The following is a 42,120-nucleotide window of genomic DNA, read 5'->3' as shown; positions in this document are numbered from 1 at the left end:
GCGTTCCCCCGGCCGGGGGCACGCTGGGCGGGGGGGGGCTTGCGGGGCTCCGCGTAATTTTTTGGTCCGGTGTCGAGTTTGCCGGGTTTTGGTTGGCTTGATTTGTCATGGGCGAATTTCTTTGCGTTGTCGATCCAGTTGCGCGCGGATGCACGCCAGTCTTTCATGGGAGAGCGGCCGCCAATCAGCCACCCGTTGGATTGGTAGTGGTTGACGAACTTCTGGGCTTCGGCGGCGGTGGAGTTCTCCTGGATGAAGTAATCTTTGGCTTCTTCGACTGAGGCCGGGACGTCGAAACCGGCGCCGGGCCCCCGCCCCCCGGGTGTCTGCTTTTCCCGATGATCAATACCGGTACCAGTTGCTTGCGGGTCCGTATCCTGGTTCTCCCTAGCGTTACCAAAATCTGAATTTTCATTGCTTGTGCCATAAGCGTTTATTTTGTTTTTAGTGTTTAAGCTGTTTGTATTGTTTATATATATCGTATCACGACCTTTATCAGCACCTATATCAGGACCTCTACCACCAGCTTTATCAGTACCCTTATCAGCACCTTTATCAAATCTGTACAGGTGAACTTTGCTTCCCTGCTGTGGATTGAATGAGGGTTCGTAGAGGATGTAACCCCATTCGGTGAGGTCTTTGAGTGTGCGTATGTAGGTGTTTATGGATCCGATCTTGGACCACTGCATTACCTCCTTGCGGTCGATAATGACAGGGTTTTGAAAGCGGTTGAGATTCCAAAGGTGGAAGAGCACGTTGTATAGGCTCGTGTGTTGCGTTTTAAGCCTGCCATCGAAATAACTCCGATCCATCCAGCCACGGAAGTGGTGAATGAAATTCATGACCGTTTACGGGCTTTGGGGCGCTCTTCTTCGAACACTTCTGACAAGGGCGGTAATGATGTTGCTGTGCCTGGAGGAAGTCTGGTTTTGTTTTCCTCGAGCATTTTGCGAATGTCGTCGTAGTCGTAGTAGATCACGCCGCCGATCTTGGTAAAGGGAAGTAGGCCGTTCTCCCGGAGGGCCTGGAGGGTGTTGGGTGATAGCGTGAGCAGGCGTCTTACTTCGTGGGACTTGAGCCAGCGGCGGGCGGGCGTGGTGGCCCGCTCGGAAAGGACGTTGACGAGCGTTTCGACTAAACTGTGTTTGAAGGCTTCGAGATCTTCGACGGTGACGATGTTTGTTGTTGCCATAAACTTTAGTTGCGTTTAATGGAAACAAAGGAAGTACACAGACCAACGCGAGTAAATACACAACTTGTTGTGTATTGGCTGTGTACTTCTCAAAACCGGTTATAGCCGCTCAATAGAAATGACAGACGGCGAGAAGTGGTATAAATTTTACGCCTGTTTCTACCTGATTGAGTGAAAGATTTTTTGAAATATTTTCAGCTATACCCCGGCACGGCCTAAATCGGCGTCGATCAGGGCTATCATTTTGACTAAAAGAGACCTAACGGCCTGCTTCGCGTCGATGCTGGCTTTGTACATTTTCTGGCGAACGGTGCCTTTTTTTTCCCTTCTCGGTATTGGTTAGAAATACCTTGGACACGATGCTCGAAAGGATTGTCTTGTTATCGTTTTTGATTGTCTCCGCCAGGATGAGAAGACGGAAGAAATAACTGAGCTGTTCGCTGGTAAGATCGACTATGATGCGGAAGCGGGATATAAGGCCTTCTGGTACTGCCGGTGACGTGTCGTCGGCCTGGAGGCTACGTTCGACAAACCAGGTCTCTGCATCAATCCATTCGCAAAGCATGTGGGAAAGCGAGGGTGCTACGGGGTCGAGAGAGAAGCTGGGTTTAACCGGCTGCTGGATGATGAGCTTGCGGTATCTGTCCAGAATGAGCGTGCCCATGTGATCGGACATATCGGGGCTGTTTAGGTGGCGCTCGATGTACTGAACACAGTAGGCCACGTATTCGGGGGAATTGAAATTGATATAGTGCAGGAGCTCACGGAGCTGGCGGTTGATGCTGCCGGCGTGCTGGGCGCCGCCGAGGCGGAGCAGTGACTTCTTGAGGTGCTTGAGATAGATGACGCGACGGTAAGTGATGTGACTGGGCATGGTGTCGTTGACAAACTCCTTGAGTGGCTGTAGGGTGATCTTCAATAAGTGAGCACCTACATTATCGGCAGCAAGCGAGGCCTCGAGGGCTTCGAGGCCGGTGGCGAGCTCGTAACGGGCTATACGCCCATAGCTTGGGGGTATCCAGGCGTCTTGGTCAAAGTACTGCGTGAAGTGGACCTCGATAAAGGCGAGGAGATCTTCGACAGCCTGGTAAAGGATGTGGCTGAGGATGGCTGTGCCGCTGACCTCGGCGGAGTTCGTGAGTTGAACGGGGCAACATAGTTGAGTAGGTGGCCGGCGAGGCCGATGAGGGCTTGCTGGTGGAACTGGATGTACCGCTCTTGGACGCGATCGTCATTGAAGAGAAAGACACTATGCCGGAGGTTTTCTTTGACGATCTGAGCCTCGTCGGTAATGACACTTTGAAAGTCGATGATCAGGGAATCGTCGAGCTCCGGATTGTGTCGAAGGAAATGGGCCATGTCGTGATGGATGATGTTGTCGAAGCGTTGCAACTCGTACTTGAATTTTTGTTTGACTAGGTTTTTCATTGCGGGTAATATTGGGGTTAAAGTAAAGACAGTATTCGCCCAAGACCTGCACGAAGTGCGGCCGGGGAGTGAGCGGATGATATCGGGGTATATCTTCTTAGTGGATGGATACAAGCCAGTTGTAGGCATCCTGGTAGTTAGTGAACGGGGTAACTATGTCACCTGGTGGTAGGGCGCGCTTGGCAGAGATCTCTGCGAAAACGTCGGCCGGGAAGACCCAGGCGAAGTGCCGGAGGCCTGCGTGGACCATGTCGGGAAACCATTGCTCGGCTGTCCATTGGGACGCCTTGCGCCAGGAACCTGTAACCTGTGTGTTGTCGTTCAGGATGTTGGCGAAGTGGTGGGTGCGCTGAATTTCGAGGATAACGGCACCAGATTCTTTAACGGATTGCTCGGTCTGCAGGCCAAGCCAGTTGCAGTACAAAATGTGAGGGTCGATGAGGTGAACAACCTGGAGGTTGCTCGTGCTGTGGATAGTTGACATAGTGATAAAAACGATTAGGTTAATTGGGGGCGCATACTATATGGCTCCCGTGATATAAACCGGATAAGTGAATGGGATTTATTACATAGCGATCCGGTGGAGGGTGGCCGGTGTAGATTAAGATTAACCCGAATAAACGGTTTGCATGCCATCAGTATAAGTTACTATGAAAGGTAACGGCCGGGCGGGCAATTATCTTGCATGACGCCCAGTAAAATGTGACTAACGGTATGTATAGGGCAATAAAAAAGCCAACTCCCGGTGGCTTTACTTTCTATTCCTTTCGCTAAGCTTTATTTTCCTTTCTCCTCCAGGAGCTTTTGGAGTAAAGAGGGACTCTGTAACAAGAGTCCCTCTGACTTTTTGGCCTATAAATCGTTATGAGCCGCTAACAAGTAGGAATAAGGACTGTTTCGCAATTTTTCCTTCTTATCCATATTATAGCTAACGTAAGAGGAAATTAGCGACACACCTGCTCCTGCAAGTAGTGCATATGGAATCGATAGGCCAAGAAGTGCCATCGGAACCGCTGTTGCTGCTGTAGAAAATGTGGATATCTTCATAAAGTTTTCCGCAGTCCATTTAATATGCGATCCCGTCAATGCCTTTTGAAAATTATTATACGCCGGCAAAAAATCATCATGATAGATATCCTCGACTTGTTGTCTCACAGCATCAAAGGACAATTCCCCTGATACATCGTTAGTGAGTTTAGCGATATTTGTTTTAAAAAGACCAAGTTCATCCCGGTGCGTTTTTTTGAAATTAACAACATCGACAAGCGACGTTCCTTTAGAAATCTTAATTCCCTTAATTATTAGATTTGTCAACATCCCTTGCGCAAGTGTGATAAATTTTTCACTTCTACGTTGTTGACGCCCCAATTCGTCATTTGCCTTAACAGCAATTTGATTATCCAGTCGCACTAAGTCTGAGAGATTTGATGTCCAGGTATTGTCTGTAAGCAATGCTATTGATTTCTCTTCACAGATTTTATTCGCTAAGAGAGTCATATAAAATGTAGCAAAATTACTGTCAACATTTACCCAGCCATCGTCGGTTAGGTTTTTACGAAGCTGATGTTGGATCTCGTATGGAAGTTTTTCAGGGTGAATGTGAAAAAGTCTCCTTACGTCTTCCGGGAGTTTGTCGCGGTGAATTGTGTAGGATCTTTCTTGCCCTTGTGTCAAGACTTGAAACCCTTCGTTCGTATTTAAATAATTTAAGGTCTCTGTTGTCAATTCTTCAATGATACGGTGATTCGAACTGACGTGCATAGGTCTAAGTATTCCCTCATCGGATAGATACTCTGTTGAGTTCCTCGTGTACGGATGGGCAATAGATGAAGGAACGATCGTGTGGATTTCATCCCACAGGAGAACCGCATTTTTTAGCCATTCTTCGTCGTGAATGTCAATTGTCGGATAAAATAGTGCCTTTGTAAATCCCATAATGGTGTTGTTTGGTGTTTGGTAATAAAAAAAGCCCATCCGCTGCCATTAACTATGGCAAACAGATGGGCTCTTAACGAATATAGGGAAATACTACTATTGTCCCAAAGGTGTCAGAGTTGATTAATCCTAGAGTACGACCAAGTTTATTTCGACTTATCGTTTAACAACCTCTCCAATAGGGCATTTTTCTCGCGCTCGGCCTTCAGTAGATCTTCGTACAGTCTTTTTGTTTCTGCTACGAGTTCATCATTTTTCTGAACAGCCTCCACAAATTTGTCGAGAGGATTAAACGTTGCGTTATAGTTTAAGCCGTGCGTAGGATTGGTGGTGTGATCGTAGTTGTTTTGAATATTATACACAGCTTTCTCTTCGTCAAAATTCAGAATGGCTTCTGCCGGTAAGTTTAATGCCTTAGCGAGTTCTTCGATCTCACTGGCTTCAATGGTCTCTTTGCCCTCCAGGTAAGAGAGTTTTCTTTGTGACCTTCCTTCGCCCAGTTTGTCGGCGAGTGCTTCTTGTTTTAATCCCAACATCTCGCGGAAACGCTTCAGGTTCTTGCCGTGGTTGGGAGTTCGGGGCTTGCTGGTATCTGTAGTTGCCATATCACAAATATAAGATTTCCGGATTTTCAGAGGGGTTTTTCACTGTCAATTTTCGGGAAGTGATGGAATAAATTATCTAAAGCACCGACAGCATTGTATAACGTAAACAACGATTGTCTGCTATAGCAGACAAAGACCTGGTAACTTCCAATTTTAAAGTAGGGTCATGTGCGCACATTCCCTGGCAAGTTGGTCGCTCAATAGCTGAAGTACCGAAAAACACCCAAAATACGGGTAATCGATAAGCCCCCGGCCTAAACCCGGGTGGCTATGGGATACCTATGCCGTTGGGCGGCGACCAGCTGGGGCAGTAGACCAACATGGAAAGAAAGATTGGAAACGTAACCCCTTAATAGCATGAATTTAAGAGAATCAAAATGCACGATTGGACGGCCGACGGCCAGGCTGGAAATGCCTCTGGAAATTGGGAGAGGAAAGCTAAGGCCATATAGATACAATTATATACCTAGACCGCTGATATATGGCAACAGGTGATAACGTGATGGTGGTGCACCTGCGAGAGTTTAGCGCGGTGCTGGATAAGATTATCGAGGTGGTGACACCGGAAAGGGTGTTTTGCCTCGGGGTAAGGGCGAACAGGTATGAGGAATGGTCGATGTTTAAATTGGTGGCTCCAGGTGTGTCGTATGTGACGGTAGACCTGGTGGTGGTGATCTCTGACGACGACAAACGACGGGTAGACGAGATCGAGGACATTATTCTGAAATTCAATAGCGAGACGCTGCAGCTGAACGCGATCGTACACGGCGACGCGTATGTGCGACGAGCCGTAGAGCGTGGTAGTTGCTTTTTCTCGCAGGTGCACCGGAGTGGTGAAATGATGTATGAGCGGGCGGGAGCGGCGAAGATGTTTATACCGCCGTGGAATCACTTGAACGTCTCAGAAGTATTGTTGAAGACAGAGCGGTATTGGGGTCTGTGGTTTGGCATGGGGGAACGGTCGCTAAGCGAGGCGAAGAACTTCATGGCTAAGGCACACTATGGGCTGGCTGTCTGCTTGCTACAGAAGGCTGCGGAATGCACCTGTGTAGCTGTAGTGCGTGTGGGCATGGGTTATACGCCGCCGATGACGTGCGGACTGCGCAAGCTGTTGGAGCTCGCGGGAAGTATGTCGCTGAGCATGAGCATAATTTTTCCGGGTATGACCAAAGAGGAAGAGGCGCTCCTTGACACATTGCATAACGCGCTGAATCACGCGCGAACTGAAGAAGGTTATACAGTGCCTGAAGAAACGGCACGGATACTTGCGGACCGCGTAGCGGACCTGCAAGGTACGGCGCTGCGCGTGTATGCGGAGCGGATGGATGAAAAGGTGACGGTGTTGGCGACGTCGGAAGAGGGGCCGGACGATATAGTGTATTACGGTAACCTTACAATGATATGAGTGACAGAATAAGACCGACGATGTTTAAAATGCCGGCGGATATTGAAACGACGCTTTGCATTTTTCGGGATGATGTGTTTGTGATGAAACAGTATTGGCATGAGGCGAAGCCAGGGCCGGTGCCCAAAATGACGCCGGTACGGCATCGGGAACTTGTGCTGGCGGGTTTTAAATCCGAGGAGGTGACTGATAAACTTATCGAGAAGTACCTCGACCTGGTGCATCGGTATGCGCTTATGAAAGAGTTTACACACGACTCGTGTACGCGGGCGGCGTTTGGTATCTATGTGCAGCTGCGTATATACTGCGAGTTTGGGCGGCATAGTCGAGGCAGGCAGGTACAACATGAGCGCGTGGAGGAGCCGGGAGGTGATATGCTTTGGCCCGAAACCCTTGGTAAGAATTGGGAGAGGCCGCAAGCCAAGCCAGTACCCTATAAAAAATCGAGACAACCTACAAAAAGGAAAAAAGATGGAAACGAATAGTAACAAAAGCGGCCAGGTGTGGCCGCGCGAAATAACGATATGTGGTAGGTTTTTGAAACGTGAAAGGTTGGAGTCCGAGCGGGTACCGGAATTACGACTGATGGGCAAATGGTTGAGAGAGGTGTTTAGCATTGGTACGCGTGTGGCAATCACCTGTGCTGACGGTAAACTGATTATCGAGCCGGCCAGGGAGCAACCCTGGCTGGGCAAACAGAAACCCATGCGTATAAGGGAGGTGCCAGACGACGTTACGGCTGTCTACAGACCTGGACACGATGGGTCTAAACACCAAAGGCGAGTGGCGGAGCCGCGGGGTAGAGAGATGCGGGTGTAGGGTAAGACACGGCCGTCCTGGACGAAGGAGTGTGAAGTTGGTGGACGGTCAGTGTCGGCACCATCGAGCGGCCTGGGTAGGTCGTTTCGGTGGTGCTTTTTTGTTCCTACTCTTCTGGTATTACAAATCTGTCGGTTTGACTACGGAAAAATAGTTTGAAGTATCCGTTTAATCTCAACAGTTTTCGCGATAGTCCTGTCGTCTGGATCAATTATTAGCGCGTCGTGATCAATAACATAATGGAAGGTGTTCGGTATTTGTGGGAGTAGTGGTAGGATATTCTTGATGATTAATTCAGCATGGTGTTCCCATTTGTATTTGATAAGGAAGATGTGTTTTTCGTAGTCATCAAAGAATGGATCATTTAGTAAATCGATGAAGTTATTCGTTAATTCAATAGATGGACACAATGCAGTAAATAAATCCCAGTCGATCGCGCTATTTCGAGGCCTATTATTTACGTGCCAAATACGTTGCTTTAAGCGGTCGAGCCAAAGCCTTCCCAGGTAATCATCGTTCGAATGGTTTTCAACTACAAAGTGAGCGTTTACACCAGGGATACTCTGCAATTGACCCCACGCATACCATGAACGATTGAAAAGATTGACGTGATTAATAATCGTTGTCTTTCCCCAATTATTAAACCCTGTTATGAAAACGGCTTTCTTCATATATACAACCGTCTTGCATTGGCTTGTCTGTATACCTGCTGTAAATGTCGATAAGTCGATATGTACTCTCTGTCAAGTATAGCCGGATATATAAAGTATCCCACTTGTACATGCCATTCAGTTGAATTTTGGTGGCGGTAGATTATTAGATTTCGATTACTCCAGCAATCTTCAACCAATTTCTCTATTAGATCTGGTCGCCTAATGAATCCCAATGTACGAAGTCCAGTAACGCTAATTCGATTATCTAGTATCATGAGTCTAATGGATAACAACTATTGTGGAGTAATTGTAGCCTCTAAGAACTACTTAGAGGCTACAAGGCGACTATTTGGTCTTTGGCAATTTAATGTTGGCCAAATCTTTATTGGCCTGGGCCAGCTGCTCGGGGAATAGTTTAGTCACATCGATGCCATTCAGACGCTTATCGATCTTCACCTTTAACTTTTGGGTTTTCAAGGCTTGGCTTTTCATGGTCATAAATTTAGCTGTTTTTTCGCTGAAACAAAAAGAAGTCAAATGATGCTCCCTTTACAAAAGGTTGCGGGTCTTCGCCACGCGTTACTGTGTAAATTTCATACTTGGAAGCTAGGGCTTCCAAGTTGAGGGTGACGGCCATTCGGTATAGCCGTGTTCGCTCGCGTGTACTGCCTCGAAAGTATATCCATCGCTCAGGATAGTGACGAGTGTAGAGATCAACAATTTCAGCGACGGTGGCTAACACCTTGTCGCGATCGCCATTATCGGTGACCACCTTGTCGTCGGGCGTGGAGCTGTCGGGACGTACATCTCCAAAGGCGAGGCTGAAAAACCTTGGGTCTTCAGCCGGCATAAAGGCTACAACCTTTTTGATCCTGCCACGCGGGCCAACACTTGTAAACTCATAGAGGCTGTGGTCGTCGCTGGCGCCGGCCACAGGGTAGGATTCGTAGCTCATGCGGCAACTGTCGAGTTCGTTGTTGATTCTTCTGTCTTCGTTGGCGCTTCTACGGCTTTCGGCATCGAGGTTGAAAGCTTGCCGCGCAAGCTTTGCATGTCGATGCTTAATTTCTCCTGGACGATCTTGGCATAAATCTGCGTGGTACGTATACTCTTGTGGCCCAGGATTGCACTGACGGTTTCGAGCGGCACGCCATTGACCAGGGCGACGGTGGTGGCGAAGGTGTGTCTGGCAATGTGGGTAGTAAGTTTGATGTTGAATCCGCAGATAGCTGCTATCTCTTTTAAATAGTCGTTGTACTTCTGGTTGCTCGACACTGGGAATAGCTTGCCTTTTACTACGCATGCGGGGTGATCTTTGTATTTCTCGGTCAGTTGCAGCGCAATGGGTAAAAGCGGAATGTTTGAGCGATTGTGAGTTTTGGTACGGTTGAGGAAGATCCATCGCTCGCCATCAATGCCGGTGCCTACGTGATCGAGTGTGAGTTTATGCACATCGGAATAGGCGTAGCCTGTGAAGCAGCTGAACACGAATACGTCGCGAACTTCTTCAAGACGCTTGGAGGGCAGCGGCTTATTGATGAGCGTTTCCAGTTGCTGCGTGTTGAGTATCTGACGATCTACGTCGAGGGCTATATATTTGAACGCCGCGAAAGGGTTGCGATCGAGCCACGCGTTATTCACACAAAGTGTCGCGATCTTTTTTAAAATCTTCAGGTGTCCGCGGCAGGTATTGTGTTCCAGATTGTCGGTGACCTTTAAAAAGAACTCGTAGTCTGTGATAAACTTATAGTTCAGCTCGTGCAGGAAAACGTCTGGCTTCTTATATGTAGTCTTTATAAACCGCTCAAGTTTGCCATAGGCGACCAGGAGGCGTTTGTACGTTCCGATTGCGATCCGTCCTTTCTCTTTATCAATGAGTTCCTTCTCGGTGGCATTGTACGCTTTGAAAACCTCCAACAAAGATTTCTTCTCTTCTTCAACGCCCAGGTACTTATTCTTGATAGCGACGGCGGTGACCTCTTCGCCAGTGGCTTTGAGCATGAGCCGGATTTGATGCAGCTCGGCCTTTGCAATGTCAAGGAACTCGTTTAGCTGCTCGGCCTCGGCGGTATTGCCATTTACCTTACAGGCGCTTTCATCCCATTGATCGAGGGTGACTTTCCTGCCGAGGGAGATCTCGGCACGCTTTCCATTAACTGTAACACGAGCGTAAAGCGTGGCTTGGCTTTCTTTGTTCTTGCCACGGTATGCCCATACGAGAATTGAGAATGTTTGCTTACGTTTCATATTTTACTCACCGAATTAGTTGCCGTCTGCAACGTTCTTGCGCGATTTTGACGGCTTTTGACTACCTGCAATTCTCTGATTGTCATGGTGTTACAGCTAATTCGGTGAGTAAATGTAAGCGGTGAGTTGTACTCACCGAACTACTCGTATTTCACTTGAGTTTGTAAGTGCTTCTTTGAGTAGGCATAAAAAACAAAAACCCCTCAGAAGTTAATCTGAGGGGTTTTCAACAAAGACGTGCGACCATTTACTGGACCCTATGATCTTGTAGTGATCCCTCTGGGATTCGAACCCAGGACCCATACATTAAAAGTGTATTGCTCTACCAGCTGAGCTAAGGAATCGACATTCTTCAAGAAATCTTCTAATTCTTGTCAATTTCGGGGTATTTTCCGTAATTGAGGCTGCAAAGGTAACAGGACATCATTAATATGCAAAGCCTCACTAAAAAAATTATTTTCAATATTTCCTTTTCCCTGCTCTTTTTCATAGGGACGGCATCCGCCCAAACATCCTCATTTCGCTTACAAACGGCTGATTCTCTTTTCAAAACAAAGCGCTATACGCAATCCATGGAGCACTACCGCGCCATCTTTGCTTCCAATCAATATACTCCCGCCATGCTCCTGAAAATGGCCTATATCGAAGAGGGCCTTGGCCAGGCAGGGCAGGCGCTCTTCTACCTGAACCTCTATTTCGATGCCACCAACGACCAGGCTGTGCTCGATAAAATGGAAGAGCTGGCCGGCAAATACAACCTGGAGGGTTACAAACAAACCGATGCCGTGCAGGCACTGTCATTCTACCACGACTTCCGCTGGCCCATTGGGCTGTCGCTGATGGCGCTGGCCGTACTTTTTTTGAGTGTCGCTTTCTACCTGCGTCGGAAGAAAAGAAATCCGGTGGTGGCACTTGTACTGCTGTTCCTGGTGCTCAGCTCGTTGGTGGGTCACAGCATGCTCAGTACGAAGGGAGAAAATGGCATCGTCGCGCATGACAACACGGTCCTGATGGATGGCCCGTCGCCCGGGGCAGGCGTTGTTTCAGTGGTGGGTGGTGGCCACCGCGTCGAGATCCTGGGACGTAAAGACGTTTGGGTGAAAATTCAGTGGCAGGGCGCCACAGCCTACATACGCGATGCCAATTTGCTGACGCTTACGCTCTAAGGATTATCCTTGAAGGGCCAGCGCTACCAGGGAATATTCTCAGAAAAGTATTCTTCACTGAAAAATTTGCCGGTTGGTCCATCGTCGCCTATCAGGGCGTATTTGACAATGCGTTGTCCAGCTTCTTGCACCGTGCTCGTTCCTTGATAGTTCGTGAAATCGGTTTGCGTGTAGCCCGGACAAACAGCATTTACTTTGACCGGCGTATCCCTGAGCTCGTAGGCGAGGTTAATAGTATACATGTTCAGCGCCGCCTTAGAGGACTGGTATAGTGCAAATCTTGTTGGATAATAACGGTCCGTTAGGTCGGCGGCCAATGTCAACGAAGCCATACTCGTACTAACATTCACAATCCGTGGCGCTGTTGATTTTTTTAACAGACCAATAAATGCCTGGGTAACCCGAACGACGCCGAAGATATTGGTCTCATAAACTTCTTTAAACTGATCGGGCGTAGATTCGAGTGCAGATTGCTGAAAGGACCCCGAAATACCGGCATTGTTCACCAGTACATCCAGCACGGGTGACTTTTCATGTATTACGGCATACGCGGCGCTGACCGATTCTGAATTGGTAACCTCCAGTTGTACGGCGGCGACGTTGCTAAGGCCTTCCTCCTGGAGATGTTGCACGGCCGATAAACCTCTTCCCACATCACGGCACCCCAAATACACGAAGTATCCGTTTTGCGCCAGTCGTTTTGCTACTTCAAAGCCAATGCCTTTGTTGGCTCCCGTCACTAATGCTGTCTTCATTTTTTTAATTATTTGAAGCAAAACTAGCGAGCGAAAAGCCGGTGGACATGGACAAATCTTCCTATCTATGGGACAAATCCCGTACGTCGGCTAAAAACGCACTGACGGTCTTGCCGGTATTTTTTTTGAAAAGCCTTGAGAAATAGCCGGGGTCATTAAAGCCCAGATCGTATGCCAATTCTTTAGCCGAAATTGCAGAGTACTGCAACTTGCGTTGGGCTTCCTGTATCAGCCGGTTTGTGATCCATTCTTTTGGCGATACACCCGAAAACTCTTTTACGATATCATAAAGCCTGCTGGTGGTTGTTGACAAATTCTCAGCAATGACACGAACGTCCTGCTGCTCTGTCAAATGCGTTTCCACCGCGAGCTTAAACTCTATAAATTTCGACAGCCGGGAATTGGAGATGATTTCCTGATCGCCATGCTGGAAGTATGCCTTGTTAAATTCGATTAGCAGAATATTTAAATAGGCTAAAATGACTTCTGTGTTTTTCTGTTTGTCGGGAGAATGAACCAGCTGAAATAGTATGCTGAAAATAACTTTTACCCGTTGCTTGGACGCCGGGTCAAAAGAAACAAGGTTTGAATTTAGTGGGTTGTGCAGAAAAGGATAAGACTGCGGAAGGAATGATAACATCGCTGCATCGAACCCGAAGTTGTTATACCGGTTGTTTTTGTCTTTCGGTGAATTATAGAACACCTGGTTCGGAAAACCACATACCATTTGACTGTCTGCGAGGGTGATCTCTTGCCGGTCAGCGTGATACGTAGCGGTCCCCTCGTCCATAAAAACAAAATAATAAAAGCCCAGCTTATGTGGCTGAAGAAAGAGTTGCAGAAGATCTTCCGGCACATCAATCTTACAGTTTTCGTTTACCGTGAGCGGCAACTTCGTATGGTGCTTGAACTTATTCAGTAACCCTTTAGTGTCTTGCATCGGAAGCCAAATTAAACTGCGAATAGCTAAGAAGTTTCCAGTGGAAAGGCGTTGCGTTGGAGATGTCGTTAATCCATTTCAATGTAAATACCACAAACCGAGTATCCTGATCCTTTACAACGAATCGCGCCGTCCCGGTTAATTGCAGCATTCTGTTATTTGTAAAATCCATAAAAAGCAACCCACAATTTGGATTTGTGTGCAGGTTGCCAATCGTGTTATACAGGTTATTCCCCGGATAGTCGAGCCATTGAATTGTTTGATGATCCACTACTTCAACAAATCCCGGACTGCCACCGCGATGCGAGCAATCTGCACCTTGCCCGGCAACATACGTTGAAATAAAAAATGTATCTGCCGCCTGGATGATTTTGATGTGAGAATCATTCAGGCTTGTTTCACCAGGTTCTATACCGACATGATCCTGAGGCGCAAGCTCAAACTTTCTTGCTTGAATATATTTAGGGCAGTTAAAATAGCTTTGCCTGACAGTAAGCACCAAACGATCATTCTCGATTACAACAGTACCATTGATGCGCAAGCGCACACGTGCTTCAAAGTTTATAAACAACAGCCCCACTTCATTATTGTCCTGTACATTGCTTAGAAACTTCTTGTCTGAAATCGTCGATAGCGAAATAACTTTATCGGAAACAACAGAAAGAAACCCATCAGAGCCCGTCAAGAAAGAGGTCCATACATTTCCCGAGTTGTCAATGGAAGTTGCCAGAACAAAACCAAACGCAGGGAGCATACGCATGGCTGCAGGTGCCACCCTATCCTTAATCATTCCCTCCAGCTGATGCGCTTCCTCGGAAACACCCAGCAAAGTGTGAATGGCTTGTTCACCCGGATGAAATATCTTTTCCATGAGTCGGAGCTTGGGAAATAAACATTGCTTTAACAAGAATAAGTTCAAACGACTGCAACATTACAATACACCCACAGGAGATGCTGCTTACGAATTTTGCTTGAAAACTGATTCCTCAACCGGGGAAAAAATGACATTCAAGGGGGTAAGATGCGTCACACGTGCGCTTTAACTTTAAACGTTCCATTAACTGCCCCCCGACAACAATAACCTATAGCGAAAGAAATTATGAAGCTACTTCTCACTTCCGCCGGCATCAGCAATACAAGTATTCACAACGCGCTCATTGACCTACTGGGGAAACCGATTGCCGAGGCGAGCGCCCTTTTTATTCCCACCGCGATATACGGCATACCCAACGGTGGTGACCTTGTACGACGAGTGATTTGCGGATCACTCGGCGACCCTTTCTGCGATCTGGGCTGGAAGTCGTTGGGGTTGCTGGAACTCACCGCACTGCCCAGCATACAACAAGATCTTTGGATCCCCATGCTCATGGAGACCGATGCCTTGTTGGTAGGAGGAGGCGACTGTCAGTACCTATGCCATTGGATGCAGCAATCCGGACTAACAGACCTTTTGCCATCGCTATTGCGCAAGACGGTGTACGTGGGCTTAAGCGCCGGCAGTATGGTGATGACCCGCTATGGAACGACTTACCGCCATCATATGCTGCCAGCCCAAAGCGATAAATCGCTGGGACTGGTTGATTTCGCGATTCATCCACACCTGGATCATGCGTGGTTCCCTGACAATTCCCTGGCCAACCTGGAGAAATTGGCGGCCACGATACCTGTCCCATCGTATGCGATTGACGATCAGACCGCCATTAAAGTGACCGACGGCACGGTCGAAATAATCTCCGAAGGGCAATGGAAACTGTTCAATCCCCCAATATCGCGTGCCTAAGTCTTAAAATATTTCTCCAGCTTGATCGATAATGCCTCAGGCATCCGGTATCACAGGCTCTACCAGCTTTGCCAGCTTTTCGAGCGATTCCTGCCATCCCAGATAGCACATCTCTGCTGGTATGACCGCGGGAATTCCTTCTTGTAAAATTTTGATCTCTGTACCGGCAATTGTTTGCTTAAGCGAAACAGAAGTCGTCATCTCTCCTGGCAGGTTCGGATCGTCAAACTTGTCCGTGTACTTCAAAGACTCTCCCGGTTTAAATTCCACATACGTACCACCGAAGGAATGGCTGTTGCCTGTGGAAAAGTTCTCGAATGACATTCGGAATGTACCGCCTTTCTCTGCTTTCAAATGATCGACCGTGCAAATAAATCCGTAAGGTGGCAACCAGGATGCGATGGCCGATGCTTGTGTAAAGGCCCGGAATACTTTTTCCGGCGTTGCTTTCAGAATTCGATGTAATGAAACACTGTTAGACATAATCTAATTTTTTAAATTTTAAACTGTTTTACTTTTCTTCAAAATCACATGTGTGGCACCCTCGCCATATACGGTCTGCGTATCGGTGAACCCGAGCTTGGGCAAGTCAAGTCCGGCAAACAGGTTCTCCCCGGATCCCAGCAGTACAGGCGAGACGGCCAGGTGCATTTCATCTATATGCCCTGCCTGCAGGTACTGACGCACCGTGGATGTTCCCCCACCAATGCGTATATCTTTGCCGTGAGCAGCCTTCCTGGCTTTCTCCAGCGCCGACTCGATGCCGTCGGTAACAAAATGAAATACCGTGCCACCTTCCATGATAATGGGTTCTCTTGCATGGTGTGTTAGGACAAAGATCGGGACATGGTACGGCGGGTTTTCTCCCCACCAACCTTTCCACGCATTGTCCGGCCACTCCCCGCGAACCGGCCCAAACATATTGCGCCCCATGATCCACGCCCCGAGATTCTCAAATGACTTTTCAGCAAAGTCGTTGTCTATGCCTTCCGTTCCATCTCCTTTGCCATAGATGCTCTGAAACATCCTGGTGGGGAAGAACCATGTGTGGAGTTCCTCACCTCTCTTACCTAACGGCTCCTCTCTACTTTGATCGGGGCCAGCGCCATAGCCGTCCAGCGAAATGGAGAATGCTGCTACTTTAACTTTACTCATATCGATTACACTTTATGTTTTGTGAGTGCCTGTGTTGCAGAACAAATATCGGCAGACGGCACCTGATACGGAGGCCGTGATCGTGACATAAACAGAGGCGATTTGCGTCAAAATATTCTTTTAAATCTTTTTCCCGCCCATTGCAACATTCGGGGATAGGTAGGCGTCTCAATGTAAATTTTACGCACCTCCATGTTCAGGAATTATCTCAAGACCGCTATACGCAGCCTGGTAAGGCATCGCTTTTTTTCTTTCATCAATATGTTCGGCCTATCCATTGCCATGGCATTGTCCATGGTGATCATTATGCTGGTGGCAGATCAGTTGACGTACGATCGTCATATTACTACGCGTGAGCGCATCTATCGTATAAACTCAAATCCCATCGGGGAGCAAGGACAGCAATACGGCGAGGCTGCCACCTCCGCGTTGCCGCTACGGCAGGAGTTGCTGGAAAACCACGCCGGAGTGGAAAAGGCTGTGCGCCTGGTGCGCGGCTTTGGCAATATCTGGGTGGAGCTGGCGCAAAATGTAAATATTCCCGTGGCAGGTTATTATGCAGATCCGGAAGTGCTCGATTTTTTTGAATATGAGCTGGAATACGGTGATGCAAAAACTGCCTTGACGACACCCTACACGGTCGTGCTGACAAAGAAAGCAGCACGTAAGTTATTCAAGCAGGAGAATCCAGTCGGTGAAACGTTCAACGTAGGAGATGATGGTCCGTATACCGTGACCGGCGTGATCCGGGAGACAAAAAACAAATCGCACATCGCGTTTGAAGCTTTTGCCAGTATATCAACGGTAACGGCTTTAGAGGCCACCGGTAAACGCACCAAGAATCTGGACAACTGGTATAACTACACGCAGGGCTGGGTCTATGTGCTCTTAGCGCCAGGCAAAACACCGGCGTCTCTTCAGGCCGCGTTGGACCGCATTCAGAAAAAGTATTTTACCACGTTACCAAAACCGGAAACACAAGACAAAGTGCACTATACCTTGCAAGCGTTGACAAACATCACCCCCGGACCGTTAGTAGAAAATCCGATTGGTCCGTTCCTTCCCTGGCTGTTCATTTATTTCTTTGGCGGGTTGGCCGCTGTCGTCATGCTTACGTCGTGTTTTAACTTCACGAATCTGTCCATTGCCCGGTCGCTTACCCGCGCCCGTGAGATCGGTATTCGCAAAGTTACGGGTGCCATGCGCTGGCAGGTGTTTATGCAGTTCATTTCCGAGTCGGTAATCACCTCGATGTGCGCCTTGCTGGGCGCTTTCCTGATCTTATTTTTATTGAAGCCCTTACTGATGCAGCTGAGCTTCGCCCGTATGATGATGTGGAACCTGGAAATTAATTATTCAGTGGTCGGCATTTTTATCGTCTTTGCTTTCGTGGTAGGCGTGCTCGCCGGTTTCTTTCCCGCGGTAGTATTAAGTGGATTCCAACCAGTGAAAGTATTGAAAGGCCTGGGCACCATGAAGCTGTTCTCGCATGTTGGATTACGTAAAACATTATTGGTCACGCAATTTTCTTTCTCGCTTATTTTCATTCTTTCAGTGATCGTCGTGTATGATCAATTGCAATTATTCCTGAAAGCGGATCATGGCTTTAGTATGGAGAAGAAGATTGTCGTGGGCCTTAGCAATACCTCCTATGTTGCGCTGAAAACTGAATTACTGAAATACAACAACATTGAAAATGTTTCGGCGGTGTCGCATGTACCCGCCGCTGGAATTAGCCGCAGTACAAAGTACAAGGTATCCCTGGACGAAAAAGAATGGACCGACCTTTACTACTTCTCTACCGACGAAGATTATCTTAAAAATATGGATTTGCACCTGGTTGCCGGCGAGTATTTCGCTGCAGCGCAACTTTCCAATAACAACTTTATTGTGCTGAATGAAAGGGCGGTGAGCGCATTTCATTTCAGCTCCGCCGCCGCTGCCATTGGTCAGCAACTTATCTTACAAGACGATTCTACGCGCAAGCAGATCATCGGCGTGGTCAAAGATTACAACCACCATATGCTGTTTGATAAGCTGGAGCCAATGGCTTTGACTACCGACGAGAAAGAATATACGGCGCTGCAAGTGCAATATACCGGCACCTATGAAGATGCAGGCAAAAGTATAGAAAAAGCATGGGCAACCATCAATCCTACTTTAAAAATCGACTACAAGGATTTTAATGATGAAGTCCACAAGATGTACAAGGTGTTCTTTGGCGACCTCGTCAGTATACTGAGTGTCATTGCTTTTCTGGCGATCACTATCTCGTGTTTAGGCCTATTGGGCATGGCCACCTATGCAACAGAAACGCGCATCAAAGAAATCTCTATTCGCAAAGTACTCGGCAGCAGTGACGGGGCGTTGCTGTACCTGCTCTCAAAAGGTTTTGGCTCGATGTTGCTCATCGCGATTGTGATAGCGGTACCCACGGCTTGGTTTATCAATAACTTGTGGCTCGAGCAGCTGGCGTATCACGTCTCCGTAAGCATGCTTACTATTGCGATCAGCATCTTCACGCTCACAGTTTTCGGCATCGTCACGATTGGCTCACAGGCGTGGCGTGCGCTGTATGTCAAACCCGTGGATAATCTGCGAGGAGAATGACCCGGACTGTCTCCGTTTCTACAATGTCCATGTCCAGTTTCGAATGGCGGGCTCATCTTCTCCGTGAACGCTGATATAGGCTTTGTGATCAAGAAGTTTTCCGTGTAGAAATTGTTTAAAATAGGCAGCGCGTGATCCGAGTCCCGGCAGACGATCCACTACATCGCCGGCAAGGTGATAGCGGTCCAGGTCATTCAAGACTACCATATCAAAGGGCGTTGTCGTCGTTCCCTCTCCCTTATAACCACGCACGTGCAGGTTATTGTGGTTTGTCCTGCGGTAGGTGAGCCGGTGAATCAGTAAAGGATATCCGTGAAAGGCGAAGATGATCGGCTTATCTTTTGTGAAGAGCATATCAAAGTCAACATCACTCCAGCCATGAGGATGTACACTCCGCGGTTGAAGTGTCATCAGATCGACCACATTAATCACCCGTAATTTTAATTCAGGAAAATGCTCCCGTAGAAGTTGTACCGCCGCCAGGGTTTCCAGGGTCGGCACATCTCCGGCGCAAGCCATGACAACATCGGGTTCGCTGCCTTCGTCGTTGCTGGCCCATTCCCAAATGCCCATGCCCGCGGTGCAATGCTTAATGGCATCTTCCATGCCCATCCATTGAAGCTCGGGTTGCTTACCCGCGACAATAACATTGATGTAATCGCGACTGCGCAGACAATGGTCGGTAACAGACAATAGTGTATTGGCATCCGGCGGCAGGTAGATTCGGACTATATCTGCAGACTTGTTAGCCACCAGGTCGAGGAAGCCCGGATCCTGGTGGCTGTTTCCATTGTGATCTTGTCGCCATACATGGGATGTGAGCAAATAATTCAACGAAGCAATGGAATGTCTCCAGGAAAGATCACGCGAGACTTTCAGCCACTTCGCATGCTGATTGACCATGGAATCGATAATATGGATGAAGGCCTCATAGCAGGAGAATAGCCCATGCCTGCCCGTTAGGAGGTAGCCCTCCAGCCACCCCTGACACAAATGCTCGCTCAGTACCTCCATCACACGCCCGTCAGGCGAAAGGTCGTTATCCCCTGGCACGATCTGAGCAGTAGAGGTCCGTTGGGTTATTTCAAAGAGACGCGAAAGGCGATTGGACGAAGTTTCATCGGGTCCGAATATTCTGAAGTTTCTTTTATCCCAGTTCAGCTTCATCACATCGCGCAAAAAGCCTCCCATGATGGAAGTACTCTCTGCTTGTATAGTCCCCGGCTTGTCTACCGGGATGGCGTGAGTTTTAAAATCTGGCATCAGAAGATCGCGCAGAAGCGCCCCGCCGTTGGCATGTGGATTGGCACCCATTCGCCGGTCGTTCAACGGAGCAAGCTCCGCGAGCTCAGCGATAAGTTTTCCGTCCCGATCAAAGAGCTCTTCAGGCCTATAGCTTTTCATCCATTGCTCCAGTAACAGAACATGCTCGGGCTTACTGGCAAGCTCCGCCAGCGGAACCTGGTGGGCGCGCCACGTTCCTTCAACCTGGGTGCCATCAACATTGTCTGGTCCCGTCCACCCTTTGGGTGTTCGTAAAATAACCAGGGGCCACTGCGGACGTTTTGTGAAACCATTTGTTCTGGCCTCTTGCTGGATAAGCTTAATCTGCTCAAAAACTTCATCCAACGTAACGGCCATCGCCAGATGCATATCCGCCGGCTCGCTGCCTTCCACGAAGTACGGCTTGTAACCGTAGCCGATGAATAGTTGCTCCAGTTCTTCTTTCGGAATTCTGGCAAGGATCGTTGGATTGGCAATCTTATACCCGTTCAGGTGAAGAATGGGAAGCACTGCACCATCGTGGACCGGGTTTAAGAATTTATTCCCATGCCAGCTCGCGGCAAGGGCACCCGTCTCCGCTTCGCCGTCGCCGACAACACACGCAACAATAAGATCAGGGTTATCAAAGGCCGCGCCGTACGCATGCGCCAATGAATAACCTAATTCACCGCCTTCATGAATGGAGCCTGGTGTTTCCGGTGCGACGTGGCTGGGGACGCCACCGGGAAAAGAAAACTGCTTGAATAACTTCTTTATACCTTCCTCATCCTGCGTGATGTCCGTATAGACTTCACTGTACGTGCCCTCCAGATAGGTATTGGCTACAAGGCCCGGACCTCCATGTCCGGGGCCCGCTATATAAATCATACTTACGTCCAGTGCCTGAATGATTCGGTTCAGGTGGACATAGATAAAATTGAGACCCGGCGTTGTTCCCCAATGCCCCAGCAGCCGGGGCTTTATATGTTCAGGGGTTAACTTTTCCTTGAGAAGGGGATTATCATACAGGTAGATTTGTCCCACCGACAAATAATTTGCCGCTCTCCAGTAAGCATTCATTCTTTCAAGCAGCGCTGCCGAGAGCGTCGTTTTGGGAGTTGTCCTTGTTTCAATCATCTTTCATCGGTTTAAATGCTACTCTTCACCGTATGCCGGAGGACGACAAAATCGTGCCATTATGAAAGATTTGCATCCGTAGCAGATGGCCACAACACCGCCTTGGGTAGTGGATGGAGGAAAACGGGCGTATCACTCGTATCTCAGTGTATCGATAGGGTTTGCTCCGGCGGCTTTCCAGGTTTGAGACGCGATGGTGGCAACTCCAAACAACGAGAAGACGGCAAGGCCGATGAGGATGTCCCACCCGTTTAAGCTGACACGATAGTATTGAATTTCAGAAAGAAGATTATCAAACAAAAGAAAACTCACCGGAATGGCGAAGCCGATCGCCCAGGCCATGAGCGTTAAAAAATCCTTCGATAACAAATAGAGGATACCGGTTTCGCTGGCACCAAAAACTTTGCGAATGCCTACTTCCTTTGTCCTGGTTTCAGTCGTGTAGATTACCATCCCCAACAAACCGAGAAGCGAAATCGAAATGGCAATCAATCCTAAAAACCCGATCATTTTCAGAAGTGCCCAATAAAATTTATTCATTTCTTCCATTTCATCATCAAAGAAATGAGCCTCGAACTTTCTGGTGTTGTTCAGCATACTCCATGTTTTTTCCATAGACGTCAGCGTGGCATGAATGTCGGGGGAGGCTACTTTTATATTAGCATACGTGAACTGCGATGGGTCTGTTCTCAGAAAAAAGCTTTTAATAGGAATTTGAAGGGGCGCAAAATGAAAGTTCTTTAGTACGCCGATTACCTCGAGTTCTTTTCCCTCTACCAGAAATGTTTTTCCAAGCGCATCGATTGGGTTTGTGATTTGCCAAACGCGGAGAAATTCTTCGTTCACCACGATATATCGTTCTGTTTGCACAGGAACGTTTGGAAAATTCCGTCCTGCCAACAACTGTAAACCCATGTTGTCAATATACTTGTGATCCACAAAGAGCTCATAAACTTTTATAGAATCTCCCCCGGCAAGCGCGCGAACCTGCGTGCTTGAATACGATGATCCCAAAATGCCGGATGACATGGATATATCCTGAACGGAAGGAAGTCGGGAAAATTCTGATTGGAATGAAGTGGGATTAGTACCCTGGAGCTCGACATCCAGTATATTTTCGGTATTGAATCCAAAATCAAAGTTCAGATTGTATCGATACTGTCGGCCCAATACAATCATCAAAACAATAAAGCAAAACGAAAGTGCAAATTGAAAAATGACCAACACTTTCCGCACGCGCATACGGGAGAAGCCTCCTGCATTCGGCTGACTTTTTAATGCCTGAATCGGATTAAGACCAGCAAAGAGCAGCGCGGGAAACACGCCTGCCAAAAAACCGGCGGCAACAGCAAAGAGAACAAACATCCCGATCATTTCCCACGTGAGGTTCAGGTCCAACCAGGTACCGGGCATCATGTTTTCGAATTCAGGCCGAATCAGTATAAACAGAATGACAGCGCCTACCAGCGAGATCATTGTTATGGCAATCGCCTCGATAATAAACTGAAGAAAGATCTGCGTTTTCCCACCACCCATTGTTTTCCGTAAGCCTATTTCTTTTGCACGTTTAAGCGACCGGGCAATGGACATATTCCCATAGTTAAAGCATGCAGGAAGGAGAATAAGAAGGCAGATCGTTCCGAACACCACGATCAGCGTATAATCGGTATCCGGACCGATTGAATTCTCCAAATCTGGTCCCGGCGTTATATCCCCGAGCGCCTGAAGCTTAAAGGTAACATGTGCGTCTTTCGATTGGCTGTATACATCGCTGGCAATACGATTTAACGATTGTTGAATTTTATCTTTATCCGATGAATTCTCCGCGAGGAGATAGATATACTGATCGTTGTACGACGTCCATTGCTCCTGATTACTCACCTCTCCGCGGACTTCAGCCGGAAGCGTGCTGAACGAAACGAGCGCCTCGAACCATAAGTGTGTTCGCTTGGGGTCTTTTATAACGCCTGTAACTTCAAAGGTACCAAGCCCGTCGATCTCAATCGCTTTGCCCAGCAGGTCGCCCGATGCTTCAATCTTCTTTGCCACCGATTCGATTAGCACAATACTGTTGGGCTTCGACAAGGCCACCTGCGGATTGCCCTGGATCATCTCAAAATCAAACACCGCGAAAAAACTCGAATCAACGTAGTACCCCTGTCGGATCGGAATATTAACCTTGTCTGAAACAACGTCGCCCCGGAACGATGCGTTGATGCGGACGATTTCTTCGATCCCCGCCGTTTCATGCTGCATGCTGGTAGCAAGGGAGGAAGGGGCGGAGGCAAGATCCTCCTTGTCTCCTCCTTTTTCCATCGTAGAAATGATCCTGTAAATACTTTCCTTCCGCGTGTGATAGTCATCGAATGAGCTTACATACGAATAAAAGGAAATCAATAGCAGGCTAACAGACATGCCCAAAGCAAGACCGAAAGCATTTATCAGCGAGAAGTATTTATACCGGGCGATATTCCGGGCGGCAACTTTGAGATAGCTTTTGAACATAACTGGCAATTTATAGCACGACTGAAATCAGCCCCGTATGTTACACCGTTTCAAGAATTTATTTTATAGTGTAAGCGCCAACGAAACCCGAATCGTTACCATCGTTTTACCGCAGCCAGTTAGGGGAGAATGTTAAGAATGGTGAAGGCTTACGACCGGCGCTCCCTGTCAAACGTGACAAGCGTTTTAGAAAGCCTGGGAAAGATCAATCCGTGAAAGGGTAAGACGCTGTACCAGTACAGCCTTCCCCATAGCCCAAGCGGCCGAAAGGTCGCTGTTTGGACGAGCGCTTTTTCACTGCCTTGCTGCTTGACGGTAAACTCCAGCCAGGCTTCTCCGGGAATCCGCATCTCCGCATATAGTATCAACCTGCCGGCCGACTTGTCGGCAAGCAGCACACGCCAGAAGTCAAGCGCGTCGCCGGTCTTTAGGTCGTCCTCACTACGACGGCCGCGACGCAGGCCCACACCACCCACCAGCGTGTCGGCGAGCCCCCGGATGCGCCACAGCAGGTTGCCGGCATACCAGCCTTGCTTGCCACCCAGCGACCAGATGTTTCGGATCACCTCCTCGGTCGGTCGTGTAAAGGGCACTTCCCGTCGGTCGGTCAATACCCCATGGGTGGGCACCTCCAGGTTATCGCCCGACTCCCGGTCGTGCCGGGGCAGGTAGTTGGCGTCGCGCCAACTGGAGACAACATTTCGGTGGCTGATTTTTTCGAAGGCCAGCTGCAAGGCTTCGGTATAACTAAACAGCCTGGTGTCTACAATCGACTTGATTCGCGCATCGCGACAAACCACCTCATTCATCATGCTGCTGACCAACGTCCGTGCCAGGGCAAAAGACGTTGAGGTAACTAACACCAGCCAAAGAGAAGAGAGCTTCGGTGTTAATACCGGCACAGTGATGATAGTGCGTTTCAACTGCCGCACGTAGGCGTAGGTCAGGAGCATCTCTTTATAGGTGAGTATCTCCGTGCCGCCGATGTCGAACGTCTGACCAAAGGCCTCCGGCTTTAACATGACACCCACCAGGTATTCCAGCACATTGCGGATGGCGATCGGCTGGCACCGCGTCCGCAACCAGCGCGGAGCAATCATGACGGGAAGCTTCTCGACCAGGTCGCGGATGATTTCAAATGAAGCGCTGCCGGAGCCAATGATGATTGCCGCTCGCAGCACGGTCAGCGGCACCGTGGATTTTGCCAGGATGTCTTCAACACCCTTCCGGGACGTGAGGTGCCGCGACAAGCTACTGTCGTTCACAATACCGCCCAGGTATATAATCTGCCGTGCCGCTGTGTCATTCACCATGCGAACAAAATTGGTCGCAGAAGTAGCCTCCGATTGCTGGAAATCACCATCCCCCGCACCCATCGAGTGGACCAGGTAAAACGCCACATCGATGTCTTTCGGAATCGCATCCGTTGATCGCCCTTCCAGTAAATCGCCCTCGATCACCTCGATCTGCTGTCGTTGCACAGGCGTAAAAGCATCGATGCAAGCTTCCGGCGCTGCCGTACGAAGCAAACAACAGTGTGTCCGGCATCCAGCAAAACCGGCAGCAGGCGACGGCCAATGTACCCGGTCGAGCCGGTCAGTAATATCTTCATCTCCAGGTTCGTTCAGGAATCTAACATGATATCCGACGGATTGTTCTACGAATCCAAATTTGATGATCACGTGTTAACCACCTGTTGCATCACTTTTAACAGGTTGTTGTGAAACAATTTTCGTTAGTTTGAAAAAATGGAATCAGGAGGTCCCACGGAGGGATGAGGAGTTGCGGGACGATTCGGAGCCGGGACGAAAAAAAGGCATTCTTCGCCGGGGATCCTTCGAGTCTGCCACAGGGTTCCCCCATAGATGTTCCACACATGAACCACGGATGATCTACGCTTTATAGGAGTAGGACATGCCTGGGTCAGGGCTGAAACCAGCGAGGTTAGAACCCAGGTTAAATTGGCACCATGAGGCCATCCTGCGGACACAGTATTGGCTAAAGGCAGTCCTACTTACCTGAATTGCTGGCGCAAGTCTTCCGACCGAAGGAAGGGCGACTTGTGCCTATTCCCGTTGCCAGTCTTCAGACTGGCGTGCATTTCAAACTCCCAGGCACTTCACTATATTCGCAGTCAACCGCCTGTATATGGGAATCCCGTCAAAACTAATCTGGCTTGCACTACTCGCCGTAGCCGGAACCTCTTATGTCATTTATCGTAAGATCATCGCCGCCGTCGACAAGTCCTCCGTCGGCAACCTAATCAATGCGCTAAAAAAGAACAGTGCAAAAGCGAAAGACGTCGCCGGAACACTCGACATCCCGTACGGAAAGCGCGAAAGCTTCTCAAACCAGGATTTTGAGAAACTACAATCCGCGCTTCAAGCCACTTCGAAAATAGGTGATTATACCATCCTGCACCAAACCAACGTCGACGCCTCCGAATACCTTCTCATCACAGAGATCGCCTACGCTGACTTTGATATCGGCGTAACGGGCAATCCCACCGACGTCAAAAAGAGCGCTTATCACTTTTTCGCTCTTCGATCCGAACCGAGCAATAACACATTATCTGTTTGGTCCAACTTATACAGTGACACCACGTCTAAGTTTCAAAAAGAAGCTTTCAGCAAAGTAATAACGATCATGCAAACTGGCGCGTAAAATAAGTCGAGAAACCTCATCTGCCGGTGTACATCACTTCTACCATCCGGCTTACAATATCCCTTAAAATTACAACTCCTAGCACGGTGAGCTTCGCGGACCAAATTGAATGGATATCCGAAACCAAAGGAGATGGATTAGGCTCCGACATCCTTTCTCGAAATACCAACGGCACCGATCGATACATTGAAGTAAAAGCTACAAAGCTCACCAAGGAAACGCCGTTCTATTTCACAGCACTGGAATACCACTTCGCGAAACACAACAGCACAAATTTCTTTTTGTATCGCGTATTCAATTTGACAGACCGGCCCAAACTCTTTATCGCCAACGGAGCCTATGATGAATTCTGTAACCTGAGTCCAACACAGTTTAAAGCCACTTTCTAAATAAGCTCAGCACGATTCACAACCAAAGCCCATCGACTAGCTTTGCCGTGCCGAATCCAATACCACTATCTACCGCGATTCAAACATACCCGCAGCGCGAGACAAACCATAACAACAGTTCCCACATGTTCCCATGTATTCCTATTTGTTCCCTTTTGTTCCTATATGTTCCCAACAGTTCCCGGAAAAGGATACCAAAGCCTTGCAAAAAATGAAACGATATCAGTACTTGGAGGGAGAGAAAAAACAAGCGCGGGATACTCCCTACTAAAGCCCTACTTAAGCCGTACTAAAGCCCTATCAAAGCCCTATGCGTACAACGACAAAAAAACACCAATCTGGCGCAAGTCTTCCGACCGAAGGGAGGGCGACTTGTGCCTACCCCAATGCCAGTCTTCAGACTGGCAAGGCACCATGTGAACGCCTGCCACGAAAGAACAACAGGCGAATCATAAATCCGAAACCTTCTTCCGTATAGGAGCCGAAGGGACTGCTGCATACCACCAGCGACGCATCATCTCTGCGCTCACGCGTACCGCCGAAGAACGCTACGCTGATTTATCGAGACGTATCCAGCCCTGGTCAATCGCCTGCCGCAATATGTGCTTGCCTCCTACTTAGGCATGACCACACAATTCCTCTCCCGGATCAGAAAAACAATGACAAAAACGTCTAACGATCTCAATTAAACGACTTCCGATACTCCATTGGCGTCACACCCGTCTTTCTCTTAAAGAGCTTATTGAACGACTGCGGCTGACCAAAACCAAGCTGGTACGCAACTTCAGCAACGGTAAGAGTACCGACACTCAGCATTTCCTTTGCCTTCTCGATCACCATACTATGGATGTGTTGCTGCGTGTTCTGCCCCGTCACCGAACGCAACATATCACCCAGGTAATGCGGAGAGACATGTAGTGCGTCCGCGATCTGCTGCACGGTGGGTAGCCCCTCGTTTACCTGCTCACCAGCGAAATGATCCGACAAGATTTTCTCCATGCGAGCAATCAAATCATTATTAACCACCCGTTGCGTAATGAACTGCCTGTTGTAAAAGCGGTTGCTCACCGCAAGAAGTTGCTCTATCTGCGTGATGAGTATATCCTGACTGAAGGCATCAATATTATTATTGAGCTCGTCCTGCATGCTATTGAATAAAGCCTCAACCACTTTCTTTTCCTTCGCCGACAGAAACAACGCTTCGCTCGTCGAATAATGAAAAAAACCGTATTGCTGAATCGTATTCATCAGTGGATATTTCCGCAGAAAATCCGGATGGAAGAATAATGAATAGCCCTCGTAGCCATATTCCGTATCGGGTGTGAAAACAATCTGGCGCGGCGCGATGAATGCCAGACCGCCGTCTTCAAAATCATAATAGCTCTGACCGTATTTTATCTTTCCAGAAAAGCTCGTCTTGAATGATATTTTATAAAAGTCCAACGAGATGCGGTCACCCGGCGTACCGATCTGTCTGTTCTGTGCATCATACTTCATAATAGAAATAAGCGGATGCGCCGGACTGGGCTGAATCAAATACCGCATGAGCTCAGCGATACTGTTGAACGCGTATATTGTTGAATGATTCATCGCGAAATACTCTAATTCTGAACCGACGGCCGGATCGTAATATCGCCAATTTCCACGTCCGCTGGCTGGCTTATTGCAAAAGCAACTGTATGGGCAATACTTTCCGGTGAAATTGACATCGTATCCATAAAGGACTGGATGCTGTCTCTCGTCTTCGAATCCCGGATGCTCTGCGCAAGTTCCGTGTTCACGACCCCGGGTGATATGCCCGTAATCCGGATCTTGCCATCGGACTCCTGCCGGAATGCTTCTGTTACGGTACGCACCGCATTTTTTGTGGCTGCGTACACCCCCATCGTGGGCGAGATCTTAAGACCCGACGTAGAAATAATATTGACTATATGACCCGATTGCTGTTTTTGAAATACGGGGATCGCGGCTGCCATGCCATACAACACACCTTTCAGGTTTATATCAATCATCGCCTCCCACCCTGCTACATCCACCGCGTCAATCCGCGAAAGCGGAGCCACCCCCGCATTATTGACGATCACATCCAGACGACCGAAATGGTCACAGGATTGCTGTACCAAATTCAAAAGATCCGTGCGTACGCTCACATCCGTCACAACGGAAATCGCTTCACCACCTGCCGTCTGAATCTCAGCCTCAATTTTTTCCAATTGATCTGCACGCCGGGCGCCCAACACCAGTTTGGCGCCTTGTTTGGCCAGTACCAGCGCAATGGCTTTTCCAATACCACTACTCGCGCCGGTCACGGCGACAACTTTTCCTGTTAGTTTAGTTTCCATCTTAATTTTTATTCAAAATTAGCGGAACGCTAAAAAACAGTCAGTGTCCTAAATGGAGCACGCTGTTGCCAAAACGGATCTGAAAATCACTGCTTCGACCGACGGTTGCTAAAACTCAATGACAGGCCTCATCTCCATCCCCGCAACAATATCTTTTATGACGCCCGCCATAGCCTCGGGCTTAACCCACTTTGAGAAGTCGGCATTCGGCATGAAGCCGCGGTTTGTCTCCGTATCGATAGTACCCGGTAGCAAAATATGAGAAGTAATTCCAGACGCCTTTTCCGATTCATTGATCAGCGTCGAAAAATTATACAACAGCTGCTTCGACAGAGAATACGCCAGCGTGTTACCCGCGCCTTTAAAATCCATCGCCGCCTTAGAACCTACAAAAATAAGTTTGCCCCCGCCAACGGTCTTATAATACGCAATCAGCTCTTGGGCCGTGTTGAACGCAGTCGCAAAATTCACCTGGATCATGGAGTGAATATCCTCCATCGACGTCTTGGCCAGATTGCCCGCCGCAAAGCCGCCCGCCAGAAAAACACCCGTCCGGATGCTCTTGCCAACGTTGATAACGTTCTGCACAAAGGCCCCGGCCTGTGCACTGTCCGTTAACTCCGTCGGGTAATGCGATACATTTCCAACACCCGCCACTTCCTTCCGTACCGCGAGGTGTACGTGATAACCTCCATCAGCCAAAACCTTCACGACTGTTTTACCCAGATTACCGGTGCCCCCGGTCAGCAGAATATTTTCCATAACTCAAATATACAATCTCTCCCAACAAAATCACGCGCTACTCCGCCCGTAACGACTCTGTCGGCCGTGCCAACGCCACACGCAGCGACTGCAAGATCACCGTTATCATAGCAACACTCAGTGTACACAAACCTGCCACGATAAAAATCACCCACGACAGCTCGATGTGATAAGCAAAGTTTGTGATCCAAATGCTTAAAGCATAATACGCTATTGGCAACGACAGCACAGTCGCCAGGCCAACCAGTTTAACAAAGTCACGTGACAGCAACGAAACAACCTGTCGGGCAGATGCTCCCATGACCTTACGAATCCCAATCTCCTTTGTCCGTTGATTGGCAGAAAATGAAACAAGCCCCGAAAGCCCAAGACACGCAATAATCACCGCGAGCCCCGTTGCGGCCGTGACAAGCGCCCCCAGTTTCATCTCCGACTCATACTATTGTCGAATCCGGTCGTCGAGAAAGTAATACTGAAAAGGCGCATCGGGATTCACTTTCTTCCACACTGCCTGAATAGCGGAAATGACCTCGGGAGTCCGTTGAGTCCGAACAAATGTCAGATTCATGTCGTAGCTGGGATATAACACCAGCGGAGATACCTTCTCATACAGCACGTCATGATTAAAATCGCGCACAACGCCAGTAATATACCCGTTGCGCCATACTTCGGAACCGCCGTTTAACGGCGGCACAAACATCGAAAAAGGTTTGCCAATCGCCTCCTCGGCAGTCCACCCAAGATCATGCACCGCCGATTCGTTCAGCACAAAGGCTTCCTGCTCATCCTTCATCGAACCTTCTGCAAAAGGCAGACCTGCAACCAGCGTAATTCCCATCGTTTCAATAAAGCCCGGTGTCACACCATAGTATGCCATTCGATTCGTAGAATCCGTCACAATACCCTCCGCCCGAAACGAACTCGCCGGCAGCGGCGCAGGAAATACCTGCGGAACACCCGCTACCTGCTCTACTCCCGCCACGGACCGAAGCGACTGCTTCAACACCGGAAATCCATCGCCATCCAAAACAATAACTTGCTCCTGATCAAATCCCAGTTCCTTGCTTTGGATATAACGAAGTTGAAGCAACACAACAACCATCCCCGTCAGGAAGAATGTAGAAATCATAAACTGAAAAACGATCAATCCTTTTATAACCAACGGACTGGAAGCACGCACGCCTCCCGAGCCCTTCAACGAGCTCACCGGCTTTAACCGTGTCAGGAAAAACGCCGGATACGACCCTGCACAAAAACTAATAAATAACACCACCATAAAAGACCCACCCAGCCAAGATATACTAAACAGGTCAGGCAGTTGAATCTGCTTACCGGTGAATTGGTTAAAGGCTGGTATCATGGAAGCAGCCAACGCATTGGCAATCACCCACGCCATCACCGTGGTGATAAGCGCTTCACCAAAGAACTGCTCCACCAGCTGACGCCGTACAGCCCCCAGGGTTTGCCGCATGCCTACTTCCCGCGCACGGGTGGTTGCACGCGCCGTCGTGAGGTTTGTAAAATTTACTCCGGCCAAGAGCAAAATAAAAAGTGCCGCAGTACCCAGGATATATAAATATGAAAGATTGCCCCCCGAACTAAACTCGCCTTTTAAGTCCGAATGCAAATGAATGCTTGCCAGAGGCTGCAACGCCACCGTTGCCGGTGAATCCGTTACATTCTTTTTAACCAACTGACTTACGGCATCCTCCAGCTGACTTGCGGTCGTTCCTGATTTTGTCAGAATGTACGTATAGAATACCGGCATGTCCCATCGTTCATCGACGCGATCACCCATGACCAGCTGCAGCGTTGGCAGCGATATCAAAAAATCAAACTGAAGATGCGAGTCGTGCGGTACATCTTCCATGACGCCGGTGACCGTCAAATCATCCCCCCAGAACTTCATCTGCTCACCCAACGGATCTTTTGCCCCAAAATATTTCGTCGCCATCGACTGTGTCAGCACAACCGAGTTTTTCGGAATAAGCGCTTTCGTCGGATCACCTGCGACAAACGGCCAGGTAAAAACATCAAACACATCCGCATCGGCAAACACCACACCCGACTCGACAAACACCACGTCCTGATGCCGCATCTTCGCAGGCGAGAACAGCGGCCACAAGCGCACCGCGCGCTCCACCAGGTGCGGATAGGTTGTCGTCAAGGCTGGCCCCAGTGCCGGCGGCATCTTCGCCCAATCTTCGGCTACTGCCCGGTAAATTCGATCTGCGTTAGTATGATAACGATCATAGCGCAATTCATCCGCTATATACAACCCAATCAGCAAGCAACTGGCAATCCCGACGGCAAGTCCACCGATATTGACGAACGAGTGTATTTTGCTTCTTAAGAGGTTTCGCCAGCCGACCGTAAAATAGCTTTTAAACATACACGTGGGTTTTGGGCATTGTATCGATAAGAATTATGCCATCTATCCAAAACGGGGTAACCCAGCCAATTTTATCACATACAATATATCCTATTGTCCGATTCTGAACAAGCCCGTCCGGAAGCGACCCTGTGACTTTTTCGTCGTAAGGCATTTATATCAAACCAGATATGAAATACACGATCACGGCGGCCTGTTGGCCGCTCCTGCCGCTAATACTCGTCGTCACCGCCTGTCAACAACCAGCGCCTGTTACGATCGGCAAAAGCGATTCCCTGACGATAATCGATTCAACAACCTTGCCCGAAGACGCAGAATACCACCGATTCCATGAATGGCGTACCACGGCGTATTATCCCATCTATTACATTGGTCAAGTGACCGACTCGCTTTTTTTGGGGAGGGAACCAATACCTCGGTCAACGTACTCCGAGCATGACACGGGTAGCGTTTTGGACCGTGCCGACATAAAAATTGCAGTAATTGACAGCACGAATGTAAAAATAGTGGTTGACACCTTGCTGGCGTTACCGCACGCATATCGCTACTACGATAAGTATGCCAAAGAAGTATCCGACTCAACTCAGTATTATGAATCCTTCGCGGTTTTGATATATAATTACGCGAAGGCCCCACTGTATGTTGCGTCATTTTCGGAACTTAGGCATACAGTCCGGCAGACAAAAGATTCTCTGGGAAACTGGGTGGACATTGAGAACCAGATTTCTTATTGGTGTGGAACTGGCTCACAAGCCAAATTTATTCAGCCCGGCCAAATGCTAGTCGCAAAAGCCCTTCGCAAAAAAGGCAATCTAAAGGTCGAATGCCGTCTCCGGTTTCATTACTACGGAAACGATGTTTATTCTAACATCTATCTTGACTATATTGACAATGCCAAGATTCGAGAATGGCAGCAAATAAGGGAATCGGCCAAAAAGTATGATCTGCCCATGCCGCCTCCGATACAACGCCCAGAACGATAAAATACGAATATATGTCTTCCATCGCTACCTTCCGTCTACTGGAAACGGCCAAGCTACCCGCACTACAAGCAAACGCCGAGATCAAAGTTCAAAAGACCTGGTTATCGAAAAAGACTATCGACACATACCACAATTGGCTTCAAGCCAATAGTCGTGAGGTAGTTGACTTTCACTATTCAGGTCATGCCTTTGCCACACTACTACCATTTCTGGAGGAGCAAAAGGAAATTAACCTGTGGGAAAGTGAGCGGCACGACATCGCGGATGACGTTTCGCAAAAGCGTGGAGATACCACGCTCATCCTAACCTACCAACACCGTCAACAGTATCTCGACAAATTAGCGCCGGAGCTGGTTACACAGGGAGAGCTGCTGGCCTTCAACAAAGAGTTTGCAGAAGAAGGTGACCCGGCGCTGGTGGAAGCAGAAATCGCCGGGATCAAAGCTTTGCGCGATAGCCTGGCATTACTGCAAGATGACACACACGTCATTCTGCTGTCAATCGCCTAGAACGACACATTCTGCTCATCACTTCTCCCGGATCTTCTTCTTATGGTTCCTCCCCCATTTGATCATGGCATTGATCACGTCGCCGAGTGACTTAGAATAAGCCGTAGCCGAATACTCCACCGTGATCGGTTTGGTATTACACACCTTCCGACTGATCAGCTTGTTTTGCTCTAACTCATTCAGCTCTTTCGAAAGAATCCGGGCAGAGATACCGGTGAGCTTCACCAGCTCCCCAAAGCGCTTGGTGCCAAACCTGACGAGAATGGAAAGGATCATCATCTTCCACTTTCCACCCACGACATACAAGGTATCTTGTACAGCAAAGTGAGCATCATCGCATTCGGTTTTTGCGTGTTTTACCATGGTAACCTATTTGTAACAGGTAACAAAGTTAGCAAGCCTGCCGCTAGTTTCGCATTCATAATTCAAAAAAATATATGAGTGCATTTAAAAATAAGATAGCGGTCGTCACCGGCGGCAACAGCGGCATCGGATTTGCCGCGGCACAGGAATTAAAGTCTCAGGGAGCACAAGTAGTCATTACAGGCCGAAGGAAAGAAGCGTTGCAGGCCGCGGCAACGTCGCTGGGTGTAGATCACTATACCAGCGATCAAAGCAATCTCACGGACACAGACGCGCTCGTGAAGTACGTATCTTCGCAGTATGGCAAGGTTGACGTGCTTATCGTGAACGCAGGCGTTGCGTCGTTTCAACCGATCGCAATCACATCGGAAGATGTGTTTGACTCCCTGATGAATATAAACTTCAAAGGTGCTTTCTTCACCCTCCAGAAATTTCTTCCCATCCTGAACGACGGCGCCTCGGTTGTCTTAATTTCATCTAACAGCGCCACATTGTCAATGCCCGGCACGTCGGTTTATTCGGCCAGTAAGGCTGCGCTCAACACGCTCATGCGTATTGCCGCCGTTGAATTTGCTCCCAGGAAGATTCGCGTAAATGTCATCAATCCGGGCCCGACCGAAACCGAGATGGTGCACAAGTTCGGCTTTGATGAACAGACCCTGAAGGGCATGCGGGAGGCAATTGTGCAACAAATCCCACTATCGAAAACGGGGACCGCCAAAGATGTCGCCATCCTGGCCTTGTACCTGGCCAACAACGAAACGTCGTCGTTCATCACCGGCGCGGAGTTCTTTATAGATGGTGGAATGAATATAAAATAACATACGTATGAGCTCCAAAGCAAAAAACATAACAGGCTGGATAATATCCGGCGTCGTATCACTCGCGCTGGCGGGTTCTGCATTGGATAAGATCATTTTATCACAGCACGCCATACAGATGGGAACATCCTTCGGACTCTCGCTGGAGACCTATCGCATACTGGGCATCATCGAGATACTCTCTGCTATATTGTTCGTCATTCCCCGAACCGCCGTTCTCGGACTCCTCCTGCTTTCATCGTACCTGGGCGGCGCCATCACGACACATTTGCTGCACAACCAGGGCATGCTATTTCCTGCGATGTTGGAAAGCTTGATCTGGATCGGCGCATGCCTGCGTTTGCCCGAGTTGACTGAGCGGGTTTTGCAGAAAAATTGAAAAAGCTGATTAGTCGCGAAAACCATCTGGATGCTCCAGGTGGTTTTTTGTTTCTCTCCCCTCTTGGTTTTCGATGCACGATTTCGGATTTTGACATCTGGAATCTACCGCTATGCCCCGCATCATCGAATATACCGACGCCCACGCTTCCGACTTCAAACGCATCAACGTGGCGTGGCTCGAAAAATATAACCTCCTCGAAGACCACGACCTCCAAATGCTCGATGACCCACGCGGCACCATCATCAATCACGGCGGCGTAATCTACCTCGCAGAAGACAGCGGCAGTATTATAGGCAGCGCCGCCCTCATCCACGAGCACGACGGCATCTACGAGCTCGCCAAAATGACCGTCGTACCTACCTGGCGCGGAAAAGGCATCAGCAAACTACTCCTGGAAAAATGTATTGACACAGCCCGCACGTTGGGTGCTAAAAAGATAGTGCTCTTCTCCAACGACCAGCTCCAAACAGCAATCGCTTTATACCAACAATACGGATTCAAGCACATCGCCGTAACAGACAGCCCCTTTACGACAGCCAACGTAAAGATGGAGCTAGTCTGGTAAGTGGCCTCCTAAACAAAGAAAATCAGGCCTTCTAAACAAAGTCTGCCGGCGCGACTCCCGCTAGTTTTGTTCCATAAAACAGAAAACACCATGGAACAAGTAACAAAAAGCAACTACTCCGGAGCGCAGCAACACCCTATAGGATCAGGTTTTACCGCCGCATCCACCGCCGACGATGTACTAAAAGGCATCGACCTGACCGGCAAAGTCGCCATTGTCACCGGCGGCTATGCCGGACTGGGTCTGGAAACCGTACGGGCATTTTCGGCCGCCGGCGCTACCGTGGTCGCGCCGGTACGCGACCGTAAAAAAGCCGAAGCAAACCTGAAGGGTATAAAGAACGTCACCATCGAAACCATGGACCTGATGGACCCCGCCACCATCGATGCCTTTGCTACAAAATTCTTAGCAACACACAAAGCCCTACATATCCTGGTGAACAACGCCGGCATCATGTGGGTACCCCTGCGACGCGATGCAGCGGGCAACGAGTCGCAGCTATCCACCAATCACTTCGGACACTTTCGACTGACTGCGCGACTTTGGCCAGCGCTCAAAAATGCAAAGGGCGCCCGCGTCGTGAACGTATCCTCCTGGGGACATCATCGTTCAGACATTCACTTCGAAGACCCCAACTTTGAGACCCGCGCGTACGATTCGTTCGAAGGCTATGGACAATCCAAGACAGCCAACATCCTGTTCACCGTAGAGCTCGACGAGCGCGGTAAACAATATGGTGTACGCGCGTACACCCTGCATCCCGGCGCCATTGTCGACACCGACTTAAAGCGGGAGACCACGCCCGAGCTGCTCATCCAACTCGGCGTGCACGACCAGGACGGTAATGCCATCCTCGACCCTGCCCGCGGCCTGAAGACCATCGCGCAGGGTGCCTCCACGCAAGTATGGTGTGCCACCAGTCCAGCATTGCAAGACCTCGGCGGCGTGTACTGCGAAGACAACGAAGTGGCTGTCATCGACAGAACCTATCAAGGTTGGCGGCCGGAGAATGGATCGCTGCGCGGCGTGATGCCCTATAGCCTCGACCGGGAGCATGCCCAACAGCTTTGGACACTGACCGAGCGCATGACGGGTGTGACATTTGATGTCACCAAATAGTACACTCTTTACAAAGACGGCAGCGGGAATCTCTGGCTGTCCGTCTTTGTTTACCTTTGTATTACTATCCACACGTCATGGCCGAACGACAACAGAACCAATTCGTCGAGATCGTTTTCTCCTGCGTTGACGACAAATTCTACAAAGACGAGATCATACTCGATCACCACTCCCTGGCACGCGTCATCAGCGGTGAAATGAAGATCATCCAGGCCGACAGCACCTTTTTGCTCGGGCCTGGCAGCACGTTTTTATATCCGCGTAACCAACCCGCCACCGTCATTAAGTATCCCAAAGACGGCCAGCGCTTTCAGAGTGTGTCAATGAAGCTCACGCACGAGCGACTAAAAGATTTTTATACCCGCAACCCGTTTCAAACACCGCTACCACGCACCGACAAGATCCGGCACTTTGAAGAACATCCGTTGCTGATAAGCTTCTTCGCTTCGCTCATGCCATACTTCGATATGCCCCATGCGTTGCCACCGAAGATGGCCGATGTAAAACTGGAAGAAGCAATCACCATTCTGCGTAGCATGGACCCCGACATCGACGGCCTGCTCGCCGACTTCGAAGAACCCGGCAAAATCAACCTGGCCGAGTTCATGGAAAAGAACTATCGCTTTAACCTCACACTCGAAAAGTTCAGCTACCTCAGCGGCCGCAGCCTGACCACTTTTAAACGGGATTTCAAGAAAATCTTCGATACCACGCCGCAAAGGTGGCTCACCCACAAAAGGCTGCAACTGGCCCACTACCAGCTCTCCGAGAAGCAGCGCAGGCCGGTAGAAGTATATTTTGAAGCCGGTTTTGAAGATCTTTCCCATTTCTCTTTCGCATTTAAAAAGCAATTCGGTTATTCACCCAATAGCCTGCTCAAAAGAAACCATCAGGCTACCTCCTAGCCATGGCAGCTTGCAAATCATGCCATTTTGATTTTTGCCCAACAAGAATTACTATAGCTGCATGAAGACAGTTCCCACACTCTACGAATGGGCCGGCGGCATGCCCGTATTCGAAAAGCTCATGGAATCATTTTACGACAAGGTGCTGCAAGACCCATTGCTGGAACCGGTCTTTAAACACATGTCTCCCGATCACCGTTTACACGTCGCACATTTCGTCGCCGAAGTTTTCGGCGGACCCAAGTTCTATAGCACCGCCGAAGGCAGCCACTTCAAAATGATCCAGAAACATATCGGCAAACACCTCACCGAAGCCCATCGTAAACAATGGATAAAGCTGCTGGTCGAAACTGCCGATACACTGGCGCTCCCCGACGATCCCGAATTCCGCTCCGCCTTCATGGCCTACCTGGAATGGGGCACGCGCTTGGCCGTCATGAACTCAAACCTCGAAGAATCACCCGTCGATGCCAATGAACCTATGCCCGCCTGGGGCTGGGGCGTGCCTGGCGGACCATACGTGCCTTCTTAGAATAAATTTTAATAGTATAGTTACTGGCGCGCCGTCGACAAATCTGGCGCGAGTCTTAGCCCGTCTCGGGCGGAGACTCGTGCCCGGTATGGCGCGGAGTCTTCAGACTCCCCAACGGTAACGTCGTAGTGAATTCCCATCATACCCGTCGACCGCCAACAACGAAGTACTATCTTCTCGACAGAACAGCTCTCCACATCTCCCCCTCAGCCACTTCCTTTATTACCGCATTGCGTTTAGTCAGGAGCTCGCGCATATACCTTTCCAGAATTAATTTGTTCGCCATCACTCCGAGTATGCCCGCCGGCGACTCAAATTCAAATCTATCCTTCATGATTGTATCATCGCCCGAGCTTTCAAAGACGTGATCATGGCAGATCCTCTTAAAAGCCCCCTTCACCATCTCGTCGCGAAAATAAACGGGATATTCATACCCCGTAATTTTAGAAGTCAACGTCTGGGTCACACCAAAATGCCGCGCACGCCAGGTTACATGCTGCCCCATACCGATCAAACCTGATGTTACACCATCGACAGCCTCCTCTTCTGTGCCTTCTGTCGAAAGCTTATGCAAATCAATACTGCGCGCCAAATCAAAACACCGCTCGATGGGCGCATGGATAACAGTCGTTAATTCAATCAGTGGCATTCTACCAGATTATACGATAAAGAAAACCCTGGGTTATCAAAGTTTCAATAAATATTGAAACTTTAAGCTAATCTTATTCGTGTACTAGAGCAAATGCCCGAAACCATGACCGAATCATTTCTCGTAAAACTGATCTTTTGGGCTGGAATCGGCCATTTTATCTTATGCCTCGCCAGCCTGCTCATTCCCAAAGCGCTGCAGTGGCGTAAACATCTGAAAAATCTGCAACCACTATTACGCCAAATGTTTTGGACCTATGCAGGCTATATCCTCGTTATCAATTTCTGTTTCGGGATTGTCTCTGTCTGGGGAGGAAATGAATTAGTAGGACATTCTTTCCTGGCAAAAAGCATGACGTTATTTATAGCACTGTATTGGCTCACCCGGATCGGGATTCAATTCCTGTACTTCGATCGATCGCAAGCCCCAAAGGGATTTATATACACACTGGGCGAGATCGGCCTGGTCGGCATGTTCGCCAGTTTCACCTTCATCTATTTCCTCGCATTCTTTCACACGCTTGCATGAACACACTCGCCATTTTCCTTTCGGTTTATATACTCCTACTGATCACCGTTGGCTATTATCTCCCGTTCCTAAAGGAGAAATTAATAGCCCGCGCATTGGCATGGATAATCGCATGCATCACCGTATGGTTTTCCTCTTTTATCACAACCGATCAGCCCGCCCTATTGAGAATGGTTGTCATCGTATTCCTACAGTTGTTATCCATGAAAGTGCTGGTGGTCGTAGAAACATACTCAGGAGAGAACCGCCTAAAAGTATTTCAGTGGCTGGCATTCGCCCTCGGCTGGTTCGGCATGCGGGCCGCTCCCTTCGAGCAACTGCCAGGTGCTCCCCTACCCTACGGCAAACTCATGATAAAGGGAGTGATCCGAATCGCAATAGGACTGGCACTTTTATACTTCTCCATGACTGCAGAACACTTTGCCATCGCGACTACACTCTTTGTTCCGCAGCTTCTATTGCTTGTCGGAATCAGCATGATTCTGCATTTCGGCGTTCTCAATCTATCGACGGCAGCCTGGCGCGCACAAGGCGCCGATGTACAAGAGCTTTTCCGGTCGCCCTATAAATCGACATCGTTGCGTGAGTTCTGGGGCAAACGTTGGAATATGGCTTTCTCGGAAATGACCGCACAGATAACGTACCGACCCTTGAAACGAACGATGAGTACCGAGCAAGCCATGCTGCTCTCGTTTCTGCTATCCGGATTGCTACATGAAATAGCGATCTCGTTACCGGTAAATGCCGGCTACGGACTTCCCATGCTTTATTTTACGTTGCACGCTTCGGCAATGCTTGCCGAAGCAAAGTCGACCCGATTACAACGCCTTTTGAGACACCCTATACTTTCCCATATCTGGGTAATGAGCTTGCTGATACTCCCCCTGCCGTTGCTATTTCATTCGGCGTTTATGCTTCATGTGCTCGCGCCACTGCGGAACCTGTTATTACCAACTTAGGCCGCCTGGTATTGTTCCCGCGATTTCTGTATCTCAGGCATATTCTCATTGGCCCAATCCACAAGACTTTGTAACAAAGGCAGCAAACTCCGACCACGTTCCGTCAACTCATACTCAACACGCGGCGGCACCTGCGGATAAAGCGTACGCTTCACCAAGCCATCAGCATCGAGTTTTTTAAGCGTAACCGTTAACATCTTTTCCGACACTGTCTCCATCAGACGATGCAGCTCATTAAAACGCAGTGTCCCCGCGTCACCCAAAATCAAAATCACCAGTGTCGACCACTTGTCGCCGAAGCGATCCAATACATTTCGGACAGGGCAATCGGCCGTCTCCGAATATTTTTTCAAAATATTTTCTGTCATAACCTTCTCATTGTCAACAATCATTACCTGCAGGTAAGTGCCTGACCTCGCCGTAACTTCTTGTGCAGCCAGGAACTAGCAGATACCTTTGACTTACCAAAAGTAAGTAATAAACTTTTTCACAGCAACACTCCATAGAATACCACTAAAAACGCTTAAAACATGGCAAAAACACTGATTACAGGAGCTACCGGTGGACTCGGCAGCGCCGTGGCAACCTTTCTGAAGAACAAGACCGCCGTTGAAAATATCGCCGTACTCGTACGCGACACCCAAGGCGAAAAAGCCCGACAATTCCGCGCAGAGGGCTTCGACGTCCGGCGCGGTGACTACAACGATCCGGCCTCCCTGGCCGCCGCCTTTCAAGGCATCGAAGTATTATACTTCGTATCCGGCAGCGACGTACACGCCCGCCTGCCTCAACACCAAAACGTCGTGAACGCGGCCAAAGCTGCCGGTGTAAAACATATACTCTATACCAGTACCGTCCGCAAAGACGAATCGTCTGCTGCCCCATTGCACCTGGTCGTACATGCACACGCCCAAACCGAAAAGTGGATCCAGGAATCAGGTCTGCCCTATACATTACTCCGTCATAACCTATACGCTGAAGTCGTACCACTGTTCCTGGGTACAAAAGAACAGTTGTTACAGAGCAAAACCGTATACCAGCCTACCGGTCATGGCAAAACAGCCTTTGTACCCCGCCAGGACTTCGCCGAAGCCGAAGCAAACATCCTTGCCAATCCACAGCCACACGTCAATAAAACCTACGAATTCAACGGCAGCGAAGCCATAACCTTTGCACAGGTAGCAGAGATCCTGTCAGAGATCACCGGCGAGAAAATTGCGTATGTCTCCCCCGATGCAAAAGAATTCGAGCAGACCCTCGCCGGCCACGGCGTACCCGCACCGATCGTCGCCCTGGTCTCCAGCTTCGGACAAGGCATCGCCAACGGCGAATTCGATCACAAAACAAACGACCTCGAAAAAGTCCTCGGCCGCAAAACCACCCCCGCCGCCGAAGTCATTAAGCAAGCCTATAAATAACTGGAATACATCTGGTTCGAGTCTTAGCCCCGCCGGCGGGGCGGAGACTCGGACCCAGCATGGCCGGAGTCTTCAGAAATCTGTAGTGTAATGGTCAAGTCGTAGAGAAAGATTCTTCGGAAACCCAATCCACCGGAATCCCGTATCTTTGTATTCAACGACACCCGAACGCCATGACCACCACCGACGACACCGCCCTGAAATTTCCCATCGGCCCGTTTACGACAAACTCTACTATCACCC

The 42,120-nt window shown here is 49.1% G+C and carries 48 protein-coding genes and 1 tRNA gene; 21 read left to right on the top strand and 28 right to left on the bottom strand.

The window, feature by feature from the left end; genetic code table 11:
- From KK062_RS27555 to KK062_RS27545, 3 genes are all read right to left on the bottom strand, one after another.
- Positions 1-842, bottom strand: an 842-nt coding sequence (locus KK062_RS27555) for a hypothetical protein (RefSeq protein ID WP_254087609.1), incomplete at its 3' end; no start/stop codon positions are given.
- Positions 839-1,192 (bottom strand): helix-turn-helix domain-containing protein, encoded by a 354-nt coding sequence (locus KK062_RS27550; RefSeq protein WP_254087608.1) that lies wholly within the window; start codon positions 1,190-1,192, stop codon positions 839-841. The genes KK062_RS27555 and KK062_RS27550, both read right to left, overlap by 4 nt.
- Before the next feature lie 259 nt (positions 1,193-1,451).
- Entirely contained in the window at positions 1,452-2,111 is a 660-nt protein-coding gene (locus KK062_RS27545; protein WP_254087607.1) for a hypothetical protein, read from the bottom strand.
- Between the two features lie 108 nt (positions 2,112-2,219).
- Here KK062_RS27545 and KK062_RS30855 point away from each other — a divergent pair, with 108 nt between their 5' ends.
- Both KK062_RS30855 and KK062_RS27540 read left to right on the top strand, forming a co-directional pair.
- The gene (locus tag KK062_RS30855) at positions 2,220-2,351 is read left to right on the top strand and encodes a hypothetical protein (RefSeq protein WP_262899335.1); all 132 of its coding nucleotides are present in this window, start codon (positions 2,220-2,222) and stop codon (positions 2,349-2,351) included.
- A gap of 8 nt (positions 2,352-2,359) precedes the next feature.
- Positions 2,360-2,611 carry a hypothetical protein gene (locus KK062_RS27540; RefSeq protein WP_254087606.1) on the top strand — a complete coding sequence of 84 codons (252 nt, stop codon included), beginning with the start codon at positions 2,360-2,362 and terminating at the stop codon, positions 2,609-2,611.
- 106 nt (positions 2,612-2,717) lie between these two features.
- On the opposite strand, the gene KK062_RS27535 is transcribed toward KK062_RS27540, so the two are convergent.
- The 3 genes from KK062_RS27535 to KK062_RS27525 form a co-directional block, all read right to left on the bottom strand.
- Positions 2,718-3,104 (bottom strand): hypothetical protein, encoded by a 387-nt coding sequence (locus KK062_RS27535; protein WP_254087605.1) that lies wholly within the window; start codon positions 3,102-3,104, stop codon positions 2,718-2,720.
- A gap of 368 nt (positions 3,105-3,472) precedes the next feature.
- Positions 3,473-4,555: a DUF6236 family protein gene (locus tag KK062_RS27530; RefSeq protein WP_254087604.1), complete on the bottom strand. Its 1,083-nt coding sequence runs from the start codon at positions 4,553-4,555 to the stop codon at positions 3,473-3,475.
- 146 nt (positions 4,556-4,701) lie between these two features.
- Complete coding sequence (locus tag KK062_RS27525) at positions 4,702-5,160, bottom strand: helix-turn-helix domain-containing protein (protein WP_254087603.1); 459 nt, start codon at positions 5,158-5,160, stop codon at positions 4,702-4,704.
- A 481-nt stretch (positions 5,161-5,641) separates the two neighbouring features.
- Between KK062_RS27525 and KK062_RS27520 the strand changes: the two genes are divergently transcribed.
- Genes KK062_RS27520 through KK062_RS31135 form a run of 3 tightly spaced genes read left to right on the top strand, consistent with a single transcriptional unit; the run spans position 5,642 to position 7,384 of the window.
- Positions 5,642-6,565 (top strand): HEPN domain-containing protein, encoded by a 924-nt coding sequence (locus KK062_RS27520; protein ID WP_254087602.1) that lies wholly within the window; start codon positions 5,642-5,644, stop codon positions 6,563-6,565.
- Positions 6,562-7,050 carry a hypothetical protein gene (locus tag KK062_RS27515; protein WP_254087601.1) on the top strand — a complete coding sequence of 163 codons (489 nt, stop codon included), beginning with the start codon at positions 6,562-6,564 and terminating at the stop codon, positions 7,048-7,050. The genes KK062_RS27520 and KK062_RS27515 overlap by 4 nt, the downstream gene beginning before the upstream one ends.
- The gene (locus KK062_RS31135; protein WP_369075190.1) at positions 7,037-7,384 is read left to right on the top strand and encodes a SymE family type I addiction module toxin; all 348 of its coding nucleotides are present in this window, start codon (positions 7,037-7,039) and stop codon (positions 7,382-7,384) included. Before KK062_RS27515 ends, KK062_RS31135 begins: the two co-directional genes overlap by 14 nt.
- Before the next feature lie 140 nt (positions 7,385-7,524).
- Here KK062_RS31135 and KK062_RS27510 read toward each other — a convergent pair whose 3' ends face one another.
- From KK062_RS27510 to KK062_RS27490, 5 genes are all read right to left on the bottom strand, one after another.
- Positions 7,525-8,055, bottom strand: a complete 531-nt coding sequence (locus tag KK062_RS27510; protein ID WP_254087600.1) for a hypothetical protein — start codon at positions 8,053-8,055, stop codon at positions 7,525-7,527.
- Between the two features lie 327 nt (positions 8,056-8,382).
- Positions 8,383-8,535 carry a hypothetical protein gene (locus KK062_RS27505; protein WP_254087599.1) on the bottom strand — a complete coding sequence of 51 codons (153 nt, stop codon included), beginning with the start codon at positions 8,533-8,535 and terminating at the stop codon, positions 8,383-8,385.
- A gap of 4 nt (positions 8,536-8,539) precedes the next feature.
- On the bottom strand, positions 8,540-8,992 hold the full coding sequence (locus KK062_RS27500; RefSeq protein ID WP_254087598.1) for a DUF6934 family protein: 453 nt from the start codon (positions 8,990-8,992) through the stop codon (positions 8,540-8,542).
- The gene (locus KK062_RS27495) at positions 8,989-10,284 is read right to left on the bottom strand and encodes a site-specific integrase (protein WP_254087597.1); all 1,296 of its coding nucleotides are present in this window, start codon (positions 10,282-10,284) and stop codon (positions 8,989-8,991) included. Before KK062_RS27495 ends, KK062_RS27500 begins: the two co-directional genes overlap by 4 nt.
- 271 nt (positions 10,285-10,555) lie before the next feature.
- A tRNA-Lys gene (locus tag KK062_RS27490) sits at positions 10,556-10,628 on the bottom strand.
- Between the two features lie 228 nt (positions 10,629-10,856).
- Here KK062_RS27490 and KK062_RS27485 point away from each other — a divergent pair.
- Positions 10,857-11,450, top strand: coding sequence for an SH3 domain-containing protein (locus KK062_RS27485; protein WP_254087596.1), 594 nt, complete (start codon positions 10,857-10,859; stop codon positions 11,448-11,450).
- Between the two features lie 23 nt (positions 11,451-11,473).
- On the opposite strand, the gene KK062_RS27480 is transcribed toward KK062_RS27485, so the two are convergent.
- The 3 genes from KK062_RS27480 to KK062_RS27470 all read right to left on the bottom strand — a co-directional run bounded on the left by KK062_RS27480 (position 11,474) and on the right by KK062_RS27470 (position 14,016).
- Positions 11,474-12,205: an SDR family oxidoreductase gene (locus tag KK062_RS27480; RefSeq protein ID WP_254087595.1), complete on the bottom strand. Its 732-nt coding sequence runs from the start codon at positions 12,203-12,205 to the stop codon at positions 11,474-11,476.
- Between the two features lie 61 nt (positions 12,206-12,266).
- Positions 12,267-13,145 carry a helix-turn-helix domain-containing protein gene (locus KK062_RS27475; protein ID WP_254087594.1) on the bottom strand — a complete coding sequence of 293 codons (879 nt, stop codon included), beginning with the start codon at positions 13,143-13,145 and terminating at the stop codon, positions 12,267-12,269.
- The gene (locus KK062_RS27470; RefSeq protein ID WP_254087593.1) at positions 13,132-14,016 is read right to left on the bottom strand and encodes a PNPOx family protein; all 885 of its coding nucleotides are present in this window, start codon (positions 14,014-14,016) and stop codon (positions 13,132-13,134) included. Before KK062_RS27470 ends, KK062_RS27475 begins: the two co-directional genes overlap by 14 nt.
- A gap of 228 nt (positions 14,017-14,244) precedes the next feature.
- Between KK062_RS27470 and KK062_RS27465 the strand changes: the two genes are divergently transcribed.
- The gene (locus tag KK062_RS27465; RefSeq protein ID WP_254087592.1) at positions 14,245-14,925 is read left to right on the top strand and encodes a Type 1 glutamine amidotransferase-like domain-containing protein; all 681 of its coding nucleotides are present in this window, start codon (positions 14,245-14,247) and stop codon (positions 14,923-14,925) included.
- Between the two features lie 36 nt (positions 14,926-14,961).
- On the opposite strand, the gene KK062_RS27460 is transcribed toward KK062_RS27465, so the two are convergent.
- Positions 14,962-15,408 (bottom strand): SRPBCC family protein, encoded by a 447-nt coding sequence (locus KK062_RS27460; RefSeq protein ID WP_254087591.1) that lies wholly within the window; start codon positions 15,406-15,408, stop codon positions 14,962-14,964.
- An 18-nt stretch (positions 15,409-15,426) separates the two neighbouring features.
- Positions 15,427-16,080 (bottom strand): dihydrofolate reductase family protein, encoded by a 654-nt coding sequence (locus KK062_RS27455; RefSeq protein ID WP_254087590.1) that lies wholly within the window; start codon positions 16,078-16,080, stop codon positions 15,427-15,429.
- Between the two features lie 192 nt (positions 16,081-16,272).
- Between KK062_RS27455 and KK062_RS27450 the strand changes: the two genes are divergently transcribed.
- Positions 16,273-18,690: an ABC transporter permease gene (locus KK062_RS27450; protein WP_254087589.1), complete on the top strand. Its 2,418-nt coding sequence runs from the start codon at positions 16,273-16,275 to the stop codon at positions 18,688-18,690.
- Positions 18,691-18,708: 18 nt separating this feature from the next.
- Here KK062_RS27450 and KK062_RS27445 read toward each other — a convergent pair whose 3' ends face one another.
- From KK062_RS27445 to KK062_RS31270, 3 genes are all read right to left on the bottom strand, one after another.
- Positions 18,709-21,090 (bottom strand): phosphoketolase family protein, encoded by a 2,382-nt coding sequence (locus KK062_RS27445; protein ID WP_254087588.1) that lies wholly within the window; start codon positions 21,088-21,090, stop codon positions 18,709-18,711.
- Positions 21,091-21,222: 132 nt separating this feature from the next.
- Positions 21,223-23,595, bottom strand: coding sequence for an ABC transporter permease (locus KK062_RS27440; protein ID WP_254087587.1), 2,373 nt, complete (start codon positions 23,593-23,595; stop codon positions 21,223-21,225).
- 149 nt (positions 23,596-23,744) lie between these two features.
- A complete protein-coding gene (locus tag KK062_RS31270; RefSeq protein ID WP_438836543.1) occupies positions 23,745-25,277 on the bottom strand; it encodes an SDR family oxidoreductase in 1,533 nt (510 codons plus the stop codon).
- Between the two features lie 466 nt (positions 25,278-25,743).
- On the opposite strand from KK062_RS31270, the gene KK062_RS27425 reads away from it, so the two are divergent.
- On the top strand, positions 25,744-26,259 hold the full coding sequence (locus tag KK062_RS27425; RefSeq protein ID WP_254087585.1) for a hypothetical protein: 516 nt from the start codon (positions 25,744-25,746) through the stop codon (positions 26,257-26,259).
- Between the two features lie 86 nt (positions 26,260-26,345).
- Positions 26,346-26,648 (top strand): protein NO VEIN domain-containing protein, encoded by a 303-nt coding sequence (locus KK062_RS27420; RefSeq protein ID WP_254087584.1) that lies wholly within the window; start codon positions 26,346-26,348, stop codon positions 26,646-26,648.
- Between the two features lie 681 nt (positions 26,649-27,329).
- Here KK062_RS27420 and KK062_RS27415 read toward each other — a convergent pair.
- The 5 genes from KK062_RS27415 to KK062_RS27395 form a co-directional block, all read right to left on the bottom strand.
- Positions 27,330-28,238 (bottom strand): helix-turn-helix domain-containing protein, encoded by a 909-nt coding sequence (locus tag KK062_RS27415; protein WP_254087583.1) that lies wholly within the window; start codon positions 28,236-28,238, stop codon positions 27,330-27,332.
- 11 nt (positions 28,239-28,249) lie between these two features.
- Positions 28,250-28,990, bottom strand: coding sequence for an SDR family oxidoreductase (locus KK062_RS27410; RefSeq protein ID WP_254087582.1), 741 nt, complete (start codon positions 28,988-28,990; stop codon positions 28,250-28,252).
- A 108-nt stretch (positions 28,991-29,098) separates the two neighbouring features.
- Positions 29,099-29,752: an SDR family NAD(P)-dependent oxidoreductase gene (locus KK062_RS27405; RefSeq protein ID WP_254087581.1), complete on the bottom strand. Its 654-nt coding sequence runs from the start codon at positions 29,750-29,752 to the stop codon at positions 29,099-29,101.
- A gap of 37 nt (positions 29,753-29,789) precedes the next feature.
- Complete coding sequence (locus tag KK062_RS27400) at positions 29,790-30,179, bottom strand: ABC transporter permease (RefSeq protein ID WP_254087580.1); 390 nt, start codon at positions 30,177-30,179, stop codon at positions 29,790-29,792.
- Between the two features lie 12 nt (positions 30,180-30,191).
- Positions 30,192-32,144: an ABC transporter permease gene (locus KK062_RS27395; protein ID WP_254087579.1), complete on the bottom strand. Its 1,953-nt coding sequence runs from the start codon at positions 32,142-32,144 to the stop codon at positions 30,192-30,194.
- 170 nt (positions 32,145-32,314) lie between these two features.
- Here KK062_RS27395 and KK062_RS27390 point away from each other — a divergent pair, with 170 nt between their 5' ends.
- Positions 32,315-33,127 (top strand): hypothetical protein, encoded by an 813-nt coding sequence (locus tag KK062_RS27390; RefSeq protein ID WP_254087578.1) that lies wholly within the window; start codon positions 32,315-32,317, stop codon positions 33,125-33,127.
- Positions 33,128-33,138: 11 nt separating this feature from the next.
- Positions 33,139-33,636 (top strand): hypothetical protein, encoded by a 498-nt coding sequence (locus tag KK062_RS27385; RefSeq protein WP_254087577.1) that lies wholly within the window; start codon positions 33,139-33,141, stop codon positions 33,634-33,636.
- Positions 33,637-33,654: 18 nt separating this feature from the next.
- Here KK062_RS27385 and KK062_RS27380 read toward each other — a convergent pair whose 3' ends face one another.
- Positions 33,655-33,999 (bottom strand): winged helix-turn-helix transcriptional regulator, encoded by a 345-nt coding sequence (locus KK062_RS27380; RefSeq protein ID WP_254087576.1) that lies wholly within the window; start codon positions 33,997-33,999, stop codon positions 33,655-33,657.
- Between the two features lie 74 nt (positions 34,000-34,073).
- Between KK062_RS27380 and KK062_RS27375 the strand changes: the two genes are divergently transcribed.
- From KK062_RS27375 to KK062_RS27350, 6 genes are all read left to right on the top strand, one after another.
- Positions 34,074-34,820: an SDR family oxidoreductase gene (locus KK062_RS27375; RefSeq protein ID WP_254087575.1), complete on the top strand. Its 747-nt coding sequence runs from the start codon at positions 34,074-34,076 to the stop codon at positions 34,818-34,820.
- A 7-nt stretch (positions 34,821-34,827) separates the two neighbouring features.
- Positions 34,828-35,199: a DoxX family protein gene (locus tag KK062_RS27370; RefSeq protein ID WP_254087574.1), complete on the top strand. Its 372-nt coding sequence runs from the start codon at positions 34,828-34,830 to the stop codon at positions 35,197-35,199.
- A 112-nt stretch (positions 35,200-35,311) separates the two neighbouring features.
- Positions 35,312-35,767 (top strand): GNAT family N-acetyltransferase, encoded by a 456-nt coding sequence (locus KK062_RS27365; RefSeq protein ID WP_254087573.1) that lies wholly within the window; start codon positions 35,312-35,314, stop codon positions 35,765-35,767.
- A 90-nt stretch (positions 35,768-35,857) separates the two neighbouring features.
- Positions 35,858-36,886, top strand: coding sequence for an SDR family NAD(P)-dependent oxidoreductase (locus KK062_RS27360; RefSeq protein WP_254087572.1), 1,029 nt, complete (start codon positions 35,858-35,860; stop codon positions 36,884-36,886).
- Positions 36,887-36,963: 77 nt separating this feature from the next.
- Positions 36,964-37,791 (top strand): helix-turn-helix domain-containing protein, encoded by an 828-nt coding sequence (locus KK062_RS27355; protein WP_254087571.1) that lies wholly within the window; start codon positions 36,964-36,966, stop codon positions 37,789-37,791.
- A gap of 61 nt (positions 37,792-37,852) precedes the next feature.
- Positions 37,853-38,323, top strand: a complete 471-nt coding sequence (locus tag KK062_RS27350; protein WP_254087570.1) for a group II truncated hemoglobin — start codon at positions 37,853-37,855, stop codon at positions 38,321-38,323.
- A 169-nt stretch (positions 38,324-38,492) separates the two neighbouring features.
- Here KK062_RS27350 and KK062_RS27345 read toward each other — a convergent pair whose 3' ends face one another.
- Positions 38,493-38,972: an SRPBCC family protein gene (locus KK062_RS27345; RefSeq protein ID WP_254087569.1), complete on the bottom strand. Its 480-nt coding sequence runs from the start codon at positions 38,970-38,972 to the stop codon at positions 38,493-38,495.
- 105 nt (positions 38,973-39,077) lie between these two features.
- Here KK062_RS27345 and KK062_RS27340 point away from each other — a divergent pair, with 105 nt between their 5' ends.
- Together KK062_RS27340 and KK062_RS27335 are read left to right on the top strand one after the other, a co-directional pair.
- Entirely contained in the window at positions 39,078-39,500 is a 423-nt protein-coding gene (locus KK062_RS27340; protein WP_254087568.1) for a hypothetical protein, read from the top strand.
- Positions 39,497-40,459 carry an MBOAT family protein gene (locus KK062_RS27335; RefSeq protein WP_254087567.1) on the top strand — a complete coding sequence of 321 codons (963 nt, stop codon included), beginning with the start codon at positions 39,497-39,499 and terminating at the stop codon, positions 40,457-40,459. The genes KK062_RS27340 and KK062_RS27335 overlap by 4 nt, the downstream gene beginning before the upstream one ends.
- On the opposite strand, the gene KK062_RS27330 is transcribed toward KK062_RS27335, so the two are convergent.
- Positions 40,456-40,851 carry a winged helix-turn-helix transcriptional regulator gene (locus KK062_RS27330; RefSeq protein ID WP_254087566.1) on the bottom strand — a complete coding sequence of 132 codons (396 nt, stop codon included), beginning with the start codon at positions 40,849-40,851 and terminating at the stop codon, positions 40,456-40,458. The two genes, KK062_RS27335 and KK062_RS27330, sit on opposite strands and share 4 nt — an antisense overlap.
- A 138-nt stretch (positions 40,852-40,989) precedes the next feature.
- Here KK062_RS27330 and KK062_RS27325 point away from each other — a divergent pair, with 138 nt between their 5' ends.
- On the top strand, positions 40,990-41,877 hold the full coding sequence (locus KK062_RS27325) for an SDR family oxidoreductase (RefSeq protein WP_254087565.1): 888 nt from the start codon (positions 40,990-40,992) through the stop codon (positions 41,875-41,877).
- A gap of 23 nt (positions 41,878-41,900) precedes the next feature.
- Here KK062_RS27325 and KK062_RS27320 read toward each other — a convergent pair.
- Positions 41,901-42,120 (bottom strand): hypothetical protein (locus KK062_RS27320; RefSeq protein WP_254087564.1); only part of this gene is annotated, 220 nt, incomplete at its 5' end.

This window comes from Dawidia cretensis, from assembly GCF_018598175.1.
In the GTDB taxonomy this organism is placed as follows: domain Bacteria; phylum Bacteroidota; class Bacteroidia; order Cytophagales; family Cyclobacteriaceae; genus Ohtaekwangia; species Ohtaekwangia cretensis.
This window is presented reverse-complemented; position numbering and strand designations above follow the sequence as displayed.

Bases quoted from the DNA above. Each gene is read 5' to 3' on its own strand.
- KK062_RS27390 (WP_254087578.1), top strand. From the start codon at position 32,315: ATGAAATACACGATCACGGCGGCCTGTTGGCCGCTCCTGCCGCTAATA.
- KK062_RS27410 (WP_254087582.1), bottom strand. From the start codon at position 28,990: ATGGAAACTAAACTAACAGGAAAAGTTGTCGCCGTGACCGGCGCGAGT.
- KK062_RS27495 (WP_254087597.1), bottom strand. From the start codon at position 10,284: ATGAAACGTAAGCAAACATTCTCAATTCTCGTATGGGCATACCGTGGC.
- KK062_RS31135 (WP_369075190.1), top strand. From the start codon at position 7,037: ATGGAAACGAATAGTAACAAAAGCGGCCAGGTGTGGCCGCGCGAAATA.
- KK062_RS27325 (WP_254087565.1), top strand. From the start codon at position 40,990: ATGGCAAAAACACTGATTACAGGAGCTACCGGTGGACTCGGCAGCGCC.
- KK062_RS27395 (WP_254087579.1), bottom strand. From the start codon at position 32,144: ATGTTTAAAAGCTATTTTACGGTCGGCTGGCGAAACCTCTTAAGAAGC.
- KK062_RS27530 (WP_254087604.1), bottom strand. From the start codon at position 4,555: ATGGGATTTACAAAGGCACTATTTTATCCGACAATTGACATTCACGAC.
- KK062_RS27480 (WP_254087595.1), bottom strand. From the start codon at position 12,205: ATGAAGACAGCATTAGTGACGGGAGCCAACAAAGGCATTGGCTTTGAA.
- KK062_RS27380 (WP_254087576.1), bottom strand. From the start codon at position 33,999: ATGGTAAAACACGCAAAAACCGAATGCGATGATGCTCACTTTGCTGTA.
- KK062_RS27355 (WP_254087571.1), top strand. From the start codon at position 36,964: ATGGCCGAACGACAACAGAACCAATTCGTCGAGATCGTTTTCTCCTGC.
- KK062_RS27520 (WP_254087602.1), top strand. From the start codon at position 5,642: ATGGCAACAGGTGATAACGTGATGGTGGTGCACCTGCGAGAGTTTAGC.
- KK062_RS27415 (WP_254087583.1), bottom strand. From the start codon at position 28,238: ATGAATCATTCAACAATATACGCGTTCAACAGTATCGCTGAGCTCATG.
- KK062_RS27455 (WP_254087590.1), bottom strand. From the start codon at position 16,080: ATGAGTAAAGTTAAAGTAGCAGCATTCTCCATTTCGCTGGACGGCTAT.
- KK062_RS27470 (WP_254087593.1), bottom strand. From the start codon at position 14,016: ATGGAAAAGATATTTCATCCGGGTGAACAAGCCATTCACACTTTGCTG.
- KK062_RS27505 (WP_254087599.1), bottom strand. From the start codon at position 8,535: ATGACCATGAAAAGCCAAGCCTTGAAAACCCAAAAGTTAAAGGTGAAG.
- KK062_RS27335 (WP_254087567.1), top strand. From the start codon at position 39,497: ATGAACACACTCGCCATTTTCCTTTCGGTTTATATACTCCTACTGATC.
- KK062_RS27350 (WP_254087570.1), top strand. From the start codon at position 37,853: ATGAAGACAGTTCCCACACTCTACGAATGGGCCGGCGGCATGCCCGTA.
- KK062_RS27525 (WP_254087603.1), bottom strand. From the start codon at position 5,160: ATGGCAACTACAGATACCAGCAAGCCCCGAACTCCCAACCACGGCAAG.
- KK062_RS27510 (WP_254087600.1), bottom strand. From the start codon at position 8,055: ATGAAGAAAGCCGTTTTCATAACAGGGTTTAATAATTGGGGAAAGACA.
- KK062_RS27365 (WP_254087573.1), top strand. From the start codon at position 35,312: ATGCCCCGCATCATCGAATATACCGACGCCCACGCTTCCGACTTCAAA.
- KK062_RS27425 (WP_254087585.1), top strand. From the start codon at position 25,744: ATGGGAATCCCGTCAAAACTAATCTGGCTTGCACTACTCGCCGTAGCC.
- KK062_RS27360 (WP_254087572.1), top strand. From the start codon at position 35,858: ATGGAACAAGTAACAAAAAGCAACTACTCCGGAGCGCAGCAACACCCT.
- KK062_RS27500 (WP_254087598.1), bottom strand. From the start codon at position 8,992: ATGAGCTACGAATCCTACCCTGTGGCCGGCGCCAGCGACGACCACAGC.
- KK062_RS27535 (WP_254087605.1), bottom strand. From the start codon at position 3,104: ATGTCAACTATCCACAGCACGAGCAACCTCCAGGTTGTTCACCTCATC.
- KK062_RS27465 (WP_254087592.1), top strand. From the start codon at position 14,245: ATGAAGCTACTTCTCACTTCCGCCGGCATCAGCAATACAAGTATTCAC.
- KK062_RS27440 (WP_254087587.1), bottom strand. From the start codon at position 23,595: ATGTTCAAAAGCTATCTCAAAGTTGCCGCCCGGAATATCGCCCGGTAT.
- KK062_RS27385 (WP_254087577.1), top strand. From the start codon at position 33,139: ATGTCTTCCATCGCTACCTTCCGTCTACTGGAAACGGCCAAGCTACCC.
- KK062_RS27515 (WP_254087601.1), top strand. From the start codon at position 6,562: ATGAGTGACAGAATAAGACCGACGATGTTTAAAATGCCGGCGGATATT.
- KK062_RS27445 (WP_254087588.1), bottom strand. From the start codon at position 21,090: ATGATTGAAACAAGGACAACTCCCAAAACGACGCTCTCGGCAGCGCTG.
- KK062_RS27375 (WP_254087575.1), top strand. From the start codon at position 34,074: ATGAGTGCATTTAAAAATAAGATAGCGGTCGTCACCGGCGGCAACAGC.
- KK062_RS27450 (WP_254087589.1), top strand. From the start codon at position 16,273: ATGTTCAGGAATTATCTCAAGACCGCTATACGCAGCCTGGTAAGGCAT.
- KK062_RS27460 (WP_254087591.1), bottom strand. From the start codon at position 15,408: ATGTCTAACAGTGTTTCATTACATCGAATTCTGAAAGCAACGCCGGAA.
- KK062_RS27400 (WP_254087580.1), bottom strand. From the start codon at position 30,179: ATGAAACTGGGGGCGCTTGTCACGGCCGCAACGGGGCTCGCGGTGATT.
- KK062_RS27345 (WP_254087569.1), bottom strand. From the start codon at position 38,972: ATGCCACTGATTGAATTAACGACTGTTATCCATGCGCCCATCGAGCGG.
- KK062_RS27485 (WP_254087596.1), top strand. From the start codon at position 10,857: ATGGAGCACTACCGCGCCATCTTTGCTTCCAATCAATATACTCCCGCC.
- KK062_RS27370 (WP_254087574.1), top strand. From the start codon at position 34,828: ATGAGCTCCAAAGCAAAAAACATAACAGGCTGGATAATATCCGGCGTC.
- KK062_RS27330 (WP_254087566.1), bottom strand. From the start codon at position 40,851: ATGATTGTTGACAATGAGAAGGTTATGACAGAAAATATTTTGAAAAAA.
- KK062_RS27550 (WP_254087608.1), bottom strand. From the start codon at position 1,192: ATGGCAACAACAAACATCGTCACCGTCGAAGATCTCGAAGCCTTCAAA.
- KK062_RS27475 (WP_254087594.1), bottom strand. From the start codon at position 13,145: ATGCAAGACACTAAAGGGTTACTGAATAAGTTCAAGCACCATACGAAG.
- KK062_RS27405 (WP_254087581.1), bottom strand. From the start codon at position 29,752: ATGGAAAATATTCTGCTGACCGGGGGCACCGGTAATCTGGGTAAAACA.
- KK062_RS27340 (WP_254087568.1), top strand. From the start codon at position 39,078: ATGACCGAATCATTTCTCGTAAAACTGATCTTTTGGGCTGGAATCGGC.